This is a genomic window from Candidatus Hodarchaeum mangrovi, from assembly GCF_975850365.1.
In genome coordinates, this window is sequence record NZ_CDLCQJ010000074.1 from 1 (window position 1) to 57,671 (window position 57,671).

At 32.4% G+C, this 57,671-nt stretch carries 49 protein-coding genes (1 of these 49 running past the window's edge); 29 read left to right on the plus strand and 20 right to left on the minus strand.

What is annotated here, in order from left to right; genetic code table 11:
• A partial coding sequence (gene rocD / locus ACWVCY_RS07175; protein WP_455141558.1) for an ornithine--oxo-acid transaminase occupies nt 1–1,083 on the plus strand: 1,083 nt, incomplete at its 5' end.
• A 20-nt stretch (nt 1,084–1,103) separates the two neighbouring features.
• Here the strand turns inward: rocD and ACWVCY_RS07180 are convergent.
• A complete protein-coding gene (locus ACWVCY_RS07180; protein ID WP_455141560.1) occupies nt 1,104–1,751 on the minus strand; it encodes a hypothetical protein in 648 nt (215 codons plus the stop codon).
• 162 nt (nt 1,752–1,913) lie between these two features.
• Between ACWVCY_RS07180 and dut the strand changes: the two genes are divergently transcribed.
• Nucleotides 1,914–2,333, plus strand: a complete 420-nt coding sequence (gene dut, locus ACWVCY_RS07185) for a dUTP diphosphatase (protein WP_455141562.1) — start codon at nt 1,914–1,916, stop codon at nt 2,331–2,333.
• Between the two features lie 8 nt (nt 2,334–2,341).
• Here the strand turns inward: dut and ACWVCY_RS07190 are convergent, their stop codons facing one another.
• Nucleotides 2,342–2,629, minus strand: a complete 288-nt coding sequence (locus ACWVCY_RS07190) for a transcriptional regulator (RefSeq protein WP_455141564.1) — start codon at nt 2,627–2,629, stop codon at nt 2,342–2,344.
• Between the two features lie 234 nt (nt 2,630–2,863).
• Between ACWVCY_RS07190 and ACWVCY_RS07195 the strand changes: the two genes are divergently transcribed.
• From ACWVCY_RS07195 to ACWVCY_RS07205, 3 genes are all read left to right on the plus strand, one after another.
• A complete protein-coding gene (locus tag ACWVCY_RS07195) occupies nt 2,864–4,225 on the plus strand; it encodes a hypothetical protein (RefSeq protein WP_455141565.1) in 1,362 nt (453 codons plus the stop codon).
• Between the two features lie 178 nt (nt 4,226–4,403).
• Nucleotides 4,404–5,828 (plus strand): MFS transporter, encoded by a 1,425-nt coding sequence (locus ACWVCY_RS07200; RefSeq protein WP_455141567.1) that lies wholly within the window; start codon nt 4,404–4,406, stop codon nt 5,826–5,828.
• A 387-nt stretch (nt 5,829–6,215) separates the two neighbouring features.
• Nucleotides 6,216–6,827: a Rab family GTPase gene (locus tag ACWVCY_RS07205; RefSeq protein WP_455141568.1), complete on the plus strand. Its 612-nt coding sequence runs from the start codon at nt 6,216–6,218 to the stop codon at nt 6,825–6,827.
• A gap of 15 nt (nt 6,828–6,842) precedes the next feature.
• Here the strand turns inward: ACWVCY_RS07205 and ACWVCY_RS07210 are convergent, their stop codons facing one another.
• On the minus strand, nt 6,843–7,550 hold the full coding sequence (locus ACWVCY_RS07210; protein ID WP_455141570.1) for a glycosyltransferase: 708 nt from the start codon (nt 7,548–7,550) through the stop codon (nt 6,843–6,845).
• A gap of 124 nt (nt 7,551–7,674) precedes the next feature.
• Here ACWVCY_RS07210 and ACWVCY_RS07215 point away from each other — a divergent pair, with 124 nt between their 5' ends.
• Genes ACWVCY_RS07215 through ACWVCY_RS07230 form a run of 4 tightly spaced genes read left to right on the plus strand, consistent with a single transcriptional unit; the run spans nt 7,675 to nt 10,593 of the window.
• Complete coding sequence (locus tag ACWVCY_RS07215) at nt 7,675–8,100, plus strand: hypothetical protein (RefSeq protein WP_455141571.1); 426 nt, start codon at nt 7,675–7,677, stop codon at nt 8,098–8,100.
• The gene (locus ACWVCY_RS07220; protein ID WP_455141573.1) at nt 8,093–9,433 is read left to right on the plus strand and encodes a hypothetical protein; all 1,341 of its coding nucleotides are present in this window, start codon (nt 8,093–8,095) and stop codon (nt 9,431–9,433) included. Before ACWVCY_RS07215 ends, ACWVCY_RS07220 begins: the two co-directional genes overlap by 8 nt.
• A 52-nt stretch (nt 9,434–9,485) precedes the next feature.
• A complete protein-coding gene (locus ACWVCY_RS07225; protein ID WP_455141575.1) occupies nt 9,486–10,001 on the plus strand; it encodes a Rab family GTPase in 516 nt (171 codons plus the stop codon).
• 31 nt (nt 10,002–10,032) lie between these two features.
• A complete protein-coding gene (locus ACWVCY_RS07230) occupies nt 10,033–10,593 on the plus strand; it encodes a Rab family GTPase (protein WP_455141577.1) in 561 nt (186 codons plus the stop codon).
• 9 nt (nt 10,594–10,602) lie between these two features.
• Here the strand turns inward: ACWVCY_RS07230 and ACWVCY_RS07235 are convergent, their stop codons facing one another.
• The gene (locus ACWVCY_RS07235) at nt 10,603–12,087 is read right to left on the minus strand and encodes an MFS transporter (protein WP_455141579.1); all 1,485 of its coding nucleotides are present in this window, start codon (nt 12,085–12,087) and stop codon (nt 10,603–10,605) included.
• Between the two features lie 502 nt (nt 12,088–12,589).
• On the opposite strand from ACWVCY_RS07235, the gene ACWVCY_RS07240 reads away from it, so the two are divergent.
• Together ACWVCY_RS07240 and ACWVCY_RS07245 are read left to right on the plus strand one after the other, a co-directional pair.
• On the plus strand, nt 12,590–16,168 hold the full coding sequence (locus ACWVCY_RS07240) for an AAA family ATPase (protein WP_455141581.1): 3,579 nt from the start codon (nt 12,590–12,592) through the stop codon (nt 16,166–16,168).
• Nucleotides 16,169–16,183: 15 nt separating this feature from the next.
• A complete protein-coding gene (locus ACWVCY_RS07245) occupies nt 16,184–17,053 on the plus strand; it encodes a hypothetical protein (RefSeq protein WP_455141583.1) in 870 nt (289 codons plus the stop codon).
• A gap of 17 nt (nt 17,054–17,070) precedes the next feature.
• Here ACWVCY_RS07245 and ACWVCY_RS07250 read toward each other — a convergent pair whose 3' ends face one another.
• The gene (locus ACWVCY_RS07250) at nt 17,071–19,470 is read right to left on the minus strand and encodes a helix-turn-helix domain-containing protein (protein ID WP_455141585.1); all 2,400 of its coding nucleotides are present in this window, start codon (nt 19,468–19,470) and stop codon (nt 17,071–17,073) included.
• Between the two features lie 300 nt (nt 19,471–19,770).
• On the opposite strand from ACWVCY_RS07250, the gene ACWVCY_RS07255 reads away from it, so the two are divergent.
• Nucleotides 19,771–20,340 (plus strand): SMC-Scp complex subunit ScpB, encoded by a 570-nt coding sequence (locus tag ACWVCY_RS07255; RefSeq protein WP_455141587.1) that lies wholly within the window; start codon nt 19,771–19,773, stop codon nt 20,338–20,340.
• Nucleotides 20,341–20,357: 17 nt separating this feature from the next.
• Entirely contained in the window at nt 20,358–21,488 is a 1,131-nt protein-coding gene (locus ACWVCY_RS07260; protein ID WP_455141588.1) for an SMC-Scp complex subunit ScpB, read from the plus strand.
• Between the two features lie 6 nt (nt 21,489–21,494).
• On the opposite strand, the gene ACWVCY_RS07265 is transcribed toward ACWVCY_RS07260, so the two are convergent.
• Nucleotides 21,495–22,037, minus strand: a complete 543-nt coding sequence (locus tag ACWVCY_RS07265; RefSeq protein WP_455141590.1) for a Rab family GTPase — start codon at nt 22,035–22,037, stop codon at nt 21,495–21,497.
• Between the two features lie 348 nt (nt 22,038–22,385).
• Between ACWVCY_RS07265 and ACWVCY_RS07270 the strand changes: the two genes are divergently transcribed.
• The 5 genes from ACWVCY_RS07270 (at nt 22,386) to ACWVCY_RS07290 (ending at nt 25,781) form a co-directional block, all read left to right on the plus strand.
• Entirely contained in the window at nt 22,386–22,943 is a 558-nt protein-coding gene (locus ACWVCY_RS07270; RefSeq protein ID WP_455141700.1) for a 2-oxoacid:acceptor oxidoreductase family protein, read from the plus strand.
• Entirely contained in the window at nt 22,943–23,290 is a 348-nt protein-coding gene (locus ACWVCY_RS07275; protein WP_455141592.1) for a 4Fe-4S dicluster-binding protein, read from the plus strand. The genes ACWVCY_RS07270 and ACWVCY_RS07275 overlap by 1 nt, the downstream gene beginning before the upstream one ends.
• A gap of 1 nt (nt 23,291) precedes the next feature.
• Nucleotides 23,292–24,467, plus strand: coding sequence for a pyruvate ferredoxin oxidoreductase (porA, locus tag ACWVCY_RS07280; protein ID WP_455141594.1), 1,176 nt, complete (start codon nt 23,292–23,294; stop codon nt 24,465–24,467).
• Nucleotides 24,468–24,479: 12 nt separating this feature from the next.
• The gene (locus ACWVCY_RS07285) at nt 24,480–25,442 is read left to right on the plus strand and encodes a thiamine pyrophosphate-dependent enzyme (protein WP_455141595.1); all 963 of its coding nucleotides are present in this window, start codon (nt 24,480–24,482) and stop codon (nt 25,440–25,442) included.
• Nucleotides 25,443–25,610: 168 nt separating this feature from the next.
• Nucleotides 25,611–25,781, plus strand: coding sequence for a hypothetical protein (locus ACWVCY_RS07290; protein ID WP_455141596.1), 171 nt, complete (start codon nt 25,611–25,613; stop codon nt 25,779–25,781).
• Here ACWVCY_RS07290 and ACWVCY_RS07295 read toward each other — a convergent pair.
• The 5 genes from ACWVCY_RS07295 to uvrC all read right to left on the minus strand — a co-directional run bounded on the left by ACWVCY_RS07295 (nt 25,778) and on the right by uvrC (nt 30,118).
• Nucleotides 25,778–26,032, minus strand: a complete 255-nt coding sequence (locus ACWVCY_RS07295; RefSeq protein WP_455141598.1) for a hypothetical protein — start codon at nt 26,030–26,032, stop codon at nt 25,778–25,780. The genes ACWVCY_RS07290 and ACWVCY_RS07295 overlap by 4 nt on opposite strands.
• Before the next feature lie 70 nt (nt 26,033–26,102).
• Complete coding sequence (locus tag ACWVCY_RS07300; protein WP_455141600.1) at nt 26,103–27,461, minus strand: alpha/beta fold hydrolase; 1,359 nt, start codon at nt 27,459–27,461, stop codon at nt 26,103–26,105.
• Nucleotides 27,462–27,482: 21 nt separating this feature from the next.
• Nucleotides 27,483–27,809: a cupin domain-containing protein gene (locus tag ACWVCY_RS07305; RefSeq protein ID WP_455141602.1), complete on the minus strand. Its 327-nt coding sequence runs from the start codon at nt 27,807–27,809 to the stop codon at nt 27,483–27,485.
• A 57-nt stretch (nt 27,810–27,866) separates the two neighbouring features.
• A complete protein-coding gene (locus tag ACWVCY_RS07310) occupies nt 27,867–28,061 on the minus strand; it encodes a hypothetical protein (protein WP_455141603.1) in 195 nt (64 codons plus the stop codon).
• A gap of 203 nt (nt 28,062–28,264) precedes the next feature.
• On the minus strand, nt 28,265–30,118 hold the full coding sequence (gene uvrC / locus ACWVCY_RS07315) for an excinuclease ABC subunit UvrC (RefSeq protein WP_455141605.1): 1,854 nt from the start codon (nt 30,116–30,118) through the stop codon (nt 28,265–28,267).
• A 159-nt stretch (nt 30,119–30,277) separates the two neighbouring features.
• On the opposite strand from uvrC, the gene ACWVCY_RS07320 reads away from it, so the two are divergent.
• A complete protein-coding gene (locus ACWVCY_RS07320; RefSeq protein WP_455141607.1) occupies nt 30,278–31,084 on the plus strand; it encodes a hypothetical protein in 807 nt (268 codons plus the stop codon).
• Between the two features lie 28 nt (nt 31,085–31,112).
• Here the strand turns inward: ACWVCY_RS07320 and ACWVCY_RS07325 are convergent, their stop codons facing one another.
• On the minus strand, nt 31,113–31,781 hold the full coding sequence (locus ACWVCY_RS07325) for a Rab family GTPase (protein ID WP_455141609.1): 669 nt from the start codon (nt 31,779–31,781) through the stop codon (nt 31,113–31,115).
• 216 nt (nt 31,782–31,997) lie between these two features.
• Between ACWVCY_RS07325 and uvrB the strand changes: the two genes are divergently transcribed.
• The 7 genes from uvrB (at nt 31,998) to ACWVCY_RS07360 (ending at nt 39,668) form a co-directional block, all read left to right on the plus strand.
• The gene (gene uvrB, locus ACWVCY_RS07330) at nt 31,998–34,007 is read left to right on the plus strand and encodes an excinuclease ABC subunit UvrB (RefSeq protein ID WP_455141702.1); all 2,010 of its coding nucleotides are present in this window, start codon (nt 31,998–32,000) and stop codon (nt 34,005–34,007) included.
• A gap of 613 nt (nt 34,008–34,620) precedes the next feature.
• A complete protein-coding gene (locus ACWVCY_RS07335; protein WP_455141611.1) occupies nt 34,621–35,937 on the plus strand; it encodes an SLC13 family permease in 1,317 nt (438 codons plus the stop codon).
• Nucleotides 35,938–36,104: 167 nt separating this feature from the next.
• Nucleotides 36,105–36,830: an ArsR/SmtB family transcription factor gene (locus ACWVCY_RS07340; protein ID WP_455141613.1), complete on the plus strand. Its 726-nt coding sequence runs from the start codon at nt 36,105–36,107 to the stop codon at nt 36,828–36,830.
• Nucleotides 36,831–36,832: 2 nt separating this feature from the next.
• Nucleotides 36,833–37,504, plus strand: coding sequence for a hypothetical protein (locus ACWVCY_RS07345; RefSeq protein WP_455141615.1), 672 nt, complete (start codon nt 36,833–36,835; stop codon nt 37,502–37,504).
• 114 nt (nt 37,505–37,618) lie between these two features.
• Nucleotides 37,619–38,818 carry a pyridoxal phosphate-dependent aminotransferase gene (locus tag ACWVCY_RS07350; RefSeq protein WP_455141617.1) on the plus strand — a complete coding sequence of 400 codons (1,200 nt, stop codon included), beginning with the start codon at nt 37,619–37,621 and terminating at the stop codon, nt 38,816–38,818.
• Between the two features lie 12 nt (nt 38,819–38,830).
• Complete coding sequence (locus ACWVCY_RS07355) at nt 38,831–38,971, plus strand: hypothetical protein (protein ID WP_455141619.1); 141 nt, start codon at nt 38,831–38,833, stop codon at nt 38,969–38,971.
• Between the two features lie 133 nt (nt 38,972–39,104).
• The gene (locus tag ACWVCY_RS07360; RefSeq protein WP_455141620.1) at nt 39,105–39,668 is read left to right on the plus strand and encodes a Rab family GTPase; all 564 of its coding nucleotides are present in this window, start codon (nt 39,105–39,107) and stop codon (nt 39,666–39,668) included.
• Here the strand turns inward: ACWVCY_RS07360 and ACWVCY_RS07365 are convergent.
• The 7 genes from ACWVCY_RS07365 to ACWVCY_RS07395 form a co-directional block, all read right to left on the minus strand.
• Nucleotides 39,658–40,356 carry a hypothetical protein gene (locus ACWVCY_RS07365; protein ID WP_455141621.1) on the minus strand — a complete coding sequence of 233 codons (699 nt, stop codon included), beginning with the start codon at nt 40,354–40,356 and terminating at the stop codon, nt 39,658–39,660. The genes ACWVCY_RS07360 and ACWVCY_RS07365 overlap by 11 nt on opposite strands.
• A gap of 72 nt (nt 40,357–40,428) precedes the next feature.
• Nucleotides 40,429–41,841, minus strand: coding sequence for a hypothetical protein (locus tag ACWVCY_RS07370; protein ID WP_455141623.1), 1,413 nt, complete (start codon nt 41,839–41,841; stop codon nt 40,429–40,431).
• A 21-nt stretch (nt 41,842–41,862) separates the two neighbouring features.
• Nucleotides 41,863–48,816: a DNA topoisomerase VI subunit B gene (locus ACWVCY_RS07375; RefSeq protein WP_455141625.1), complete on the minus strand. Its 6,954-nt coding sequence runs from the start codon at nt 48,814–48,816 to the stop codon at nt 41,863–41,865.
• Between the two features lie 17 nt (nt 48,817–48,833).
• On the minus strand, nt 48,834–51,332 hold the full coding sequence (gene gyrA, locus ACWVCY_RS07380) for a DNA gyrase subunit A (protein ID WP_455141626.1): 2,499 nt from the start codon (nt 51,330–51,332) through the stop codon (nt 48,834–48,836).
• A 20-nt stretch (nt 51,333–51,352) separates the two neighbouring features.
• Complete coding sequence (locus tag ACWVCY_RS07385) at nt 51,353–53,365, minus strand: DNA gyrase/topoisomerase IV subunit B (RefSeq protein WP_455141627.1); 2,013 nt, start codon at nt 53,363–53,365, stop codon at nt 51,353–51,355.
• Nucleotides 53,366–53,617: 252 nt separating this feature from the next.
• On the minus strand, nt 53,618–54,370 hold the full coding sequence (locus ACWVCY_RS07390; RefSeq protein WP_455141704.1) for a metallophosphoesterase family protein: 753 nt from the start codon (nt 54,368–54,370) through the stop codon (nt 53,618–53,620).
• Between the two features lie 15 nt (nt 54,371–54,385).
• Nucleotides 54,386–54,787 carry a hypothetical protein gene (locus ACWVCY_RS07395; RefSeq protein ID WP_455141628.1) on the minus strand — a complete coding sequence of 134 codons (402 nt, stop codon included), beginning with the start codon at nt 54,785–54,787 and terminating at the stop codon, nt 54,386–54,388.
• Between the two features lie 401 nt (nt 54,788–55,188).
• On the opposite strand from ACWVCY_RS07395, the gene ACWVCY_RS07400 reads away from it, so the two are divergent.
• From ACWVCY_RS07400 to ACWVCY_RS07410, 3 genes are read left to right on the plus strand one after another with little or no spacing between them, the layout of a single operon-like run.
• Entirely contained in the window at nt 55,189–55,374 is a 186-nt protein-coding gene (locus tag ACWVCY_RS07400) for a ribbon-helix-helix domain-containing protein (RefSeq protein ID WP_455141630.1), read from the plus strand.
• 42 nt (nt 55,375–55,416) lie between these two features.
• Nucleotides 55,417–56,565, plus strand: coding sequence for a hypothetical protein (locus ACWVCY_RS07405; RefSeq protein WP_455141632.1), 1,149 nt, complete (start codon nt 55,417–55,419; stop codon nt 56,563–56,565).
• A 2-nt stretch (nt 56,566–56,567) separates the two neighbouring features.
• Nucleotides 56,568–57,278, plus strand: coding sequence for a hypothetical protein (locus ACWVCY_RS07410; protein ID WP_455141634.1), 711 nt, complete (start codon nt 56,568–56,570; stop codon nt 57,276–57,278).
• Here ACWVCY_RS07410 and ACWVCY_RS07415 read toward each other — a convergent pair.
• Nucleotides 57,275–57,671: the 3' portion of a methyltransferase gene (locus ACWVCY_RS07415; RefSeq protein WP_455141636.1), read on the minus strand. It continues 242 nt past the right edge of the window; only the last 397 of its 639 coding nucleotides appear in the window; its start codon lies off the right edge, out of view; its stop codon occupies nt 57,275–57,277. The two genes, ACWVCY_RS07410 and ACWVCY_RS07415, sit on opposite strands and share 4 nt — an antisense overlap.

Consider the following 57,671-nt stretch of genomic DNA (forward strand, 5'->3'; position numbering starts at 1 on the left):
AAAAAATATCTTGATTGTCTTTCTGCTTACTCTGCGGTTAATCAGGGTCATCTTCATCCTAAAATTGTCAAAGCCTTAACTGATCAATTATCCCGTGTCGCTCTTACTTCTCGTGCTTTTCATAATGATCGTATGGGTCTCTATCTTAAGCGTCTTTTAGCGGTTTGTGGTGAAGGTTTTGATATGGCTTTGCCTATGAATACGGGGGCTGAGGCGGTTGAAACTGCTATTAAGATGGCCCGTCGATGGGGTTATGAAATTAAGGGGGTTGAGAAGGACAAAGCTGAAATCATTGTTTGTAATGATAACTTTCATGGTCGCACCACTACTATTGTTGGTTTTTCTACTGATCCTGATGCCTTTACTAATTATGGTCCTTATTCTCCTGGTTTTAAATTAATCCCTTTTAATGATATTTCCGCTCTTGAACAAGCTATTACCAAGAATACTGTGGCTTTTCTCGTGGAGCCTATTCAAGGTGAAGCAGGGGTAATTGTTCCTTCTCTAGGTTATTTAAAGAAAATCAGGGAAATTTGTACTCAAAATAATATTTTATTGATTTTAGATGAAATTCAAACTGGTTTCTGTCGTACAGGTAAAATGTTTTGTCATCAACATGAGGGGATTGTGCCCGATGTGATGACTTTAGGAAAAGCATTGGGAGGTGGTCTTCTTCCAGTTTCGGCAGTTGTTTCCCGAAAAGAAATAATGAAAGTTTTTACTCCTGGAAGCCATGGTTCAACTTTTGGTGGATTTCCACTAGCCTGTGCTGTCGGAGAAGCAGCTTTAGAAGTTTTAATTGAGGAAAAACTAGCTGACAGAGCTTTACAACTGGGAGAATTTTTTATTTCAGAACTTAAAAAAATCAAGCACCCCCGAATAAAAGAAATTAGGGGTAAAGGTCTGTTGGTTGCGGTCGAATTGCAAGAAAAATCACGACCTTTTACCGAACAATTAATTAAACGGGGTATTTTAGCTAAAGAAACGCATGATTATACAATTCGATTTGCCCCTCCGCTTGTAGTTCAAAAAGAAGATCTTGCTTGGGCTCTTGAACATATAAAGGAAGTTTTAGGCTCATAGGCTGGACGAATATTTAGATCCTACCATTGATAGATTACTAAAAGAAGTATAGCCAATAAACTGGCTAGTATTCCATTGAAAAATAACCACCAGCGTGAAACATTTAAGGAAAAAGTCCTTCTAGATTCCCATTTACTTCCTTTCTTTTCACTTTTCACCTTCATTTTATAGGGAAGATGAATTAAGTAAGTCCCTTTAAGAGCTTTAATCGTTTCTACACCTGTAAGTCCCGAAAGAAATCCTTTTAACAACAACGCTGTAGTATGAGTAATTCCTCCTTTCTTCATCTCTTTTTCAGGATTAATATTTGGAAATAGATCGAGTAAAAGATGAGAAGAAAATCCGAATAGAAGGGGCGAAAAGATTAATGTCAAGAATAGACTAGGATCATCAGGAGTAAGAAATTTCTGAACTATAAATGCGCCTGTAATAAAAAGAGGTATTAATATGGAATGTGTGATTATGTCACGATGTTGTAACCAATTTAATAATAAATCCCAATCAGGAGCCTCAGATCCAATTAATGTTAATAAAAAAGCTGTAATTAGTAACACAGGAGTTAGTTCAGGTAAATTAAAAAAGTTAGAGTTATCGAATAACCAGTATATTAAGATATAGACCAAAAATACAGGAATAGATGCAAATAAATGCCATTTTCGTGAAGCCAATTTCAAATCACTTCTTGTTACTAAGTAAATTCAAGTGGAATGTATTACTCTTTAATTAATTTCTCAAGTATCACTAAATCGGAAAGGCTCCTTCAAAATTATTTTAAATAATAAAAAAAGGATTTCAAAATAATGAATGAAATCAAATAAGGATGACAACTCATGGAAATTAAGATCAAAAAAATACATCCAAACGCCAAAATACCTACTAAACACGACCAAAATGACGCAGGATATGATATATATTCAGTTGAAAGCAAAACAATTCAGCCAAAAGAAACAGTTGTTGTGCATACAGGTATTTGTATGGAAATTAAGCAAGGTTATTATGGACAAATTGAAACACGAAGTTCAATGGCTATAAGGGGTATTTTCACCACTGGTGGAGTAGTAGACGCAGGATACCGCAATGAGATCCTTATCATTCTAAATAATATAACAAATTCTTCATATTCAGTCAATATTGGGGATAGAATTGCTCAAATCATTTTTCATAAAGTTAATTTTTTCAATTTAAGCGAAGTTAAATCTCTAGATATTGATTCGGATAGAAAAGGAGGGTTTGGGAGTAGTGGGGAATAAATTTAGGATCAAGCAAGGGTTATCCGAAAATTTTGAGGATCTATCCGCTCTGAATGACATTTTGGGCACTTATGTGGATCAGAGATTCTTGTTCTCCCGATGAAGATATAATTACAAGCTTTGCATTTAGCAGGTTGAACCTCAATTTGTTTGCCCTCTGATCGAATTGTTTTTCTCACAGAATCTAGATCTTGAGTAACAGTCTTTACTGGAAGATTTAATATATCAGCCATTTCTTTAATAGACATGGAATGTTCTTCTAACATTTGGATAATTAGTTCTCTTCTCGTTTTCAAGGTTTTATCCTCCATTGAATATTTAACATCGTTTAAAAGAAATATTTTTAATCTAAGAGATTTTAGGTTCTTAGCGGCTTCAATGAAGCATATTATTCTTACTCGTAAAACGCTTTTTAGTAGGTTAATTTTTTGATTTATATAGTGGATAAATCCCTGAATTCCCTTAAAGCAAGATTTGTAATACATTTTCTAATTTCTTAAGATTACGAAAGTGAATTAAAAGAGTTTTGAATGGTTCTGACTATGCTTGAAACAATTGTTATTGGCATTGCATTATTTATCATCTTTTATATTATATTTTTTTGGTTTTATTCAACAGTTAAATCTGAAAAAGATTTTGCAAACCAGGTTTATTGGTATTTGGTAAGGCGTTATAAAGAAACAACAATTGTAGATTATGGAGGGATTTCAACTGACCCTATAATTCAATGCAGAAATGCAGGACCTTTTAATATAATCGAAGTGAAAGTTGTTACTGACAAAAGCAAAAATAAAATTGATCAAGATATAATAATTAGGGGAGAGGTAGATGGAACTAAATATCAGAGAGGATCTTATCCTTCTACAAATCTCAATCTACATCTTGCAAGTAGTTATGTTGGTTATACAAATAAAATCCCATTAGGAGCCGGTATGGAGGATTTTGATCAGAGGTTCCTCATCTTATCCGATGATCATATTTTCAACAGTCAATTACTTTATAAAACTCATTTGAGTGATTTAATGATGAAAACATTTGATTTAGAGGGATATAGTATCAGGTGGGAATTAGATGGAACCCCAACAATACAAATTCGGATGGAAACTATGAGCTCGAATAGTTTCATGCAAGCTTTTAACATTTTACTCGGAACTGTAGGATTATTAACTGAAAAAGGGTTTATTTCTAGACTAGATTCAGGTATCCAATTAAAAGAGGTTAAAATTCCCACCTCAAAAGAATTACCTGTATATGAGGATAAAAAAATTGTTATTCCATCAGCAAAATGGGATGTATCGGATGACAAACAGACAAAATATTCCCAAACTAGTATAGAAAGGCAATTGATTACCAATTCTATACCTTCTCATAATGAATCTCAGAGTTATACCGTTAATAATAAGTTAAGCGAATCTTTATCGATAGAAAAAACGCATAGAGAATTATTTAACTCTCTTAAATATCAAGCAAAGGATATTATCTATGAAGAAAATCAAGTAAGAGTATTAGGATATTCAAGTACGGTTAAGGAATTTATTTTCACCTTTCCAGGATTTGATACAATTCAGATAAATGCATTATCAAATCGACCTCCTACTCAATCATTCGAATTAAAGATTGATTTAAATCAACGTCAAAAAAGCAGGAACTGGAGTGATCCATGGTCTGGTATAGAAATTAAAGGATCTCCAGAGCTTCTTGAAAAACTTCGGATACGATCAAGTATAGCAAATCGAATACAAGAGTTTGAAAAGCTTTCCATTAAAGTCCAAGGATTGGCACATCAAAATGTTGATTTTGTATTAACTATTCCACGTAATAAAGAAGGAGTAAACGGTGGGTACTCTATTCTAAAGGATCTTATTTGGTTTATAGAAATGAGTTCCTTTTAAGTAATTAATCGTAACCTAACAAAAGTAAAATTCTTAAACTTCTCTAATTTCGTCTTTTGTCTTCCAATTGAAACTGTTTTGAATTTTTAAAGGATAAGTTAAATCTTTAGAATTCTTAATAATGTTTACTTTTGGTGTAAATAGATTAATTTACTTTTAGTTATTTGGTGAATAGAATTTGAACAATAATGTAACAGTGAGAGATACAGGATCTTTACGTTATACTTTACTCATTGGATTAGGTTTCATGACTACTGGATTAAGTTGGAGCATGTATAATACTTATGTACCATATATGTTAGAGACAACTTGGTTTCTAAAAGGTCAAACTTACTTCCTCCTCCCAGCTCTTCTTATTATTGGCTTTATTATGACTTTAGACAATATAGCAGCATGGATTATTCAGCCTTGGATAGGAGCAAGAAGTGATAATACATGGTATCCTCGTTGGGGTCGTAGAATGCCCTATTTATTAGTTGGTATCCCTATTTCTGCGTTAGCTTTTATATTAATCCCAATATTCTGGTGGTTTTTTCCAGGAGAAGAATTTTCTCTAGTATTGGGCTCACTACTTCCACTTTTCCTATTCATGATCGTGATTAATATTTTTAATATCTTTATGGCATTTTATCGATCTCCTGTTGTTGCTTTAATGCCTGATTTAATCCCCCCGAGAGACCGAACTAAAGCCAATGGAGCAATAAATTTGATGGGAGGATTGGGATCAGTAATTGCTTTTTTTGGTGGTCGTATTATTGTTGGAATTGGTCGTTCAATTGGTGATCCAAATGGAACAAATCAGCTTCTAGGAGATCAAGTTGGGTTTTCTTTTGGATTCTTTGTAACAGCAATAATTATGGTATTAGCTTTGATCCTCTTACGACTGACAATTCATGAACCGAAAACTCCTTTTGAACATGAAATTAAGGAAGAAGTGAAACTAGCCAAGGCCTTTAATGAGGTTTTTTCTTCACAAGATAAATCTGGTGTTTTTATTCTGCTTGCTATTTTCCTTTGGTTCACAGGATATCAAGCAATGGAAACATTTTTCTCTTTGTATGGTGTTTATACTTTAGGGTTTGAAAATGTTGAAGATGTAGCGTTCTATTTAAACGCATTTGCTATTCCTTTTTTATTGGCTGCAGTACCAGCTGGTTTAATTGCCAATCGTTTCGGTAGAGCCAATACAATTAAAGTTGGATTGATTGGAATCCTTTTAGCTTTATCTCCTATCGCTTTACTTCCAATGAGGGATATTGCATTAACTAATCAAAATTCTGCCCTTTTTATCATAATCATTTGTCTAGCTATTGGAGGTACTAGCTGGGCTTTAGTAAATATCAATTCTATTGTAATAGTTTGGGAAATAGGTGGTGAAAAGCGAGGTGCATACACAGGACTTTATTATTTCTTCTCAATGATGGCAGCTGTACTTGGACCGCCTCTTGTTGGATTGTTATTGACTATCACGAATAGTTTAATAGGCGGACCTGGTCGTGAAATGGATAATTTGTTTCTAGTTTCAATAATATTCCTGTTCCTTGCATTTCTAGCCATGTTTAAAGTGAAAGCTGGTGAACTTGGACAACAATTAAAGAAATAGATTAATAATTTATTATGATGAAAAAAGTTTTATTCTCCTCTCCTTCATTATATATATAACTATTAAAAAGGAAATTTATCTTAAAAATTATATTACAAATAACCCTTTCTACAGTAAAACTTCATTAAAGATAAATCTATTAAGATTCAATGTGTGTTGTTTAGCTAATATTACAGGTTATTAAGTAAATTTATGTATTTCAAATAAACTATATTTAAATATAAAAGAGATTGTGTGTTGTTTAAGCCTTTAATAAAGATAAATTCGGATTTGACTAAATTTTTTCGAAGAAATTCACTAGAGAAAAGAGCAAACTCTCTAGGAAGTTTTATTAAAATGTCCAACATAGATTAAATAAGTAGTAACTAGAATTAAGAGAGGAATTCCTTGACAGTTTTAAAAATTGTTCTCATTGGTGATGGGGGCGTAGGAAAGACAGCCATTCGGGAAAGATATCTTGGAAAGGGATTCAAAGCACAATATCTTCTTACTATCGGCGCAGATTTTGCAATGCGTGATGATCAAGCGAGTGGTATGCCAATTAGATATCAAATTTGGGACTTGGCAGGTCAACAGCGGTTTGATGCCGTACGTGAAGTATATTACAAGGGATGTGTTGGAGCGTTATTAGTTTATGATGTAACACGCCCTGATTCATATTTTAATACCCCAAAATGGATTAATGAGCTATGGACCAATAATGGTCGTGGGAGAGTACCTCTTGTAGTTGTTGCAAATAAGATAGACATGCGTGAACTATCTGATGATACTGTTTCAGAAGAACAAGGAAGAATTTTTACAGATCGATTAAGCAAACTTACTAAGCCTGAAGGATTTATCTGTAACTACATTGAAACATCTGCCAAAACAGGAGTGAATATTCAAAAGGCATTTACTTTACTTGGGGATAATATCATGAAATTTGTGGATAATCAAAGAAAAACTAGCCGTGCTACAAGTAGATTATCGACCACTTCTCCACAACAACGTCAAATCTAATATTTCAGTTTAATTTTAGAACAAAGATCGGAAAAATATTCTAATTTGTTTCATCCCAATTTTTGATTCTCCAAATTTTCTAACATTAAATACATAAGAGAATTCACCTATTGGTGTGTCTCCAGGAAGAACTTTTAATAGGTCGAAAAGCAATTTATATCCTCTAGGGGAGATAGTCTGAGGATGATTATTTATTAAATTACTAATGAATAATGTTTCTCCTCCAAAATAACCACTCATTATATCTCTCGGTCGTTGACGTCGCCTGAAAAATAGAGAAAGTTTTCCAAGTGTTGTAGCTCCCCAAGATATTATTTTTCGTTTTAAACTCCATCCTTCAACGCTAGACCGAGTTCCAATAACAAGTTTGTTTCCTGCTATTAATAATTTAAACCCTTCAGCGATTTTATCTGGTGGATGCTGAAAATCACAATCAAGAATAAAAAAGTATTTTGTTTTTACCTCTTTTAAAGCATCAACCACCGAAATCGTTAAACCCTTGATTAGTTTATCTTTTCGATTAAGTAAATAAATGGATGGATTTTTTCTATTCCATTCAGCTACAATCTCTACAGTTCCATCCGTTGACCCGTCATCAGCTACTATGATCGATATTGGAGGGTAAAATTTAAGCAATTGCTCTATTAATCTTCCAATATTAGTACTTTCATTTAATGTTGGTGTGATAACCGTTAATTCGGATAATGAAGATAAGTTATTCATAAATAAGAATAATAAAATTGTTATATTTAGACCTTTTTACAATATCTCATAAATAGCATTCTTTAAGAGTTAGATCCATATTTTTTAGCTAAATAATTTTTAGTTTTGGTTTTTGGGATTTTTTATGAGTTTGAAAGAACTTCTAGAGAAGTTTGCCACAGGATTTTCTGTAAAAGGAATTTATCTTCAAACATCTCAAGAATTAATACCAATTGTTCAGGAATCATCAGAACTTTTATTAATGCTTAAAAGACACCCGAATTTACCTGATGGTATTATAAATCTTTTATATGAAGAACAAGAAATTGGAACTCTTGTAGAAACTCTTGAAAATGACATTAAACTCATAATATTAACAGATTCTAAGCATATTCAAGAAGTTTCAGCAAATTGGAAACGTTTTACCCCAATAATTAAAAAACAAATGGATATTGAGCAGTTCTTGAACCAAGAAAGTGTTGAAACACGTTTAATCAATCGTTTAGAAGATATTAGGATATCGATTGAGAAATCCACAAGCATACTCAAGGAGAAAATTAATCATGGCTGAAATACCACCAGCAGCAGCAGAAGAAGAAGAATTAAAACTAGCTAAACGTATATTTGACTTAAATAAGATAATTGAAGAGAATTCTTCCTTATTAATGAATTTAAAAGCAGAGCTATCAGAAATCAGAACTGATCATCAAAAATGGATTAAAAAAATTGAAGATTTGGATATAAGACTGGATTCAAAGTTTTCTGAAATAACACATGAATTTAATGAAATAAATAACAATTACTCTATTGAAACTAGAAGAATTGAAGAGAAAATCAATACCAAAGTTCTAGAACTAGAACCAAAAATCCAAGAACTTTCTGAAAAAGCATCAAATAATTATTCGGAAATTTCTGAAAGGATTACAGCAATTCAAGAAGAGTTAAATAAAAAAGTAACTTCCGATACTTTTGAAGACATAAAAAATGGATTTTCAGAAAGAATAAATGATCTAAATCAAAAAATTGAAGCCTTAGAGAACAATCTAAACTTTAAATACAATACTATAGAAACTGTAATAGGGGAAAAAGAACAAAAAATAATATCATCCTATGATGAGAAATTCCTTGGGATTCGGAAGGATTTTGATGAAGAAAATTCAAAAATCTCAAATGAATTGAATTTGGTCTCTGAAACACTGCAGATGTTGGTTGAATCAGTTCAAAATATCAATAAAGTAAATGAAAATCATAATGATGTTCTGGATTCATATCAATCTGCATTTTCTGATCTTAAAGATACTATTAAGGAAATCATTAGTATTTCAAAAGAAGATCAAAAGGAACTTTTTGATAGTTTTTCTACTATCTTGGAGAGTAATAATGAAGATATAAGAACTGAAATAACAGTTACGACACAAACACTTCTAGATAGTGATAAAAATATTATCGACAAATCTAAAGAACTTTTTATGCAGAAAAAATCAGGTGATGAACTTAAACAAACAATAATTGAATTAACAGGAGAAATACGGTCAGAATCTCAAAAAACTCGTGATGATCTCTTGAAAGGTCTTCAATCTAATGTCGAGGAGTATGAAAAAGTGATTACAGAACAAAATATAAACATCAAATCCTTTCAAGAGGAATTAGAGCTATTCAAAAAAGAAATACATGCAATAATTGATCGAAAGGTAAATGAAAAATATGAAGTTGTTTACAAGCTTCTAGGAAGAGTATTAACACTCTCTGAAGAGCATGCACTTCTATTGAAAGCATCAGAGATAAAATTACCTTTAAAATCGAAAAGATTACCAGAAATCACTACTAACCTTTCACAAAGCGAAGATGAAGCTTCCTCTTCTGACTCCTTAGAGGATGAGGATGAAAAAGAAAAAGGAATATAAAGAAGGAATAGTATGTAACGTTATTTGAGACAAACGCGAAGGGAAATTAATATTGTCATTAGATAGCCCATTAAAAATTGTTATTGCAGGAGAAAAGCATGTGGGAAAGTCTTCTCTTGTACATAGGTTTATTTATGAACAATTTCCCTTAAAAGGGCTCTATTCCACGGTAGGATTCGATTTTACGCTAAAGACTATCATTCTTGATAACAATACAAATGTAGTTATTCATATTTATGATTTTGGAGGAGAACCACGATTTAGGATGATTTTTCCTCAATATGCTTCAGATTGTGATGGACTTATTCTAGCTTTTGATCCAACGCGAGAAGAGACATTTAATGCTTTGAATGAATGGATTGAAGTTTACGGTCGTAAAGAGGAGACTATTAATTTCTTAATATCAACAAAAGCTGATTTAGGAATTTCTACCTCCCCATTAAAAATAAATGACTTCAGAAACAAGCATAATATTTCAAGGTACTTTCAAACAAGTGCTGTGACGGGTGAGAATACGCAAGAATTATTTAAAATAATAGCAGGAGAAATAATTCAGAAGAAATTATAAAAACTAAGTTATCATGGGACAGGTTTTTCGAATGGGTGAATCAAAGTTCTTTGTAGACTCGAATATTCTAACTGTAAAAGTCATTGTAGCTGGACCTGGAGGGGTAGGTAAAACAACATTACTAAAACGCTATGAAACAAATAATTACATCCCTGCAATTTCAACAATAGGGATTAACTTCCTAGTAAGAGATATTGAAGTAGGGGATTCAATTTTACGTATAGCTTATTGGGATTATGCAGGAGAGGATAGATTCAAAATATTGTTTCCAGGTTATTGTCAAGGTTCATCGGGTGCAATATTAGCATTTGATACCTCTCGAATGCAAACTTTATCAGAACTTCCTGAATGGTTAAAAGTGATCCGAACACATAATGATCCAGAAATCCCTATAATCCTGCTAGGAAATAAGATCGATGCAATTTCCGAGGAAAAAAGGGATTTAGCTAGAGAATCTGCAAATATCTTTGCTAAAGAATTTCAATTATCAGGATATTATTTCTGTTCTGCAAAAGAAGGAGATGGTATTGAAGCTCCCTTCTCTCACCTAGGTATATTAATAAGTGAAAGAAATAAAAAGAGAAGGAAATAATTTCTCTTTTTATAATATTGAATCCACAAAGCTATCGATCTTTTTCTCAAAGAAACCTTTTGTCGCTAGATAACGATGATAGAACTTTTGATATTCCTCCTTCATCATCTTCTCATAAGAAATTAAGAATAACAATCCTGTCGCAATTAATGAGGAGATGGTTGCTAATAAAAATAGAATAGCGGTTGCAGAATATTCCCATGAGCTAAACGTTGAAATTATCATTCCACCAAGAATAGAAACTATTGGTTGAGTCCAAGTAGATCCAAATTTATTTATTCCCATGAATTGAGCCTCTTTCCCCTCTGGTACTAAATCTGCTGGTAAAGAGACTCTTACCGATTCAATAAAGACAGCTCCTAGCCCTCCAAGAGCTGCAATGGGGATTAAAAAACCATAATAATCGCCAATCTCCATTCCACTCATTAAAAGGGCAAAAAAAGCATATATAATTGATCCAACAATAGCAGTCCTTACTTTTCCAAATTTCTGAATAAAAAAGCCAGCAGGAATCGCCATAATAACAGAGACAATGCCTGTTACCATTAACACTGCAGGTACTTCTTCAGGTAAGATTCCCATGGGAGTTGTTAAATGGATCACCAAATAAATAGCAATAATTTCACTTGAGAATCCCCAAAACGATTGTACAAAAAACATTTTCCCAAAATCGGATCCAGAAATATTCAAAAGATAATTGGGAGTTTGAAGAATATCTGTAACGGGGGAATCAATAGGAGGAAAAGGAGGATTTGCTTTTTCGACTAGAAAGAAGATTAAGATCCCAACAACAGTAATAATAAGGGCTGGAAATAAAAAAAACCCTACTTCAATCAAGATACTTAGACTAAACAACGTTGCAAGTTCTAAAAGGAAATTCGAAATAGGGGAAAAAAATAGCAGGCCAATCATACTACCTAGTGTAGTAAAACCAGCTAATATTAAACCAACCCATCCTCGCTGTTCCTTCGTAAATAGTTCAGAAAGTAATGCCCCATAAGGAGAAGAAGCCAATCCTAAACCAACATAAATTAAGAAAAAACAAACTGGGAAGAGTACAACCATCAACTCACCAGGTGCTCCACCAGCAAAAATTGGAGTCATAATTAGCATAAATCCGGCTATCAAACATCCACTTAAAATATAAGGAGCTCGTGCCCCATATTTTGATCGATAGTCGTCTGAAAAGGCCCCACCTATAATAACAGTTATAAGATAAGCAATAGAACCAGCAGCAACTGAAAATGAGAAAATTGTGTCAGCAGTTTCATTTGTAATAGTGTGTTCAAGATCAACTAAATATCCATGCAAGTAAGAGAGATTAAAATGAGTAATAATGAAATTTACAATAATTGCATTTGCCATAGCAAAAAGTCCAAGTGCGATAATATTTCGATATTTTTGTATTGCTTCTCGTTCCTCTCGCAGCTCTCTTGTTGTTAAAAATTTAAATTTTCCTCTTATTTTTTGCCTATGTTCTGATCCAGTTGCCAATTTTGATCACTCATCTTTTATTTAGCGAATGGATTTGCTTAAATTATCAAAGTACTTTACTTTTTTTTCTCTCAAAACTTGCCTTTTTAACTTTTAACTGCTCAATTAAACATACAACCACTATAAATATGTATAGTTTCAATTTAGTCTTTTTGGTATTTAAATCGTGAATCTAGCATTCTACCAAAATTTTTGATAACAAAAACCTTTTTTTACAGCTCTACGCTTAAAAAGTACTATAAATTTTTTTGTTAATGCAGGATTACCATTTAGATAATCTCGGAATTCAATTATCTACTATTAAAATAATTCTTGTTTAAAAAAATTGTAAAATAAGAGAATATCAGTTAATTTACATTGTTGGAATATATTTATTAATAATTGGTTTGAACAAAATTAACAAGTAAGAAGGATTTTGAAATACACCCATTCCTTTATTGAGAGAAAAGATCGTTAGATAACTGTAATTTTGGAGTAATGCTCATTTCTTAGAGGTATTAGCTTGGTTCATATTAAAGAAATACGTATGACTGGATGGAAAAGTTATGGCTCGGGTACAGTCCGAATGCCTTTAGCTAAAGGATTTACTGTCATAGTAGGACCAAATGGGAGTGGTAAATCTAATTCAATTGATGGGGTAAATTTCTGTTTAGGAACCCTTTCCACTAAGAGTATGCGAGCAGAAAAAATGGTAGGATTAATTTATAATGGAATTGGCGGACAGAAACCTGCAGAAAGAGCCAATGTTGAAATTGTTTTTGATAATTCAGATTATGCTATTCCTCTAAAGGAAGCAGAAGTAATTGTGAGTAGAGAATTAAAGCGAAACGGTTCAACAACATATCGTTTGAATGGAAAAAGAACAACACGAACTGATATTCTTGATAAATTGCGTATTGCAGGTATTGATGTTATTAATAGTTATAATATAATCGCCCAAGGGCAAGTAGGGGAAATAGTTGGGATGAATCCGATCCAAAGACGCCAGCTAATGGAAAACTTAGCTGGTGTTGGTCAATTTGATGAAAAGAAAAAATCAGCACTTTCAGAACTTGATGAAGCTAATAGAAGAATGGATGAGCTTCAATTATTAGTGAATGAGGTCTCGAAACGAGTTGATTCCCTTCGCAGGGAAAAAGATGATGCTGAGCGATGGACTTTATTAGATCAAGAAGTGAATCAACTCCGAGCATTATTAATATCATACAATTTTCACAATTTCACAGAGAAAATTTCTACTTTTGATGAAGAAATAACAAAAATTAGATCAGAACAAGATTCTCTCATCAATGAACGAGACGAAAAAAGTATTAAGATCGATGAGGTTACCCTAAAAATTCGTGAATTAGAGAATCAGCTTATTCAACTAGAGACTGAAATTAAAGAAATAAGAACCTCCTCTGAAGAGAAGAATATTGAAAAAACAAAAGTTGAAGAAAAGATTGAATATAATAAAAAAACAATAAACTCTAATGAGAATAGAATAACTCAACTAACAACACGAATAGAACAAATCCAAGAAAAACGTGAGGAGGATATCCAAACAAAAGATAAACTCGAAGAAGCAAAAAAAGAACTTTTAATAAAAATTGAAGAGATTAAAGAAGATAAGAAAACAATAGAAAATGAATTAGAAGAAAAAAATCAACAATATGATGAAATTAAAAATGAATTTGATGATACAGAAAGAAGATATAAAGTAGAAAATGATCGTTTAACAAAAACACAGGTTCAATTTGAAGTATCTCAAAATATGGTTACTGCATTTGAAAATAATGTGAAAGAATATGAAAAACGAAAGGATGAGATGAACGAGCAAATTTCAGCTTCTAAAGAAAAGTCAATTAACCTACAAGAATTAATAAACGATGAATCTAGGCAGCTTGAGGAAGCAAAGAGTAAAATAGGAGATGTAGAAGAAAAAAAACAAAATATTGAATCTCGTATCCAAGATTTAGAGATTCAAAACAGAGAATTAAATGATAAGTATTTAGTTCAAAAAGCACGAATAGAAACAATTTCATCATTTTTAAAAGCTGAATCCGGAAAAGAGAATCCAGCGGTTTCATTTATTAATAGCAAAAAAAATAGTGGAGAACTAACAGGAATTTTAGGGGAATTTCAAAATCTTTCTGTTGGGGGTCAACATCTTCCTTCTGAAGTAGGTCATCTCTCAGATGCTATTATTACAGTGTCCATTTCTGATTCCTTACGATGTATCCATCTCTTAAAAGAACAGGCTATTGGAGCTGCAAATTTTATCCCATTAGAAAAGTTTAAACTCAAATCTGATGAGAAATTTGATAAAATTGTCAATAAAATTAGAGAACAAAATGAAATTGTCTCAAATCTATCTGAAGCAGCTGAAATCTGGAAAAAGAATAATCAAACAGTTTCTACTAATGATGGAGATGTTTTTTATTCCAATGGAATTATTTATGGAGGTTTTCACCTTGTTTCTGCTCAGGAATCCGTCGACAAATTAACTACAGAGATGGAAACTACAAAAGAAAATTTAAATAATGTTAAACAGAAATTGAAGGAAGAAGAAGAAAATAAAAAACGATTAATACAACTTGAGAAAGTGATCACGGAGTCAATAAATAAATTAGAGAAAAATATTAGAGATGCTTCTATTGAACTTACTCAGCAGGAAAATGAGGTAAAATTATACCAAGATAATTTAGAAAAGATAATTCAGGAATTAACACCTCTCAAAAGCCAATTAGAAGAAAGAATGAAATCAAGAGAAGTACAACGAAATGAAATGGAATTTTATGAAAAAAATCTAGAAAAAATCGCTATTGAAATGACAGAAGTAGAAAAACACCTAGAAGCTGCTGATACACGTCCTATTTTAGAGAAAATGAACCAAGTTGAACAACAATTAGGCCAAATACAAGGGAAGCTCACTGGAATTGAATCACGAATTGAAGGATTGATTACAAGAAAAGATGAAAAAGAACAAAGATTAATTGAAACTAAAGATGAAATAAATAGTGTAGAAATCGAAACAGCTAATCTCAAAGGAGAGATTCAAATACTTGAGGGTCAATTAACCCAACTTGAAAGTCAATTAGTTAAAATTATTGAAAAAGAGGAAGAGGTGTCTACGAAAACAAAGGACGTAAGATCTGACCTTTCAACCCAGAAAAAATATCAAGGACAAATGGTAAAAGATAAGGAAAAATTAAATGAAAAAATATCAATTTATGAAGAACAGATCACTGATATTAAGCTCCAAAGAGAACGATTTGCAGTAGAACTTGAAAAAATACAAAATGAATCTTTAGAAAATAATATAACAATTATAGCAGCAGATTCGGAAGAATTGAAAAATATAAACGAAAGAAAAATCAACAATGACATCAATGGAAAGAGTGAGGAAAAGAAAAGACTTGAACCAGTCAATATGCGAGCTTTAAAAGAATTTCAAGAAGAAAATGCACGATTTATTGAACTATTAGACCGTAGAGATATTTTAATTGAGGAACGACAAATTATTCTGGATTTTATTGAGGATATCGAGACAGAGAAATATTCAGTCTTCATGAAAGTGTTCAATGGAGTCAATAAACATTTTGGTTCTATCTTCAACGAACTGTCAGGAGGAAGTGCACGTCTGATATTAGAGAAGGATCCAAAGAAAGGAGAAGATATCTTTGAAGGTGGAATGTTTATTGAAGCACACCCTGCAGGGAAAAAAGTAGCCTCAATAGAAGCAATGTCAGGAGGAGAAAAAGCTCTAACTGCGTTAGCTTTCATATTCGCTGTTCAAACAGTTGATGCGCAGCCATTCTATATATTAGATGAAATTGACGCGGCTTTAGATCCAATGAATGTTCGGAGAGTCGCTAAATTACTTCATAGAATGAGTAGAACGGTGGGCCAAGATGAAGAAGGAATTAAGAAAACTAAATCATCATCTCCTGGAGCTCAATTCCTTGTAATCAGTCATCGTGATATTTTAATGGCATGGGCAGATCGTTTATATGGTTGTACAAATGTTAAGGGACTAAGCTCTGTATTTTCGATTCAAATGAGTGAAGATAAACAACTCGAAAGGGCTGAAAGCTTCTAAAAAGGAGTTGAGTTCATGAATGAGCCTGAAAACGATCAATCTGAGACTTTTGACGAAGAAGATGATTCTGATGAAGATGACTATATCCGTATGTTCAGTCATTCAGGCCAATTTTTCTTAGACGAACCTTATGTTTATTTAATAAATCCCGATTTATTTCCCGAGAGAGTAGCCTATATAAAGGATTTTAAATTGAAGGAGATACTACCCGAGTTCTATAAAAAACTCCTTGAACAAGGACTTGATTTTCGGATTTTGGGACAATCAATTTATTCTGCTGCCCGAATTCATAAAAAGAAGGTAAGTATGGCTATTCAATATGAAAAAAAGCAAGAAGAGAAAATTGCTATACGAGCAAAAAGAAGAGAATTTCAATTTAAAATACCCCTTGAGAATTTTGTAACACGAGATTTATTATCCCTTGCAGAGTCTGCAAATCCTGAATCTTTTTATGCAGAGCTCCTTTTAGCTCTTCAAGAAGAGGATGAAAAAAGGAAATTAGAAAAAATAAAAGAAGAAAAGAAGAAACAAGAGAAAAAAGGAGATGAGAAAGCTCGTCGTCGAAGACTTGAATTAGCAGATTTTGAAAACTTTCAATATGAACTTGATTTGGACAGAGTAGCAATTGAGGAGGTCGTAGAAAAAACATTTGAGGTTATCAAGCAAATTGCGAAGAAAGATAAGAACAAAGAAGCTGAATTTTCTAAAGTTGTAACTCAAATGGAAAAAAAATTCAAATCCGACGAAGAACGACGGTTATCAAGAGCAAGAGTTCTCATCTCCTGTCTATATCTATTCAGAGATGAACTAATAACCGCAGAACAAGAACTAAATCCGCCCTATGAGATTTATATCCAAGTCATTAAAGAAAAAAAGAATAAATAAAAATGGATCAGGATGTTTTACATCCCAACCTCTGCACGAGTTATTTCTTGAGATCTTGCTAAGAAGTAATCCCCTAATACTATCTTTCCCATCAAATTGATAAAGGCATCTGCAAGGCTAGCAATAGCGACAACTTCTCCTTGATCCTCTTTAACAGCAACAAGAACTTCCTCTCCATCACGATCTGCAGCAATATAGTTCTCAACTCCAACAAACTTAGCAGCATCAACACTACGAACCCTAACATTTGGTTTTTGGAATAATTTCTTCAAGAGATCACGATGTGCAGTAGGATCTATAATTGTGACTAAATTTACTCTTTGATGACTCTTCGTCTGCAAAATCTCTTGGATAGGTATGTCTGCTAATACAGGCAACAAAAGGGTAATCCCACCTTTCATCCGTGCCATCATTTCCTTGATATAAATTAACGTTGCATTTTTAGATACAATTGGAGCTGTTTGTACTGGGGGCTGTTTTGTATCCTTCACTAGAGAAGCTATTTTATCTAATGAATAAAGGTAATTCTTGAAAATATCCTCATTCTTAGCTGTTACATCTTTAAACTTTGTTGAGTAATCTGATAATTCTTTCTCTAGAGTTGCTATTTCAGTTTGAAAACTGGATTGAATGATTTCATTGGTTGCATCTAGGTGTTCGATAGATGTTTTATGAAGTTCATCTACAACAGAGAAGATTTTCGTCTGAAATTCTCGTGTTTGACTAATTAAATGTTCAGAACTTTTAACTAATTCTCCTGAAATCGTACTGTGAAAATTAGAATCATAAGATTGAAATTGAGAAGTTAAATTGGAAATTAAATTGTCAATTTCAGATTTTAATATTGTGATCTCTTCTGAAATTACTTTCTCATTTTCTGCTTTTTTTGTAATAATTGAGGATTTCAGTTCGCTAATTAAAGCATTAAAATTAATCATAGATTGGTTTTGCATGTCATTAAAGAATTGCTTAAACCTTTGAAGGATTTCATTAAGCTCTTCCTCTTGAGGAACGAGAGTAGAATTGAACTCATTTATCTGCGATTCTAATTCCTTTTTCAACTGTTGAATAATATTTTCTAATTCTTGGATTGCAGTAATCTTAATTGAATCAGATTTACTATCAGTAGAATTTATTAGCTCATTAAAAGTAGCTGTTAAAGTCTCTTGAGTCTGTTTTGTTAAATTGCCCGCTTCATTTCCAAGGTTAGATAAAGTAGACTCAGTATTGATCAATAATTCTTCAATATCAGTATCTGTTTGTACTTTTACAGCTTCTGAAAATTGATTGATTGATTCCTCAATATGATTGCGTATTTCTGATACTTTTTGAGAGAGAGCCTCTTGAGACTTCTGGAACATATCAAGAATTTGATTTTGAGTTTCAACTAAGGCTTGAGTAACTGTTTGTTGTATATTTTGTGCACTTGCTACAGTCTTTGATTTAATTTCATCTCGTGAACCTACCAAAACTTCAGATAAATTCTTTTTATTACCTAATATTTGATTTTGTAGATTTTCATTGTATTTATTGATAGAATTTATCGTTGTAGCTTGAGTAGGAGAAGAAATATCCTTAAAACTTTTTTTAATTGTATCAGTAAGCTCAATAATATGGGAGGTTATTCTATCATTTCGGTCATCGATAGAATCGAAAATTAATTTCCCAGAATCTCCCATTTTTTGATGAACACTCTGAATTCCTGTACTCAGTAATTCATTCGTGTTAATATATGATTTATCAAATTCTTCATTTATTTTATTGTTCCTCTCTTCCTCTTCTAACTTTGTTTTCTCTAAATCGGAACTAAATTGTGATTCAATCTCTTTATTGATTTTTATGAAGGATTCATTCATTTTATCAATTTTAGACGATTTTTGATCTCTCAAAGTAGTTAAAAAACCTTGATGTTCTTTTTCTATTGATTCGAAAAGGTTTTTGAGGTTTGCTTTCTCCTGCTCCGTACCCTGTTCAATTTCTAGAGTTTGATGAGCTATTTTAGCTTCAATATCACTCTCAGCATTCATTTCTGCTTGATCCAAGGTGGTTTTAGCAGTATTAAAGCTATCTGACAATTTTTTAGATTCTTCTGATAGCTTTTTAGTTATAATCCCTAATTTTTCTTTTACATAAGTTTCTAGTTCTGAGATTAGATTTTCCATTTTTATAATTGATTGATCACCAGAGACTTTTAACCCATTGAAAGGAAGGATCGCACGGTATCTAGGAGTTATTCCTTGAATATCGAATACATAACCCTTCTGTTTTAAGCCCTCTAGATATTTTCTAGTCTCTTCAGTTGAAAATTCTGTTTGTTTTTCAATCTCACCAAGACTGAGTGGTCCCAGTGCAATTAATGAAATATAAATCTTAGTTTCTTGAAAATCTAAGTCTAATGAATCCAATCCAAGGCTCATTATTAAAAATCCATCCTTTTTGTTATTTTTATTATTCTATATTGAAGATCTTGATTTTATAAATTAAATAATGTTTTCTTTTGTAATTTAGTGGGATAATGAAAGATCATGTATAACTCTCAAAATCACTGATAAATTGACTTAATTATCCCTTATGCAAAAAAGTCAATATGATGAATGTTTAAAGTATCTTTCTTCAACATCTATATTTTGTATCTGTATTTATTGAAAAATTAATATAAATACAGGTAGAGTAAGTAAGATTACAAGCATTCCAACAACTTAGGATTTGTTTAATTCATGTCAAATACCCTTTTAAATTCTCTGAAAGAGAGAGACATTATTGAAGCAGCTCTATATTTATTTGACCGTCCAATGACTTATACTGAATTAGCTGAATTAATTCAAAGCGATGAGGATAATGTTGAAAAATTGATTGAAGAAATTCGAGATGATCATCTTGATCAAAAAACTGCTTATACTATTTTCGATGTAGAAAAGGGTGTTGTTCATCTTAAACTGCGGGAAGAAGTTGCTGCAAGATTACATTGGCCTTTTATTAAACGTTCAGAAGTACCTAGAGAATTATTGAAAGTACTTAGTCTAATAGCATTCAAAGAATATGTACTAAAAGAGGAGGTTACTCCTGGTAAAATTATAAAAATTCTTGGAAAACAGGCAAAAGACGATATTGACTCATTAAGTACCATGTCTTTAATAAATATTACTCCAAGAGGTAATAAAAACTTAATTACCATTACAGAAGAATTTTTAAACCTCTTTAAACTGCCTCTTGAATCTGAAAAGACCAAAATGGCTATTCAAATGGGTTTAAAGGAATACGCTCTTAGACAATTACAATTTGATTAAATAAGTGAGGATTAACTATGTTCCGATTTTTTCGAAGAGGGAAAAAAGATAAGACAGTGAAAGAGAAGAAAGAAGAAATCCCACCGCCTGATGTGAATGTTTCTAAATCTATTGTCGAGGATCAATCTATTCTACCAGAATATAAAATTTCAGAGATTACTTTTGAAGAAAAATTTAAAAACATGTCAAAGTTTTTAAGTGAAACACTTCCCGATGATTCACTCATTCAAGAACCAGTTATCTCTTTCTCTCCTTTAATTCCCTTGATTGAAAAAATATATGACCGAGAAGATTCAGTTAATAGCTTTATCTCTCCTCAAGTTTTGGAAGAGAAAAAAAATGAATCATCTGGGGATAATCTACCTATATTTTATTCAAAAGAAGGCTTAGCTCCTATAACTTTAGAAGAAAAACTCGAAGGGGCTTTATTTTCTATTGGAAGACCAATACATACTGATGAATTAATAGAAACACTTGAAGGTGATTCACCAGTAATTAAGAGAACAATTAGAAAAATACATCGAAAACGCAAAAAATCTTCCCCAATTATTTTAACTGAAATTTCTAAGGATAGATGGGTTCTTCAATTAAATCCCATTTATTATGAATTTTTCGCATCTTACTTGCCTGAGAGGTTTATGAAAGAACCAGAACGTCGTATTTTAACTGAAATCGCATATCGACAACCAATTTCAATTGCAATGGTTAAAAAAATAGTCAAAGAAATTGGACCAATGAGGATTAATGAGCTATGTGATTCTTTGGAACAAAAGGGATATATCATTGGAGAAGAACGAGCTAGATCTTTAGTTTATACAACAACTCCGAAATTTGCTAAAGATTTTGGTTTTGATAACGAAAGTCGACGTTTAAAATTACAGATGCTTTGGAGATTAAGAAGATTAATGGGAGGTTATGACATTGACGAGGAAGAAGAGGAATTAGAAGAAGAGGAAGCTGAAGAAGAAGAAAGCTTATTAGAAGCTAACAAAGATGAAACTATTACTGAAGATGAACTATATACTAAAGAGGAACAAGAAAAAAAGATTGAAGATACTAAAAAGCCACTAGAAGTTAATTTAGAAAAAGAAACCTTAATTGAAACAGAGGACTTTTTAAAAAAATTGGGGAAGGAGGAAGAAGAATAAAAGGGTTCATCCTCTTAATTCCTCGAGTTTTTGAAGAAACGTTAAATTCCGCTTAACCAAGTCGGTGTAAATATTTTCAATTACATCTCCACCCAATTTCGCTGAACACTCAAAAAAAGGGATTCCACGATGCTCAGCAAATTCAGCAATTTCGTCCTTAGAAACTTCTCTTTGATTTTCTAAATCAATTTTGTTTCCAATTATAGTAATAGAAGTTTTATCTCCGGTAACAGCCCGAAATTCCTCTATCCAGCGGTCTAATTCTACAAAGGTTCTTCTTCTTGTAATATCAAAAACAATCAGACATCCAAGAGCACCTTCATAATATGTAGGTCGAATTTTTCCAAAAATTTCCTGTCCCGCAGTATCCATTAATAGCAGTTTTACTGGTTGTTGATTTACAGATATTAATTTTGTTGTAATATCTACCCCTATTGTTGGAGTATAGTCTAATTCAAATGTTCCCTCTGCATATCGCCTAATTAAGGATGTTTTTCCTACTTGATATGACCCTGCTGAGCAGATCTTAATGACCCATCCATTTCTCAAATACTAATGTACTCCTTGATAATGTGATGTCTAGAAGTTTTTCAATTAAGGCTAAAGAACGCTTAAAATTTTAGAAAATATTCTTTGTAGCAGATCCATGCATTTAGTCTTAACTCAGATACTCTCTATATAGTGGTGAGGATTTAACATATTTAATCCTACGCAAATAAAGCAATAGTTTACTATTGTTAACTTGATTATATTTAACTCTTTTTTCAAAATGATTTATGGAAAGGATTTTTACAAATAGTTGAGATGTGATAATCGAATCAATCTAGGCTAAGGGTTATACCATATCAAAAATTTTAAAGTATTAAGCTAGGAGAGTTATCCGTTTTGGCTAAAGAGATTATTGATATCCGTTTACATGGTAGAGGTGGTCAAGGGGTTATGACTAGCAGTTATTTGATCGCTGAGGCCGCATTACTTGAAAACAAGTTTGTTCATGCTTTTCCATCATTTGGCCCAGAAAGATCCGGAGCACCAATTGCTGCATTTGCACGAATATCAGATGAAAGATTCTATGTGAAAACAGAAATCTATGAACCAGATATAGTTGTTGTCCAAGATCCAACCTTGTTAGGACAAGTTGACGTGGTTTTAGGACTTAAGAATGGAGGGCTCGTAATTGTCAATACTGACGATCCCAACGCTATAGAGGTTCAAAATTTAAAGAAATCACGACCAGATATTAAAATAGCTACAGTTAACGCTTCAAAAATTGCTTCAGAAGAAATAGGAATTAAAGCTACTAATACTGCTATTCTGGGTGCATTGATAAAATTAACTGATGAAAAAATCATTAAGCTTAATTCAGTTAAAAATGCCATTCAAGCCAGATTTAGTGGTCCAGCTCAAACGAAGAACATTAAAGCGGTTGAACGCTCTTACAATGAGGTGAATTAATGCCAGCATTACCAACAGATGTATCAGATGAGGAATTTAAAGAGTGGGTTAAAGAAAAATGGGGATATAAAAAGCTCCCTATGGCTGGAAGTACTCCCCCTGGTAGTTCGAAATTTTTTAAGACTGGTGACTGGGCTGCTCAAAAGCCCAAATTGATTATTGAGAACTGTATCTCATGTCTTAAATGTTACTTTTTCTGCCCAGATAATGCCATTAAAATGATTGTGGGTTCAGATGGAAAACATCACCCTGAATTTGATTACTTTTATTGCAAAGGTTGTGGTGTTTGTGCTAATGAATGTCCTGGAAGAAAGGGAGATACAGCCATAGTCATGGAGGATGTGTAAAATGGTAAAAATAGCTGTAACGGGTGACGATGCGGTTGCTCAGGCTGCCAAGGCTGTCAATCCTGATGTCGTTGCTGCTTATCCTATTACACCACAAACTATTATTGTAGAAAGGTTCGCAGATTTTGTTGCAGATGGCGAAGTGGATACAGAATTCGTAACTGTTGAATCTGAGCACTCAGCTATGTCTGCATGTGTTGGTGCTAGTTCTGTAGGAGCTAGAGTCTTTACTAGTAGTGCTAGCGCAGGATTAATGCTGATGTATGAAATTGTTTTCATTGCTGCATCATCACGAACCCCTATTGTGATGGCAATTGCCAATCGAGCTATTAGTGGGCCAATTAATATCCATGGAGAAGAAACAGATCAAATGTTATTTCGAGATTCTGGATGGATCAGCCTCTTTGCTGAAGATAATCAAGAAGCTCATGATCACACTATTTTGGCTTTCAAAATTGGAGAACATCCCGATGTACTATTACCTGTGGCTGTTGGTCTTGATGGTTTTATCCTTTCACATGCAATCGAAGGAATTGAACCTGTATCTAGACAAGAAGCTCTAGATTTTCTTGGAGGAGAAAGAGTTGCCAATCTCAAACTTGATACTACCAAACCACTTAGCATTGGACTTCTACATCTTCCGGATTATTATATGGAAGCACGAGCTCAAGTAAGAGATGCACAAGAACGTTCACGAAAAATAATTTTAGATACTTTTTCAGAGTGGGAAAAGCGTTTTGGGCGTAAGTATAGTCCAGTTGAATCATATATGATGGAAGATGCAGAGTATGCTTTTCTAACAATGGGATCATCAGCTGGAAATGCTAGAACAGCTATTGATGAATTGAGAGCAAAGGGGGAAAAAATAGGGCTAATTAAAATCCGAGTTTATCGACCATTCTTTGGAGATCATGTAGTAAATCTCTGTAAGAATCTTAAAGGACTAATAACAATTGAACGCGCACATTCTTTCGGTGGACCTGGTGGGATATTGAGCCAAGACATCAAATCAGCCTTATATGGAACGGGAGTGAATCCACTTTTAGCGGAATATACGATTGGTCTCGGAGGACGTGACACTTTAATCAAAGATTATCATGGAATGTACGATAGAGCTAAAGAAGCTTTTAATATAGGCAAAAATCTCCCAATTTTTTGGTGGGGATTAAGAGAATAAGGAGGAGATAAGATGACGATAGAATTACCAAAATACAAATTAAAAGATCTTATAGACAAACCTACATATTTTTCAGGTGGCCATAGATTATGTGCTGGTTGTGCAGCTGGATCAATGGCACGCCAAGTAACGATGGCTTTCAATAAACCTACGATGATTGTGAATGCAACTGGATGCTTAGAAGTCGCCAGCACTATTTATCCTTTCTCTGCTTGGGAAGTTCCTTGGATTCATGTAGCATTTGAAAACGCTTCTGCCGTAGCTAGTGGTATTGAAGCTGCAATAAAGGCAATGACTAAAAAAGGAACTTACAAAGAAGGAGAAACAGATATTGTTGTTTTTGGAGGAGATGGGGGTACTTATGATATAGGAATTCAATCCCTTTCAGGTGCTTTAGAAAGAGGTCATGATCTTCTCTATATCTTATACGATAATGGCGCATACATGAATACTGGAATTCAACGATCTGGTGGCACACCTTTTGGTGCATCAACAACAACGTCTCCAGCTGGAGCTGTTATTCCAGGAAAACATCAGTTTCGGAAACCAATTACTGATATCGTCGCAGCTCATCGTATACCATTTGTAGCTACAGCATCACCAGCTTATCCAGAGGATCTTGTAGCAAAAGTAAGAACAGGGTTAGATGTTAAAGGACCCGCTTTTTTACATATTGAAGCATCATGTAATCGTGGGCAACGATTTGATCCTTCAAAGTCCATTGAATATGTTCGTCTAGCAACTGAAACTTGTATTCATCCATTATATACTGTTATCAATGGAAAATATCAATTAAGCCGACCAAGCCAACGTATTGCTGATGATCCTTCAAAAAAACTGCCCGTAGAAGAATATTTAAAGCTAGAAGGGCGTTGGAGACATTTTTTTAAACCAACAAAGCGCACTGATTTAATTGAAATATTCCAAAAAGACATCGATGAAAGATGGGATGAACTTGTAAAAAAAGCTAGATAAGTGTAAAACTTTTGACCATCACTATTTTTTTCCTTTTTTCATACTAATTTTTTCTACAGTCTAAAAACTATTCTTGAGTTAAATTTATATATTATTTCCCTCCGTTTAAAGCTAATCAAAATTAAAAAAAAACTGTAACAAAGAATATTTTTCAGTGGAGATAATTAATTGGATGTTGAAGGTATAAAAATAATAGAAACAGAACACGGGATGAAAATAATACTTGAAGGAGATCTTTACAAGAAAATAGCCCAAGAATGGGAAAAAGGAAACATTAAACCTTTTTATTCTTACTTAAAACAATTTATAAAAAATATTCAAGCAGATTATGCTGTTTAAATAATCCAATTGTACGGAGAATCACCATCAATAAGTTGTCCTGAAAATAATTGTAACAATTCAAATATCTCTCGAGAAGGAAAAAGTGCTTTTTGAGCATCACCAATAACATTTAATGTACAGAAGATTGTATCGTCACTATTCCATTGAATTTTTAATTGGATATCGTTATTTTGATAAATAATATGGAATTCTGGTGTTTTAACGGAATATTGATACTTTATTCCTTTTTCACGTAAAATTACCTTCAAATCCTCCTTAAATTCTCCCCAAATCGATTTGTCAGAAAATTGTATCTTAAAATAATATGAATTATTTTTGTTATTCAATAATAATTTCACGACCCTTTCTTAAACAAAATCGTCTTATCTCACTCCCAACAAGGCTTGGGTTTTCTAAAATAATCATATGACCTCCCGATAATACTTTATAGGAGAGCTTGGAAGTAGGAATAATATCAATCATCTTTGTTTTCATGTCAGAAGGAATTAATTGATCTTCATTTCCCCAAAGTAATAAAATAGGTATTTTTATCAGTGACAGCTTCTTTGAATAATCAAATCTAGGTAAAAAGTCTCTAAAGATTTGGTTATAAACATCATTTCTCACCTGAAGAGCTTCTGAAATAAAAGTTTCTATCATTTCACTATCAGCTTCTGTTCCGAATAGGATTTTGGGAGCCAATCTTTTTATTTGACCTTTAAATGGACTCCACATTTGTGTGGGAGGGAGAGCCTTTACGCCTTTTCTAAAGTTATCAGGAGCACGATGTAACCCCGAAATGAGAATTACTTTGGTAATATTAGAATTTTGAATTTCCAAGAACTTCTCAAGTATTATAGCAGTAAATAAGGAGTGAGCAGCCAAGATTATTTCCTGTTTGTTCCCTAGGAATTCCAAAAAATCTTCTAAATCCTTTATATAGTTTTTCAATTTAAATTCTTTATCTTGATCATACGAGGATTCATATCCTCTTTGACCCAAGATAACAACGTTTAAATCAGTCAAATGACGTATAAGAGAGAATAGATGATGAATTTTTCCTCCAATGGGTGATAAAATTACAAGTGTTTGATTAGAATTGTTGTAATACTCAAAATAACGAACTTTTCGTGAATTGATCTCAACCTCTTTAATTTCATATACTGGTTTGAGATCAAAAGAGGAAATTATTTTCTCACCAACTTTTCTAGAGGATTTTCCTAATGACATTAAATGTGTAGTTACGTCCTCAAAAAGTGATTGAATTTGATTTACTGGCTTTGCAAGTAATTTAGATATTATTTCGAAAACATAAATGTCAGGTTGAGCCACTTTGTTAGTTTCCAGTGATTTTATTTCTTCCTGAAATTCCAGTATCTTAATTTTTACTTCTTGTAGGTCATTCATCGAGAAAGAATAACGTGGTACCATTATATTAGGAGGATCCCCCATATATAGCTCTAAATAATGATTTTTCTTTAGTAGTGATCTATGAGATGAGATTTCTACCTTCTTTAAGTATTGAACTGGATAACTGACTATAATTAAAGGAGAGCTATCTTTTTCTGATGTTTGAACAGCAAATTCAAGCCTTTTTTTATCATAATTCAAACGAAATATACCATGTCGTTCCTGTTTGATTCTAGAATCTCCTGAAATATATTTAGCAAACCATTCTCTACTAATTCTTCTAGGCATAACTAAATACCCACATTTGAATTACAATAAAGGAATAATGCATAGAAATTCAAGATTTTCCGAACCTGTATTCTTATAACCATGTATCTCATGAGGAGGAACATAAAGGGCATCATTAGGTGATATCTCGAATTCTTGACCTGAGTCATTATATACGAGTCCTATACCACTCAATATTAGAATCTCATGTTCTTCAGGGTGGCCATGAATGCCTATTTCCCCCCCAGGTTCAATAATAAATTTTCTCATGGCAAAATGAGGCATTTGATCTTTTCTTCCCCAAATCCATTGTATGGTAGTTTTAGTGGATCCAAACATGGTGACAGGGTCTGCAATAACATTTTTCACTTTTTTTAGCTCCAATATAGCACCTCAAAAATAATTAACCTATTTATAAGATTCTAATTATAATTCATTTCTTATTAATTTTGATGACTTTTCAAGCTTTTCCTTAACCGCTTTTGGTACCCCAGTCTTTTTTAACTCATCTTTTAAAGATTCTTTAGCAATATCTGCTGCAACCCCGCTCACTGCTCTTGTACTTATATTTAAGGCTTCTTTAGCTCCTTTTTTAACAATTTTTTTTGTCATTTCTTTCATTTATAAATCAAATCCAAATATTAGATCACTTTATGATATATTCATATTGAAATCCTATTAATTTAACTTATTTTACTCATCAAGATTAATTGGGGAAATATCACAAATTCCAATAAAAATGAAATAAAAAGTATCGGTTGTTCAAACTTTTTAGATTAAATAGCCTTTAAGGATTTTTCTATTTTTTAATAGGAAACACTTTTTTAACTACTTAGTTCTTTAGAATACTTAGTTTTAAAAAATAAATAGATTTTTTCAGCTAATTTTTGATTTATTCCCTCAACTTGGCTTAATTCTTCAATTGTGGAATTTTTAATATTCTCTAAAGATTGAAAGTACTGAAGTAAAGCATTTCGCTTTTTAGGACCAATTCCAGGAATAGAATCTAATTCAGATTTTGGTTGAGATAATCGTCGTTTTATATGGTAATCTACAGCAAATCGATGAGCTTCGTCACGACATTGCTTTAAAAGTTTTAAACCTGTATTTTCAGCTGATATTTCCAGTGGTTTTTTACGGTACGGCAAAAAAATTTGTTCTTCCCTCTTTGCTAATCCTATCAAAGGAATTTCCTTACTTAATTGTTTTAAAACTCGTGAAGCTGTATTTACCTGCGGTTTTCCTCCATCGACTACAATTAAATCTGGATCTTTTTTCGCGAATTTTAATCCTTTATGTTTTAACCTTCTTTCAAGAATATCTTTGATCATTGCCACATCATTTGGTTCTGAAGCAAGATTTTTAATTTTAAAACGACGATATTCACTTTTTACAGGAAGTCCACCTTCAAAAACAACCATTGATCCAACTGGAAAAGATCCTTGGAGATTGGATACATCATAAGTTTCTATTCTTAATGGTTTTTTGTTTAATTGCAATAAATCCTGAATTTGCAATAAAGCATCTTCTAGAAGAGCATCTTTTTTGTGTTCTAATTGAATATTTTCAGAAATATCATTAATAATTTGAAAAATATAAGGTTTAATAAGATCTCTATCCTTTAAATCTAAATCAAGTTTCAAATGAACACTAGTTCCTTGCCTTTTAGATAGCCAAATCTCCAAAATATCTTGATCTTCCTGAAGATCTGTATCAATTTCAATTCTCTGAGGAATAAATTCAGTATTGATATAATAATTATAGAGAAAAGATCTCAAAATCTCATTTTTCGCCAATACTTTAATTTTACCTAAATCTATGGATTCCACATTTATAATTTGATTATTTAATACCCAAATGATTAAAATAGCATAAAAATTTTGATTTTCGATTAGGATGACATAATCCTTATCCCTAGGTTCAGGGATATTAGGGTAATGATCTAAAGTAGCTTCAATACGATGAATTCTATCGCGTAACTTAGCTGCTTTTTCAAAATTTAACTCTTCAGCTAATTGAATCATTTCTTGATGAAGGTTTATAATTAAATCCTCTTTTTTACCTTTTAAGAACAATATCAATTGGTCAATGATCTTTTGATATTCCTCAAGGGAAATTTTATTTACACAAGGCGCTGTACAACGATTTATGGAATAATCTAAACAAAATCTCTTAGTTTTGAAACAATATGGTTTGTTTGCAATTGGAAAAATACTTCGTAGAGCTCTAACAGAATATCTCAACGCTTTTACATCTTTTTTCCTACTAAAATACCAATCATCTTGCTTGGTCACACTACGAACAATAAAAATTCGTGAAAACTTTTCTTCTTTATCTGGTTTGGTAATTTGGATCATAGGGTATTCTTTATCATCTTTCCAATCAAAATTAAAACGAGGATGATGAATTCGGATTAATTCCCTCTCTCGAAGAAACGCTTTTTCAATTGTTAAATGAATTTCATAATCTAATTTATCAATTTTATTAACAAGGCGATATGTTTTAGGATCAGGGATATCTTTTCGAAAATAAGAAGAAATACGCTTTTTAAGATTCGAAGCTGCTCCCACATAAATAATCTTCCCAGATATATCAAAATAAATATATACACCGGGTTGTGTGGGTAATTGGTTCAATAATATATCTGAGGCTGATGTTTTGAAGTTCAATTTTGTCATGAATTCAACTCTGAACTCTTGGCAAATATTTTCCTGCAGTTTATTTAAAAGTGAAGTTTTATCAATAATTATTTCTAAAATTATTAACAATAATTTTATTGTTTAAATTTTACATTGTTGACTATATAGGACTTAAGTATCTGCTGGAAGGTTTCAAGAATGAACAATAATAAAAATTTCATAATGTGTCCATCTATCGAGATTACAGGGAAAAAACAGACTTTGCAAACACACAAAGGGTATTTCGAGATAACTCAAAATAGAATTCAGTATAGATACGCTGATACAAAAACAGACTTCCTAATATTACATCCAAAACAAGCATATGGTACAATAAATGATCTTCCACCTTATTTTACTACAAATACAATGAATATACATTATTCAATTTGGAGAGATCTGTCAGAAATCTGTTTTTATGCGGACAATAAACCCTCAGAGGATTTATTTCTAGATTTTCTTTTTGGTTTAAAATTCCCTTTCTCGATGAAGAATTACGATTCATGGTTTAATAAGATGAGGAATTTGCCATCAAATATTTACGAGCAGCTCTATAACTCATCCGTTTCTCTTGAAGATAAAATGACTACAACTATTGAAACATTTAATGAAAATGTTTATATCCCTTTCAAACAAAGAAGTATTTCTACATTAAGTAGTAGCTCAGAAGGAAAGGAATCAAAAAGCGTTAAGGCTTTGAATTTTGTTTCCAAAGATTTTCCACAGTTTTTAGGACTTCAAAACAATCTCATCACCATTTTAAGAGATCAAGCAAGACAAACATCTGAACATCAGCAATTATCTTACAGTGTAATCAGTCCTATCTTAAGGAAAATGAGAATGCTAACGATTTTTAGAAAAAATCTTAAAATGAAGGTTCTGAAAAATCAATTATTGCTAGAAGTTGAACCTTTTCCAATTGATACCTCAGTAATATTAAGAAAAATTAATGAGGCGTTAAAATAGAAATTGTATTAAATAAAAACTTTATTTTTTATGTTTGGTATCGATAAACCTTTAGAATCTCAAATAGTTTGTCTAAATCAAGATAAGGGCTATATTTTGCTGAAAGATATGATATCCCGATTTTGGATCGAGGGAATGTTCTTTTAAACTCGTCCATTGTAAATGCAAAGTGGGAAAGAAAGTCAACTGCTTTTTCTTTGATATAGGGAGTTAATGTAAATTCGTTTTCAGAGAAATTATCTAATGTATCACACTTATTTACCACAAAATGGAAAATATATTTTTTATTCTGAGCAAATATATCAGCTTTCTTAGGATTAAGATCTAGAGAGTCAAGAAAATAATTATATGAATCCTCCATAGCATTTTTTTGAACAACAATGCTCTGCTTTGGATCTAAAATGAATAACATTCCATCAGTGGTAAATTTTCTTAAGACTTCTCTCCACATTCGACGAAGTTTATAATCCCCTGGATTATCTATCGCAACAATTCTATATTTTCGATGTGCTTCAATTGAATACCATGGATATAACTCTGAACTCCGTAAACGAATTTTTTTCTCTTCAGCATTTATATTCAAAGTCTTTTGTGCTTGTAAAGTCTTAACCTTTGACCCTTTTATTCTTTCAATTAGTGTCGTCTTTCCAACACCAGTATTTCCTAAAACAGTGACTCTGATATCTCTATCAAACAATAGTTTACCTCTTTAATTCAGTAAGGAAAAAGATTTTCCCCTCAAATACCTACTTCACAAAACTGGTTTATTTTTTCTCTTAAGTGTTTTCGTATTTAAAGTATGAAGAATTCAACATTCTTTAACTGATTACCATAAAATAGATATTAAAATATATGCTTAAATACTGTCTATTCAATACAAATATCTTAATAGATTATTATTGAGGGCCTAATCCTGCCAAAATTCAAGCTTATTTCCCCATATAAACCTCAAGGGGATCAGATCTCTGCAATAGAATTACTTACTAAAGGAATTAACTCAAATAAGAAATATCAGACCTTACTAGGAGTAACAGGTTCAGGAAAGACTTTTACGATCGCTAATGTAATTGAGCAGATTCAAAAACCTACCCTTGTTATCTCACATAATAAAACATTAGCTGCTCAGCTCTATCAAGAGTTTAAAGAATATTTCCCAAATAATGCTGTGGAATATTTTGTGTCTTTTTATGATTATTATCAACCAGAAGCTTATCTTCCTACTCCTGATAGGTATATTGAGAAGGATTTTTCTATTAATGAAGAAATAGATAAAATGCGTGCATCAACCACTCGTAGTTTACTACAAAGAGATGATGTAATCGTCGTAGCCTCAGTATCTTGCATTTATGGCCTAGGAAGACCAGAAGATTATAAATCCTTAAGCTTACATATTTCTAGAGGTATGAATCTTACAAAAAATGAAATTCTTTCAGGATTAATTGACATTTTATACGAAAGAAATGACACTGCTTTTACTCGAGGCAAGATTAGATCAAAAGGTGATATAATAGATATTTGGCCAGTTTATGAGGATAGTGCAGTCCGAATTGAATTATTTGGAGATGAAATCGATAAAATTGCTGAAATAAATCCGATAACAGGGCAGACTTTAACTGAACTAGATCGCGTTTACATATTTCCAGCAAAACATTACGTTCGACCGAAAGAAGATTTATTACGAGTGTTACCAGAAATAAGAAAAGAATTAAATGAACGAATAGAGGAATTATTAAATGAAAATAAGCAAATTGAAGCCCATCGTCTTCGACAAAGAACAAATTATGACCTAGAGCTAATAGAAGAAATTGGTCATGCACCTGGGATGGAAAATTATTCAAGATATTTTGATAATAGAACAGAAGGAGAACCACCTGGGACTTTATTTGACTTCTTTCCTAAAAATTATCTTCTAATCATTGATGAGTCACACATGACTATCCCTCAAATTGCTGGAATGAGAGAAGGCGATTATTCACGCAAAAAAAACTTGATTGATTACGGTTTTCGACTCCCATCAGCTTTCGATCATCGCCCACTGACTTTTGATGAGTTTGAAAAACGGATGGGACAAACTATTTTTGTAAGTGCAACACCTGGCCCATATGATTTGGATAAAACAAATAAAGAAGATATTATTGAACAAATTATTCGACCTACTGGGTTAGTTGACCCTGAAATAATTGTAAAAATAAAAACTAGCAATCCCATTGATGATTTAATTGCTGAAATAAAAAAAACAGTTACAAGAGGAGAACGAACATTAATTACTACTCTTACCAAAAGAATGGCAGAGAATCTTGCAGATTATTTTGATGAAATTGGTATTCGTGCACGGTATTTACATTCAGAGATCAAGACACTTGAGAGAACAGATATTTTGGCTTCCTTACGGCAAGGAGATTTTGATGTCCTTGTTGGGATTAATTTATTACGAGAAGGGCTAGATCTTCCTGAAGTATCCCTTGTTGCTATTCTAGATGCTGATAAACAAGGATTTCTTCGAAATGAAAGATCTCTGATTCAAACCATTGGAAGAGCAGCACGAAATGTGAATGGAAGAGTGATCTTTTATGCTGATACCATATCTGATTCAATGAATGATGCTATTCGAGAAACGAAACGAAGACGTAGAAAACAAATTCAATATAATGAAAAAATGGATATAGAACCGAAAACTATAATTAAGAAAATTCATACACCACTTTCTGAGATGAAAACTAATTTTACCAAGATTCAAACAGAAAAAATCTCTGCAGAGGATATACCAAAATATCTTGATGCTTTGAGGGAAGAAATGCATTTAGCGGCAAAAAATTTTGAATTTGAAAAAGCAGCAGAAATTCGTGATCTTATCTATACTCTAGAGAACCCAAAAGTAATGAAATCACCAAAAATTGTCCCAAGAAAGGAGAGTTCAGGATAAATACGAGTTTTTGTTTAGATGAAAATATTTTGTACTAATCAGAAATAAAAACTTAATTTTGAATATCCAGACCTCAATGTAACACCTAGCTAACATAGCAATGTCATTTGTTGATTAATATATTATCTGTGATATTTTAATTGAATGAGAAACATACGGATCTGTTATTCAACCATGATATCCATTATAGGGCATTTAGTTTGAAGAATATGATAATATATTTCAGAAATATATATTTTAGGCATTTATTAATAACAATTGATTATATTCTTTCAATCACTTAACCTATCAAGCTGAATAAATATTTTAGATTATAAAATGCTTTTTTTTAGTGAGATTTCATCATAATTATTTTTATAGGTTATTAAATCATTCCTATATATCCAAAAGATTGAAAAATTTATTATTTATTACTGTATATGATTCAAAAAAATTATGGAAACCTTGACTTGATTTTTGGGGGATTATACATTTCTTAAAAAATCAAATATGTTATTCTTTTAAGATCTTTAAAGTTTCCCGATAACCAGATTAAGAAGTGGATTTATTTTTCCTAAACCTTTCAAAAAGTCATTAGCAGAGAGACAACTTAAAAAAAGGTGAAAATATTAGCATGGCCCTCTTAGAACCAGTTCAACTTATTGGATTAGCCATTTTTATTGGTATTTATATATTAATTTCAACTGAAAAACTTCATAGACCCATTTCAGCACTTTTGGGAGCTGGTTTAATTTCTTTTCTTCTCATAGTGTCTGAATGGGAGTATGAGGGTCATGTAACTGAATTTCATACTATTGTAACAAAAGTAGAATGGAATACAATTATTTTTATTACTGCAATGATGATTATAACCATAATTTCAAGTCGATCAGGTCTTTTTCAATATGTAAGTATTCTTATTGTACGTTTAACTAAGGGAAGCCCCAAAACCCTACTTTTGTCTCTCTCTGTCTTAACCTTTATCATTAGTTTTGTTTTTGATGTTATCACTACCATGCTAATTATTGCACCACTTACAGTAGAAATATATAAGATTTTAGAGTTTGATTTCAGACCAATATTGACAATTGAAGCAATAACTGCTAATTTTGCCTCTATTTCATCTTTGGTTGGGAGCATCCCGAATATCGTACTTGCAGATAAAAGTGGTGAAGGATTTGTAGATTTTGTGATAATTATGGGGCCTTTGAGTATCCTTCTTTTTATAGTTGCAATTCCAATCTATTATTTTTATGCACGTTCCAAATTTGTTGCGCCCTCTGAGTATCTGGTAAAGGAAATTTTCCTTCTCGATCCCAATATCCTAGTTGAAGACAGAAGAACATTTTATGTTGCTATTGTAGGTCTAATTTTATTGGTATCAGGCTTCATTTTTGGTAGTACATTTAATCTAAGAGCTGCAGAAATTGCTTTATTGATTGCAGCAGGATTATTACTATTTTCAGGTATGCATCCAAAGGAAATTTTTCGTGATGTGGAATGGATTTCAATTTATTTTATAATGGGATTATTTATTCTTGTAGGTTCTATAGAGATCCTTGGTATCCTTGAACTTCTTGGAGAAATCCTTACTCCTTTTCTAGAATTGGAGTTATTCTTTTCAATACCATTTATTTCTTTTGGAATAGGAATAATTTCTGCTGTTGTTGATAACATACCAATTTCAGCAGCACTTGCTCCTGTATTTGCTGATCTTCAAGCTGCTGGCGTTGTTGATCCTATACATTGGTGGGCACTTGTTATAGCAGTAAATCTTGGAGGCTATATCTTGCCAATTGGTAGTCCAGCTAACATTTTAGCAATTAATCTATCTAATAGAGAAGGATCTCCAATCACATTTCTAGAATTTTTAAAATTAGGTGCTGTATTAGGGTTTCTCCACTTATTAATAGGAACAATTTATTTAATTCTTCTTTCTCCTTTTATCTAATAGTAAGAAAAGTAATAATAGAAAAAATTTTTTTTAAAAAAAAATTAAAAGAATATTATTTACCAGAGAATTGTTTTTACCACCACCTAAGTCTATATAAATCCATAAAATATACAAAAAAATCAAACTTACATGAAATTGTATAAGCTTTACAGATGGTGTAATCATTGAATAATGAGAATAATAACTTTGATGATGAGAAAAAATCCTCAGAATCAGATAAACCATTCGAAGAAGTACAAGATGCCATCCAAAAGATGAAAAAAGAAATTCAAAATGAATTGAATAAAATGAAAGAGGAAATTCGGGATATAAAATATGATATTAATCAAGATTCTTCAAAATATTCAAAACCACCACGAACTCAAAGAAAGACTCTACGTCGAGACTGGGAAGAGACAGGAAATCGCTTTGGAGAATCAATCCAATATTATATCGGAAGCTTACTAGAATCAGTTGGTGAGTCACTGGGGGACGCTATTGACAAATCTGTCGGATCACTATTTCACGAATCATCCTCTAGAAAACATAGGAGAACCAAGAGAAAAGAAGAAAGCATTAAAGAGGAAGAATTTGAAGAATTTTTTGACAAAGGCTCTGCAATTATGACTGCACTCTCTGATTCAACACGATTGAGAATGCTTAAGGAACTTGAAAGGGAACCTCTAAGACAATCTGACTTAGCGGATCGAACTGGAACAAAAGGAGGGAATTTTAAGCATCATATCAGTATTTTAATTGACCAAGGCCTTGTAAGACAAGAAGGAGTTCGTGAACGTTATCTATTAACCTTTGCTGGTCGTGAGGCCTTAAAATTAGTTGAATTCCTCTTTATTCGGGGAAAAAGACGTCTTCAAGTTCCAGTAATAATTAATGATGAGGAGGAGGAGTAAGGATGCCTTTCATCCTTGGAAATAGAATCTATGAATACTTAGGATTGCCAGAAATTATAAATACATCATCATATAAAATTCTAATTTCAAGCAAATCAAACATCGTTGAATTAACAACAGAATCAGAATTAAATGGTATTATAGTACTGGGATCAGTTGAAGTTATTGTTGATACTTTGATTCATACGAAAAATTATGGATCAGTTGGGGATACAATTCAATTTAGGGGAACAAATTTAGTGATTCTAGGTCTCAATATTGCTCAGCTAGGTTCAAAGCTTCAAGAAATTTCCAGTTTTGACAAATCTTATGAAGATTCCATGATTAAGGCAAAGGATATGATCAAAAAAATTAACAAAACTATTGAGGATCCGGAAACTCGGATCAGCTTTGGAAAAGAAGACGATGAAAAAATTAGACATTTTATCTTTGGGAGACGTAATTTCCTTTTAATAGGTTCAGATTCAAAACTTGTCCTAATACATCGAAAACAGGTGTCAGTAAAAGAAGGTGAATCGAAACTTATTCAGATCGACCCTGAAACAGGCATTCTCATCGCAAATTATGATAAAGTAATTAATATTGGTGGAGGGAAAAAAGATAGATATTCTTTCCTAGGAAAATTGGGAGTAAATATTGCTGCTTCGGTTCTAGATGAAGTGCTGTGGGATTAAAACCTTAAAATTTTTTTTTAACCTCTCTTCTTAAATGAAAAAATTTACTAAAAGATAAAAGGGATTTTTAAACTAGTCATTCCTACTTTCTATCAACAGAGGTGGATAAATTATTTGGATTATTCTAAGCTTATTGATCCAGAAATATTAAACGTACCCCTGTCAGGTATAAGATTAGTTAATTCTTGGCCAACGAAAACCCCAAAATCTGATCTGATCTATCTAAACATCGGACAACCTGATCTTCCTACTCCTGAATTTATAAAGGACATATCAAAGGAAGCTATTTCAGAGAATTTTACTAGATATACACATATAATGGGAGAAGAAGAACTCAGATCAGAGATATGTCGATATTTAGCAGAATATGATAACCTAAAATACTCTCCCGAACAGATATTAGTAACAAGTGGAGGACAAAGTGCTTTATTTGCTACAATCTTCACTTTATTATCACAAAATGAAAATATCGTCGTACCATTTCCTTGTTATCCTCCATATATTAATATAATCCGTTATAAAAGAGCCAATATTCTACCAATTAAAACAGAGTTTCGGAACAAGTTTGAAATCCCTCTAGACAAGTTAGAATCCATTTTAGAGAGCCATCAAGTTAAAGCAATACTACTTGTCAGTCCTGGAAATCCAACTGGAGCGCTTTATACGGAAAAAACTTTAGAAAGTATTGCTAAGTTATCAGAAAAATATAATTTTCTTATTTTTAGTGATGAGATCTACAATCGAATAACCTTCCTTTCTAAATCATGTAAATCTCCAGCATATTTTGCTCCAAAAAGAACTATCATCATCCAAAGCTTCAGTAAGATGCTTTCAATGACAGGATATCGAATAGGTTTCATAGCTGCACCAGAATCTTTAATTAACATCATTAAAATAGTACATCATACAATGAATATTTGTGCTAATTCTATTGCACAATATACTCTAGCTCATGCCCTTAGAATGAAATCTGAATTAAAAAACGCAATTGATTATCTTAGATCAACCTATGAGGAAAGGGGAAAATTGTGCTTTCAGTTATTAAATGAATCTTCATTTTTTAACGTGATTAATCCTCAAGGAGCTTTTTATCTTTTCCCTCAGTCAGAGAGAGTCAATATGTTTGAACTAGCGAAATTTGCAAAATATAATTATGGTATTTTGACTGTTCCAGGAATATTTTTCGCTAGTCCAACCTCTAATGAATACCTAGATTATCTTCGAATCTCTTTTACATTAGAGAATATTCTTTTAGAAAGAGGAATTAAACGACTTTGTAAGGCGTTTGAAGATTTTATCTCTAAAAAAACCTAATGAGTAGTGAAAATGAGTCCTATAAAGAAGTGTACTATTTGTGGAGAAGAATTTTATGCAAGCTATAAAGGTAAATATTATTGTGTAGTACATTTAGAAATGAAGTTGAATAAGATAAAAAAAGAGGAAGTTAATGAGAAAAAAAAGAAATAATTCTATCTTAATTTCTTTTCTATTGAATAAGAAAGGATAAAATGATTTTAACTAACATTCAAAAAGAAAGTTTCTTAAGAAAGCATTTCATATTAAATTTATCAACTAGTTTAAAACGGGAGTAAAACATATAATGTCTTCAAATACTGATGATATCCTCTTTGAAATTCCTCATTTTTCGCAATATAAAATTGTTGTTGCAGGAGACCCGTTAGTAGGAAAAACTCAACTTGTATCAGTCTTTACTAAACGAGATTTTGAACATAAACCTACCGCTGGTGCAGATATATCATTTATAAAATTACGTAGCTCTGGAGACAGCGATAGCACTACAACTGCTATATTTTGGGATCTTTCAGGACAACAGGCATTTAACAAAGTTAGACCCTTATTCTATGAAGGTGCACATGCAATAGTTTATGTTTTTGACGTTACACGAGAAGATACAGTCCTTTCCTTGCCAAGTTGGGTAAAGGAGGCAAAGAAAATCCTTCCTAATAGCCCAGCTATCTTAATTGGGAATAAAATTGATTTGAAATACCATAGAGTTGTCAGTGATGATATAGGCTTGAAATTTGCCGATAAACTCCATGCACCCTACTTTTCTACTTCAGCAGTAACAAGCGAAGGCGTTATTACAGCCTTTGCCTCTGCAATAAGACGAGCAGTTTATTATCGTGACTCAATTACATCTTGAAATTTGCTCTAATATCAAATGAATCTTGGGAATTTAGGATTGCTGAAAGTCTAGTGTTTATATCATGTAACTTATTTGAGCTTAAGAGATCGATGTAATATATCAAATATTGAGCTTTGGTCTTCACTAGCTTCCAATTTGTAGGATATGGATCACAAATTATTCCATTTCGTGCAAATTCCCTTACAATAATACTGATTTTGGCTATAAGTTGTGGATAATTAGTAAGATTAGCTCCTTTAATTGTTGATGTTATTAAAGTTGGATAAGTTCTTTGATAAGCCATGATCTTTGCTAATCCTATGGTTAATGGTATTGAAATATGGTATATTTCTTTTTCATTCCGAAAATTTCGTATTTGAGATTCTTTATTAAAATCTAAAGCTGTTAAATAGTGAATCAAGAGCTGAGAAAAATCCCGATTGTAATAGGGTTTAATTATTATTGAACCAAAAGATTCTATCTCAAAGCTCCATCCGAAGAGGACACTTGCTCCCCCTGGATATAAAAATGTTCCTTCCATTTTATCTCCAAGTTTTTCTTTAATTAAATCAATTTTTTCTTGATTTAGATGGTTTCCATTTGAATAATTTACAATACTTTCTGCTAAAATTAGATATCTGTTTAACACTTCCTTTAATATCTTTTTTTTATATTCAGGAAAGAGTAAAAATGATGGATTTGTCATTATAGGAAGCTCAACCCTCTAATCAATGGAAAACAGATTCATCTACTTTAATATCTTGAAATTCCTCCAGCTTTAAACCCAATCTCCGGAATTTAGCTTCTGTGGTAAATAAGTACTAGTCATAAAACGCCAATTTTTTCCAGCCAATGCCTGAATTTCCGCTTTCATTCCTGTATCCTTCATAATTCTAATTTGTTTATCCCATTCTGGTCTTGATTTTACAAAATCCTCTTGAAGTAAATCATCAGCACGCTTTATGTCATTCTCAGTCATTTTTATTAATACTGACCTAGGTATTTGATATTCCTTGATGTCAGATGGTAAGAGACCTAACCATTTAATCTCTGGTACAGCTAATTCAACACTTTCAAAGCTAAGTGCCTTACTTCCTATTGAATAAACCCTTAAAATATCTAATCCATAGGGGTCAGCGTCTAAAAAACCAAGAATTGGAATAGAAAGATCTTCATGAATTCTTTTTATAAACATTCTTGTGGCCATATCAGGTTGTCCAGATGCAGTCACTAGAATACATGGAAGATAGTTAAAGAATTTTTCTTCTGCTAAGTCCTGAAAAACCGCATCCTTTTCTATAACAAGCAAAAATTCTGCATCACTTTCAAAGTTTTCAACTTGATCCAACATTGGAGTTATAGCATGTCCTCCCAAACCCTGTGTACAGTCGATTAAATCTCCCCCTTCTGTGAAAGATAACCTTCCAATTACTTTACCCTTCGCAGAAGCTATAACGTTAATCGAAGGCCTTGAAACTCTTATCAAAGCAGTCAAATCTTCAAGAAGGCCATCAGATACTCGTTGATTACCGAAGAGATTGACATCACGGTAGAATAAATGGCGTTTTGTTGCATGTTTTCCAGTTTCTAAAATCTCACTAATATATCTCATTAATCCAGTTAATTGAACAACACTCTGAACACTACTTAAATGCCTAAATTGTCTATCAACAACATGACTACCTAACAACACCAATTTTGAAACATCATCATAACCTACATTATCTGAGCTTCTTGAAGGAATCTTGAAAGCTGCAGTTTTAGGATCAGTAGCGATTTCCTCTAAAAACATTCTAGCTACCCTTTGTACACGTCTTCGTGATTCCTCAGGTTTAACATTATCTACCTGCAGAATTGAATATGGTAAATCATAGAATTGCTTGTCCAATCCTTTTCGCAAATCTCGAACTTTTGTCAAATCAACAAGGCGTCTGATACGGATAATTAATTCTTCATCTTTCCACTTAGCATCCCATATATCATTAAAATTTTCTTTAGATAGCTCTAGTAATCTTTTATCTTTTTTAGAACCAAAAAATAATTTTAAAGGCTGATTTTTTAGATTGAGGTCACTCTTTATACTTTTACCCAAATTAGATAAATTCATGCTATTATCTATTGTTTTAGAATAAACTTTGTTTGTGAATGCATAATCCTCTATTATCACTTTTTTGGTATATTTCTCACTCATTTTAACCGCATCATAAATAATTTATTCATTTCTACTATCCATATAAGATTCTATACGACCCAACACTTCTTTTTTTCTTCTAAGACGTACACGTGATTTAATTTGTTTTATTTTATTAGCTGAAAGTCCATATACGGTTTTAAGATCTTCTTCAGGCCAATATAAAAAGTCGATTATTCTAGACACTCCTTTTTTGACCAATTCCTCAGCAACAGGTATCGGAAGATTTGCTAATCTAACAACTGGATTTTCTAAATCACGAAGACAAGCATTAATTAATTTTGAAGGAATTATATCCTCTGGAATAAAATTATTTCTTTTGAGATGAAAATATAAATCTTCAATATTATCGATGCCCATTTCTTTGAAAACTTCAATGTATTCTTCTGGAATTCGTACTAAATTCTCTATTGGTGTCCCTAAATTCTTCTTTCTTTTCATTGCTCCAAGATCAATTTTTCTTAAACGAGAAACTTCATACCGCTTAATTTCTAATAAATCTGCTAATTCATCCTTATTCCAAAATAGAAATTCGATAGTTGATGTAATCCCAGCATTGAATAGAAGGGGAATTTTTTGAGGAGAAGTTTCTTGAATATTAGGTAAAATTGCCACAGGTTTTTCAAGCACTCGTTTAATACTTTCAACTGAATTTAAAAGGGATTTTGGAACCTGTTCTAACTCAAGGCGAAAATAAAGATCAATTACATCATTAATTCCGAGCTTTTGAATCTGTTCCAGTTGATTTGAGGTGAAAGCACGTAAAGAAGATAATTTTACTCTGAATTCAGATTCGCTTTTTTTATGAGTAATTATACTAACGAGATTCAAACTATCTCTGGCTCTATTATATTCTTCTTCGCTAATATTCATTGGATTTTCAAGTTGAGAAAATTCAGTTTGTATAAATTGAAATACAGAGGTTATTCCATTAAAAGCTAGTGGAATAACATACTGAGAAGGTAGTAACGAATAGTAAGCTAGTGAGGAATTGAGTGCGTCTTTTAAATTAGCTAGTCGAGACTTTAGTTGATCAGATAATGCTAAATTTTCGATCTCAACAAAAACAAGATCCTCTAGTACTTTTATACCTAGTTTATTCAATTCCTCAAAATCAACATATCCAGATTCTATATATCGATCTAATGGTGTGGCATATTCCATTATATCACTACTAGATTGAATATCAAATCCCATTTTCAATTTCCTAATTTTTTCCTTATCCTGCCCCAATATTTTGGCTAAAGTATATGAAGGAAGGAAAAACCAATCGCTCATAGTGTTGATACCTTGATTGGAGAGTTTTCGTAACTCAGCTAGTGATAAACTTTCTGAAAGTCTATTAATTGGACTTTCGAGAAGAGAAAACAATTCTTTATGATTTTCAAGCTTAAATTCTTTACTATCATGTAAAAGGATTTCTTGAACCGATGTAATTCCTTGGTTTTCCAAGTTTTTAATATCAGATTCGGATAAAAGAGAAGATAGTGTTTCTAGAGGAATCATCTCTTCTTCTAAGCATTTTAATATTTCAGCCATTGATAAACTTGAGAGAAATGCTCTGATCTTTGGAAGAGAGGTTGAAAGTTTTTCAGCAAGTTCTTTAGGATCAGTTAAGAAAAATTGATTTACTCGCAATATTGAATGTTCCCGTAATAAAGGAAGCCATTCGCTTGGAAGTTTTGGGAAAAAACAAACTGGAATTTGTGTGAATTGATAGAGGATGGAAAAATCAATATCCTCTAGTTCATGTAAAAATTGATTTGGATTCGTTTCTAAAATCTCTTCTAATTTTTCATCTGTAGTAACATAAACATCTCGTAAAGTAAGGATTCGCTTCTGTTTTAACTTCTTAACCTCTTCTGAATCAGGAGCAAGAGTCAAAGATAAAGGTAAGGAGATTAAAATGAGTAACTTCTCCCAGCTCTCTTGGGGTACTTTTATTTTCCGATCTCCCTTCTTTGATATATATAAATCATCACTAGAATGATTCAAAAGTTCATAAAGGGTACTAATCTTTTCTTGTTTGAGTCTATCTTGATAGACAGTAGGCAAATCAATTTTCGAAAGAGGAATTCGTTTCAAAAGATTCAGAATTTCGTCTATGTTATAGGATTCTTGGATTACCTTAATCTTATCTGAGGGAATTTTAGTTTTCTTCTCTAATTCTTCTGGTGACGCCATAAGAAGATCTAAGATTGTTTCGATTTTATTGCCTCTTAACGTTCCAGATTCATCACCCAGAATTATCGGACTAATTTCTATAGGCATATCGAGCGTGGTTCTAATTTCTTGGATCTCCTCCCATTCAATATCACTTTGCTCAATAGATTTGGGGGTAGCTACATAATAAAGATCACCTAAACTTTCGATACCAATCCGTGCAAGCTTTTTAATCATTCTTTTGTTAATTAATGAGATTTTTGTAAGGGGAATCATCTTTTCTTCCTTCAATGATTCGATGTTTGAATAATTCAAGCTTTCTTTCATCTCTTTAACTCGATTGGTCTCCAATTCTAATGAATTGATAAGCTTCTCATCTGTTGTTGTCAAAAAGTCATAAAGTGTAAAAATTCCTTCATCGGCCAAGTTTTTTAGATTTTCATGAGAAAGACCTTCCAGGATCGATATAGAAGTATCAGTTGACTCTTTAATCTTAATAAGGTTTATTCTCTGTCTTAAATTTGCAACATTCTCTGGAGGAGTTTCTAAAACCTCTGAGAGTTCTTCTTCTGAGGTTATTAATAAACGAAGAAGGGTGTCTATTTTCTTTTTTATTAATATCCTAATATATTTATCAGCAATAATACCACTTATGAATGAGACTGGAAGGTCTAATGCTTTGATCGCCTTCTCAACGTATCCCCAATCAAGATCATCATCTTCATCTATCATATCCTCAGAAGCACTGAAATAAAGATCTTCTACCGTTTCTATTCCATAACCAATTAATGTTGTGATTGTTTTACGATTATAGCCAGCAATGATTTCAAGAGGCATGCCTTGTTCTTTAATAGCAATTGCCTGTTTAAGTTCTTTTACTTTCTCTAATGAAATTTTCAGAATTGATTTTAGCTCCTCCTCATTCCAATATATTAGCTTTATAATTTGATCGATTCCATTTTCTGCAAGTCTTTCCAAGCCATCATGGGATATACGAACACTTGATTTAGCTCCACTACTGCTCTGAAGCTGAAGCATTGCCACAGGTGTCTCTAGAATTCGTTGATAACGCTCAACTTTTTTCCATTTCACTCCCATAACTCCAAAAACTTCACGTCTGGCACAAAAATATAGATCTTCAACTGTTTCAAATCCTTTAGAGATTAAAATTTTAATTTCATTGTCATCAAAAACTCCTAGGCTTATGAGTGGCATACCATTTGAGAAGGAAACAAATTCCTTTAACAATTCATCAATAAAAGTCTGATCCCTACCAACAATTTCAGCTAAATCTTTTCTAGACCATGATAAAAGATCAATAAAAGTATAAATTCCGTTAGAATAGAATGAACTAATCCATTTAGATTTAATTTGAGAAATTAAAGATATTGGGGTTCTAAAGATTTTATATAACCTGTCTTTCTCTTCTATAGTTAACCCAGTAGAAGGCTGATCACTATAAGGTAATGAATAATAAATTTCTTGAAGCGATAGATTTTCATCAGTTAATTGCTGCAATTTAAACTTCTGTAGAATTGTTGATATGGCAGAAACAGGGATTGCTTTAACATTAACACTTTCTCTAATTCTTTCTAAGGTTAATGTATTCTTAATTTTGTTAATATGCTTATAAGGAATACCAGTTTTATAATGTAATTCAGAATCATGCCATATTAAGAAATCTAATATTCTAGAGATTCCAACATGATGAAAAATGAAGTAAAAACGGTTTGGGATAGATAGAAAACAAATTGGAAGATTCAGAGCATTTAAAATATTTTGGATTTTTTCATTTAACCTTACAGGTTTAATTTTCTCATCATTAACAACAGATTGTAGTTCCTCAAGACAATAAATATTATTCTTTTCAAGCTCAGAGAGTTCTTCCGATGATAAAAAAGGTATTGGAGATCCATAAACTCGTTTAATACTTTCTAGTACTAGAGGGTTAAGATTCTTAAATTTTAAGAGCTTTTTAGAAGGATATTTAATAAAATCAAAGACTGTTTGAATTCCAATTAATCTTAGAGCATTCTCAAGCTGTGGATCCAACCAATAAGCATTCTTAGTTGGAAAGAATTCTGCACTTTGTTCGATTTCGACCAATAGTTCATCCTGTTTCTGAGATACAAGTTTATCCACTAAACCTCTCACAATTAATAAGTCTTTTTCGTTTGCTAAAAGAAAATCAATGAGTCCTTTAACCTGGATCCTTTCTAAATCGGATTTCATAGAGATTTGAATATTAGTATACTTAAGTAAGAGTTCTTCAGTGTTTAATTCCTGAATGCTATCAGCTATCAACCTTTTAGATTGAAAAATTAGATTTTCTGCTAATTCTTGAATTTCTGCAAGTTTTTCAGAAGGAGTTTGTAAAAATTCACTAATTTTGGAAATATTCCTCCCTCTAAGGCGGGGAGTAACACGATAATCCATCCATTCAAACGTTGCTGCTCCTATTACCTTGTTTTCATCAATATAACCCTGTTCGATTCCTTCCCGAATATTTTGTTTAATCCCTTCAAGAAGTTGAATTGAGAGGTTTGGCACATTACTTAGTTTTTCAGGAAATGTCATTAGATATTCGAAAATATTTGTAATTTTAAAAGATCTCAGTCCTTTATCAATATCTGGAGTAATCCAAGAAATTTTATTCAGATCAATGGAATCAACGGGAAAATCAACCAAAATAAGCGTTATTGCTTTTAATTTTAACTCATATATTAATTTCTCCTGGAAGAATTCTACCAAACGAAGTTGGGAAATGGGAGTAACAAAAAAATCTAATGTTGAGACAATCCATCGTTTATTTAAAGCACGATGAATCCTAGGAGCTTCCTTATATTTTCCATAATCATTTTCGATGATTTTACTAAAAACTTCAAAATCTCGCATTGCAGGAGCTAGTTTAGATCGTTCTTCACTGGTAACTGTCCTTCTCTTTATAGTTAAAATTTCATTTTCACTAAAACCAGTTATCTTGCTTAATTCAGCACTTGAAGCCTTTAAAAATTGATATATTGTCTGAATATTATTTTCTACAAGCATGGCATAAGTTTCAGGAAGTAACCATTCACCTATATTGGAAATAAATGGGCTAGGAGGATATGACCTACGAATATGACGAGGAACAGCTGACGCAAGAGCTTTTTCAAGCTTACAAGTTTCTTCAGAGGAATTGAGTAAAAAAGGAGTGGGTGTTCCCTCTAAAATATGAGCGAGGTTGATAATAACTTTAGGAGCTGCACTTTCAAATCGTGATTGCCTTTGTTTCTCTCTTCTCTCTCTTTCCGCCCGTCCAAGATGGTGACTTAACTCTCTTGCGAGTTTCTTTAGAACACGCATAATTTCCTCTCTAAGCTCATCTACATCTGCAATATACTCCTTACTTGTTTCAGGAAAAGGTATTTTAGAAGAAACAACAGAAACTACAATCGCTATTGGTGATTTTGATATATTGATCTTATAATTCTTCCAGTTCATCTTCTGAACACATTTCGTTATAATATCATTACCAGCCCCAAATAATAAAGGGATTCGATTCGCAAATCGATAAATTCGTGGATTCCCTGATTTTGAAGATTCGTCTTTTGACAGAATGGTTCCACCATAAGCAAGTGCAGATTCAATTATAAATGGGTGACCAGAATAGGCGGAAACGTCTCCTGTAGCTGAACGGACGAACTGAGGAGACAGTTCTTTCTCAATACCCTTTGATAGGAGTTCTGAACCTAGTGGTGATAAGGAATCTCCACTTGGTCTCCTAAATGGAAAATAATTTTGTTTTCTTCGCCTTTTAGGATCTGAATCAGGTATAACAAATCCTTCATGGACAATTCGTCTGATATCACTTGTAGAAAGTTCATTAGGAGAAAGATCATGAGATACCTTAATGAAGTCTAAAAATTCTTTTGCAGTTTTTTCGCCAATCCCTTGAAAATGATCCTGAAGAAAATCGACCATAGTTGAACTAGTAGTTACCGCGAGCTCCCGTTTAAATTGAGTGATGTCAGTACCCCAAGGATGAACCTTAGCGAGCTGTGGATATGGAGGCATTTCTTCAACAACTCTTTCAAGAATTTCAGGGGTATCTGAATCAGGATATGTTATATAGAAACTAGCATAAGGTGTAATCAGAGATAGTTGAGAGAAATATTCACGAATCCACCGAGAAGCTAAATTCCATGACCCAGTGAATGTAACTGTTACCTCTGTTCCTGAACCAATGATCGCTTCCGTAGTAGTCTGAGGGATTTCTCGTTTATTTATAATAATTGGTTCATTTTCAGCAAGATTAATCATCAACTCGTGATAACTTGTAAAATCTTCATTTAAATGCTTCGATTTAATAATTAGAGGTAGATCAACTGAAGACATGGCATTTAAAAGAACCATTTTAGCACCCAAACCAAATCGCCCACGAGATTGGCGAGAACCATAATTACTGCCAGTCAAGACTCTACCAAAAAGAGGAGGGATAAATTCGCTTTCAATACCACTCCCATTATCTCGTACGCTTAATCTTAGAAAATCTATTTTCTCTGATGACTCAAAAGTTTTTATATTCAGAAGCTTAGCGATTTCTTCCTTCATTAATCGTTGAATCACAATATGGAGTTCAGGTAAATGACCAACACGTTCAGCTGCATCTAAACCATTTTCCACAAGCTCACGAACACTTGTAAAGACAACTCGCATTGTGTTATCAAAGCCTGCGATTGCCTTATTATCTTGGAAAAAATCAGCTGCTGACCTTTTAACTACTTTCTCTCTTGTAACAGGCTCTTCTTTAGCCTTAGCAGCCTTACCCATGATATTACCACCTAATTTTATTCAGAAATCTCTTCATTTGATAAAATCGCGACCGAGGAAATTGTTATTCCTTCATCAAGTTTCATTAAAGTGACACCCGAAGTTGCACGACCTATGACTCTAATTCCAGTAATTGGAATCTGTATAAGCTTTCCATCACTTGCCACCATTAGTACATCATCAGTATCAGCAACAGCTTTTACTGCAATTACATTACCATTTCTGCGTGTAGTTCGAATATTTATAACACCCTTTCCATTTCTTCGAGTATGTCGATACTTATCAAATTCGGATTTCTTTCCATATCCATTTTCACATACGGTCAATAACGTTTTATTCTCATCTACAATTGCCAAATCTACTACAGTATCATTTGCCTTTGTATTTAATTGAATTCCACGTACACCAATACTACTACGTCCAACTGCGCGTACTTCATTTTCTGAAAAGCGAATTGCCTTTCCATTAGAAGTTGCCAGAATGATATCTTTTTTACCATCAGTTATTTTTACACCAACAATTTTATCACTATCTTTTAGCTGAATCGCAATAATTCCCGTTGATCGAATATTAGCATAATCACTCAACGGAGTTTTTTTAATCATTCCATATTGAGTTGCTAGTATTAGGTATCGTTCTTCTTCAAAATCAGAAATTGGAATCATGGCCTCAATCTCGTCCTCAGGATCTAATTTAAGGAGATTTACTATATTTACTCCTTTCGTGACTCTTTGTTTTGATCGGGGGATTTCATACCCTTTAACACGATAGACTTTTCCTTTTTCTGTAAAGAAAAGTACCGTATCATGTGTAGAAGAGATGATCATCTCTTTAAGGAAATCATCCTTTCCAATTTCCATGGATTTAATACCTTTACCGCCCCTTTGTTGGACATTGTATGCCTCTGCTGAAATAGATTTAATATACAAATTATTTGTTAAGGTAATGACGATATCCTCTTTTGATATAAAATCTTCTTCTGCTTTACCACTCCAATCTTCAAATCCTTGAGAACTGTCATCTACGATTTCAGTTCGACGTTTATCACCAAATTTTTTCTTAATTTCCTCTAATTCATCAACCATTATCTCAAATTGACGCCTTTCTTTAGCTAGAATATCTTTGTAATCATCAATACTGTGTAATATTTTGTTATATTCTTCAATAATTTTTTGACGGTCAAACCTTGTTAAACTTCTTAAGGGAAGTGAGAGAATATCTTTCACTTGAATTTCACTGAATGAAAATTGATCCATTAACAAAATTTGGGCATCTGCTGCCGTTTCTGATTTTCTTATTATCGCAATCACTTCATCCAAGTTTTCAACAACGATTCGCCGACCTTCTAAAATATGCCTACGTTCCTCAGCTTTTCTCAGTTCATATTGGGTTCTTTTAAGTATTATTTCATGTCGATGTTTAATAAAATGGCTAATTAATTGTTTTAAATTAAGCAATTTTGGTCTTAAACGAATCTCATCGCCAACAGGTACATCGATCAAAACCATATTTCTTATCGTGTAAGAATTTTGCATCGGGGTATATTTGAAGAGTCGATTAAGAACAATATCTAAATTTGCTGATTTTTTCAAGTTGATGATAATTCTTGTACCCCTAATAATGTTAGATTCGTTTTTAACACTCCCAATCTCAGGAAGTTTACCTGATTCTTTCATATTTTCAATAATATCAACAAGACCTTTATGTTCGATTGTATCCTGTCTTTTTACTAAATAGGGAACCTCTGTAACGATAATCCGGGTTATATTCTTTTTTTCCTCAACTTCATATTTTGCTCTTAAAATTAAACTCCCACTTCCCCTATGATAAGCCCTTTTTATCCCTGAAGTTCCAAAAATAACTCCTCCCATTGGAAAATCTGGCCCAGGAATTATTTTGATTAATTCGTCAACTGTTATCTCTGGATTTCTTATCGTGGCAATAACCCCATCTAAGATCTCAGAAAGATTATGGGGTGGCATTGAGGTAGCCATACCAACAGCAATTCCCATTACTCCATTAATTAATAAATTAGGAATTCGAGTAGGAAGAATAACGGGTTCTTTATCTAATCCATCGAAATTATCAACGAATGTAACAGTTTCCTTGTCAATATCATGAAGCATTTCATCTGTTATCCGATGCATTCTCGCTTCTGTATATCTTTGAGCAGCTGGAGGTTGACCATCCATGCTACCAAAATTTCCTTGACCCTGAATCAACGGATAGCGTAGTGTAAAATCCTGTGCCATGCGTACTAAAGCATCATAGACTGCTGTTTCTCCATGAGGATGATATTTTGCATTTGTTTCTCCTATAGTTCGAGCACATTTTCTTAATGGCTTATTATGAGTTAATCCTAGATTATACATAGCCCATAAAATTCGCCTATGAACTGGTTTGAGTCCATCACGAACATGAGGAAGAGCTCGACTTGTGATAACAGACATAGAGTATTCTAAGTAACTCTTTGACATAGTTTTTTCAATGGGAGTTGAAATTATATTACTACTCATAGTTAACCATCTTATAGAGACTAAATATCTAAATTCATAACCTCTAAGGCGTGTGTTTGGATGAATTTCCTCCTAGGCTTCACTTCTTCACCCATTAAGGTGACAAACATCTTTTCGGCCTCAATAATATTTTCCCGACTAAGTTGTAGAAGGGTTCGATTTGCTGGATCCATAACCGTTTCTCTGAGTTGAATTGGATTCATTTCACCCAATCCCTTGAATCTACTTATTTCCACATTTCCTCCCCATTCTCTTATCGTTTCATCTTTTTCTTTTTCTGATAAAACATAAACCTCTTTATTCCCTTTTTTAATTCGATAAAGAGGAGGTTGAGCTATATACAAATATCCTTCATCAATTAGTTCGGGCATATAACGGAAGAAGAATGTTAAAAGTAAACAGACTATATGGTGTCCATCTATATCAGCATCCATTAATAGAATTATTTTATGATAACGAACCTTATCCAAAATGAAGTTTTCACGATATCCACCACCAATAGCTCGAATTATTTCCAGTATTTCTTTATTTCTCATCGCTTTTTCAAGTCTAGCTTTCTCTACATTTATGACTTTTCCCCGTAAAGGAAGGATCGCTTGAAATTCGCTAAATCGACCTTCAATCGCACTACCACCTGCAGAATCACCCTCTACTAAAAATAATTCCCTTTGTTCAGGTTGGGAAGCAGTGCAATCTACTAATTTTCCCGTTCCCTTTGACTGAGTCTTTTTTACTGCATCTCTAATCTGTCGGAATTTCATTCGGATTGTAGCGGTGGTTTCGAACTTCTCCATCATAGCTTTTGCGCTTATAGGATGCTCTTCAAGGAATTTCAAAATATTTTCATATGTACAACTCTCTACTATCCCCCGAACCTCACTATTTCCTAATTTGCTTTTTGTTTGTCCTTCAAATTGAGGATTCATTACTTTTACCGAAACTACTGCAACCAGTCCCTCTCTTGCGTCATTACCGGTAAAAACTGACCTTTTTTCTCTCAAACCTTTTCTAAGATGAGAATTCTTGATTAATTGATCGTTTTTTAAGGCATAGGCATTAATTGCTCTTGTCAATCCAGATTTAAACCCTGACAGATGTGTTCCACCGTGTCTAGTATTGATATTGTTGGTAAAAGTATGAATCAAATCACGTTCTGATCGATCATACGCTAAAGAAACCTCCACCTGTGTTGTATCTATTGTTTCATCAAAATATGGGATATCTTCGTGAACCACATTTGAAACAAGCTGCTCGACATACGCACGAATACCACCTTCAAAATGATATCTCCATTCATTTGAGCTAGGATTATCTTCTGAATAATCTGATCTGTTTTGTTCTTTTTCTTCATCTAAATTTACTAGAATATCTGGAAAACCATTTTTTTTCCGATTATCAATTAAAATGATTGTTAAACCCTTATTTAAAAAAGCTAATTCACGAAGACGGCTTTTTATTGTTTCTAAGCTAAAACTTCCAGTTTCAAAGATTTCTGGGTCAGGAATAAATGTTATTTGAGTCCCCGTTTTATATTCCCAGTCTTCTTTAACTTCAATCAATCCATGTGAGATTGTTTCCCCACGAACATACTCTTGCATTAGAATTTTATTGTTTCTCTTAACCTTTACCTGCATCCAACTCGATAAGGCATTTACAACTGCAATACCGACTCCATGTAGTCCACCACTTACTTTATACGAAGAATGATCAAATTTTCCTCCCGAATGTAATCTTGTTGTAACCAATTCCAAGGATGACATATTATAATGAGGATGAGGATCTGTAGGTATACCACGACCATTATCACGAATTGAAACAGACTCTTGACCGTGTTCAGTCTGACCTAAGGTTACTCTAATCTCATCGCAGACTCCAGCCATTGCTTCATCAATACTATTATCTACTATTTCCCATACTAAATGATGTAATCCCCCAACATCAATGCTACCAATGTACATTGCTGGTCGACGGCGTACAGCCTCTAATCCCTCCAATACTTGTATCGATTCTGCACCATATTCTCCAGAAGACAAAATTAAACACCAAGAAACACTATAATACCAAGTTGAATAATCTCTTGTTCCTTTTACTGCTTTGAAGGTTAAAAAATTACTCTAACATAATTAAATTATTTGTCACATTGCTTTTAAATCTTTTCCAAAGAATGAGCCTATTTTTTTGAGAATTTAATTTCCAATTTTTGGCTCCTTCTTTCATTAAGGGACAATTTTTATCTTAAATTAAACATTATTAAGAAAAAATTTGATGATAGTAAAATTGAAAGTTCAAACTCCTGATATTAACCTTTGACATAAATAATCATCTAGTTCCTCACGAAAAATTGCATCACAGGTTTTTTTGACATCATATTTTAATCGAATAATTTTTGCTTCAATTCCTGATTTAGAAAATTCAACGACACCATAGCTTGCTCTAGCATCACCATCTCGTGGTTGACCAACGCTTCCGGGATTAATCACGACTTTACCCCGTGTCTTATAAACAAACGCTTGGTGGGTATGTCCCAAAATAACAATTTCCCATTTCTTAATCCAAGAGAGTATTTTTGATTTTTGCTCGGGTTCTGGCTCTTTTCTCCAAAATGGAAAGAGAAAATAGCCCCAATTCTCATCAGGTGTTCCGTGAGAAACCATAATTAGACGATTATTGAATTTTACTTCCATTTGCGGTTTCAAGGACTTAAGATATTCGTACTGAGTACAATTATCACTTTCAAGTAATTTATTCCGGGTCCACTTTAGAGATTTCACGGCAATTTCATTAAACCAATTTATTTTCTTCGAGAATTCTTTTGAAGTAGTAACTTCATCATGATTGCCCTGAATCACATATTTACAATTTTTTCTTACCAAATCAATGCATTCAATTGGATGAGGATAATATCCAACTATATCCCCTGCACATATTATTTGTTCAATATTTTTTTCCTTAATATCCTTTAAAACGGATGTTAAAGCTTCTAAATTTCCATGAATATCTGAAATTATTGCAACAATCAGTTCTCTCTGCTCCAGGATAGAACATAGGTTTGATCAAATCGATTTCTGCCTTAATGCAGATGTAAGCTCTTCTTTTTGTGATTCTAGTAATCTAATTCGTTCATTTTTATCTTCAATTTGGTTTTTCAGCTTAATCATATCATCTTTACTTAATTCCAATTCACGTTGGAGAGAAACAATTCTATTTTCACTTGATTCTAACTTTTTTGCAAAATCATCCTTAAGTGCTATTACTTCAGCTTCAAGTTTAGTTGATCTATCTTCTAATTCTTTATTTTTAGTTCTCAACGCATTAGTAGACTGTTTTAAGTCAGAAACTTCATTCAGGAGTCGATCAACCTTTTGAGGAACTTGTTTTGTGATTTCCATTGATTCTAGAAGACTATTTTTAATTTCTGTTAGTTCTTTTGTATTTTCCTTGAACGAGTTTGTCATTTAAAGCACCATAGCTTAAGATTAATTCCTAAGTTTAAAGCATTTTGTTTACAGTTAAGTGTTTTATCAAATTGAATAATTTTCATCAATGAAAAAATTGTTAGATTACATTTTTAGTAGAAAAAACCTAAAGAAAGCACTATTTTCATACACCTATCGTGTTTGTATGTTAAAAAAATTGAAAAACGATCCAGAAGTAAACAAATTTACTAAAAATATCATATCTTCACCAGTTTTTTAATGCTAAAGGATTTTAAACTGATGAATGGTGAACCATTTCCTTAAGACAAATCAGTGTAAGACAATAAAATAAGGTTATAAATCTCAGGTTTCTAAAAATAAGTTGAATTTAAAGGGATTTTTAGATTTAATTTTAAATTGATCAGATAGGAGTTGTTTGAGTGAAACTTATATCATTTAAAGCCCCAAATACATATTTACAGGGATTGGATGAATTAGTAAGAAGTGGAGTATATAGTTCTAGGTCAGAAGCGATCAGAATTGCTATACGAGACCTATTAAAACGAGAATTAGATTGGACAACGGGAGGGCCTCCTACTTCATTGGTTGAGATTGATGAGTCATAAGTTTTAGACATATAATTGACTTGGAATATTGGTGATTGCATCATGGAAGTAATAACAGAAGAGAGTAGACCAAAGACAGATATAGAACTAAGCCATAAGAAATCTGGGGGAAATACAATTAGAAGATTAAAATTTACACTAACCTCCATTCGTGCAAATCTAAAATTTGTAGCCAGAGCTATTCTTAGAGAACTCAAATATTTTCTTCCATTACAGGACTTATTCATTCTTATTTTAATGGTAATTGGTATAATTCTGATTATTGCAATGTTTTTGCTATTGTTAATACCATTAATAATATTATTATTGTCTGAATCTGAAGCAGTTAAATTTCAGACTGAAGCTTGGAGATTTATGACAGATCCAACGGTTTTAAGATGGGCTGCAGGAATTATAGGAATAGCTACTTTCGTTATAAGATTGATGATAAAATCACCAATAATGAGATTTAAGGACAAAGTAAATACGAAAAAAGATGTCACATACGTTTTCGGAAGCTCCCGTTCTGCTGAACAATTTCTTTTTGAAATGGTTAATCAGTATGGTTATGAAGATAAAGTTGCTTTAATCGCAGATGCTGATCTCCTTTGGATTAGAAAATTAAGATCGCAAATGGATATTTATATTGAACAAAATCTAAAAGAATTTGAAAAACCTAATTTATATGAAACCATTGGATTTGCAAATGCACGTCGTGTAATGATTCTTTCTGATAGTATCGAGTTGAATCAAAACATATTAACACATGTTAGAAATGTTCGTCCTGATATTGAAATAATTTTACTTTCTCAATATGCGCCTATTTTTGTTTTTAGTGATCTGGTAAAGGATAATAACTTAATTGTTATTGAAGATTTAGATATGACAATTCAGGGATTAGTTTATTCTTTAAGTTTGGACATTGGTTTTCCACCAACGGTTGAAATAGATGTCCCACGTACTCATTTGGGAGCTACAGGCATACAAATGACCTCTGATCTTGTTAAACAAAAAGTTCTCTTAATCAAAAGAAAGAATCAGATTCTTCCTCCAGATGAAATATTAAAACCAGGAGATCGAATAATTATATATTTTTACTCAAATTATTACATGAAAACTACAAACAGAATAGTAACTGAACTTCCATATAAATTCGAAAAAAGTGAATCAGAAATAATACAGGAAGATGCGAGAGGTCTATTGGAGGTTTAAAAATGAGCTTTTTGAAACGTAGACGAATTCGTAAATTTGCTGAAAAAGCGGTTGAAAGACGAAGTACAATATTTGTTTTTGGAAGTAATATATTTGCAGAAGCCTTCATTGATCATTTAATAACTATAGGTGCTCATGAAAAAGTTTCTTTGATATCTGATAAAAAACTTGCTTGGGTTGAGGAAGTAGAAAAAACAATTAATGTATTAATAGAAGAAAGGAGAGAAGAATACTCAAAAAGAAACTTATATGAAAATATTGGTTTTCAAAGCGCAGAAAAAGTAATAATTCTACATGAAGAACCTATTATAATCCAGAATATTATGTCATTTATTTCCGATGAGGACCTTAAAGTGGTTCTAATTGAACAATTCGCTCCCCCTTTTGTCCATTACTTAGCAGCACAAAAACAGGGTCACATAGTTATAGTGGATAACCTATTCCAAATAGTTCGAGAATTATATAATCAGATGAATCTTCCATTAGCCAAACCACAAGTAATTTCCATTCCTATTAGTGGAAAATTAAAAGAATTAAATTTAGCGAATTTAGAAATTCTAGGAATAAAAGTGGTCAATATCTTACGAGAAAATTCAAAGGAGCGTATTTTTCCTTTGGATGATCCAATTCAAGAAAATGATCGATTACTATTATATTTAGAAGAACCAGTTTATTCAATGAAGAATTTAGTTGAATTCCTTTCAACTTATTAGAAATTTCCCTTTTTCTTTTTCACTTGATAACACAATAATTTTTCATCAGGTAATTGTCTTTCTGAAATAATTTGTAGTGAAAAGTCATCTATGAATAAATCAATCAATAAATCGTTCTTATTCCTACTTGATGTTATAAAAAAGCTATAATTAAATTGAATTCTTCGTAGCTCTTCTAAAAATTGTACGATAATTCGGATACCATCTGAGCCTCCAGACCATGTTCGATATAATTCTGGATTTACAACCTGTTGTTCCGTTTTACTAGTAATGACATATGGTGGATTAAAGAATATTATATAGGGTTTAAAAGTTGAAAAATTTAGACAATCAAAGAAATTCGTGCATAGTAATGAATATTTACCATCCAAAAGATATCTTTTCATATTTAAA

Bases quoted from the DNA above. Each gene is read 5' to 3' on its own strand.
- ACWVCY_RS07360 (WP_455141620.1), top strand. From the start codon at position 39,105: ATGTCTTCAAATACTGATGATATCCTCTTTGAAATTCCTCATTTTTCG.
- ACWVCY_RS07285 (WP_455141595.1), top strand. From the start codon at position 24,480: ATGACGATAGAATTACCAAAATACAAATTAAAAGATCTTATAGACAAA.
- ACWVCY_RS07335 (WP_455141611.1), top strand. From the start codon at position 34,621: ATGGCCCTCTTAGAACCAGTTCAACTTATTGGATTAGCCATTTTTATT.
- ACWVCY_RS07255 (WP_455141587.1), top strand. From the start codon at position 19,771: ATGTCAAATACCCTTTTAAATTCTCTGAAAGAGAGAGACATTATTGAA.
- ACWVCY_RS07230 (WP_455141577.1), top strand. From the start codon at position 10,033: ATGGGTGAATCAAAGTTCTTTGTAGACTCGAATATTCTAACTGTAAAA.
- ACWVCY_RS07405 (WP_455141632.1), top strand. From the start codon at position 55,417: ATGGAAGTAATAACAGAAGAGAGTAGACCAAAGACAGATATAGAACTA.
- ACWVCY_RS07410 (WP_455141634.1), top strand. From the start codon at position 56,568: ATGAGCTTTTTGAAACGTAGACGAATTCGTAAATTTGCTGAAAAAGCG.
- ACWVCY_RS07355 (WP_455141619.1), top strand. From the start codon at position 38,831: ATGAGTCCTATAAAGAAGTGTACTATTTGTGGAGAAGAATTTTATGCA.
- ACWVCY_RS07320 (WP_455141607.1), top strand. From the start codon at position 30,278: ATGAACAATAATAAAAATTTCATAATGTGTCCATCTATCGAGATTACA.
- ACWVCY_RS07195 (WP_455141565.1), top strand. From the start codon at position 2,864: ATGGTTCTGACTATGCTTGAAACAATTGTTATTGGCATTGCATTATTT.
- ACWVCY_RS07215 (WP_455141571.1), top strand. From the start codon at position 7,675: ATGAGTTTGAAAGAACTTCTAGAGAAGTTTGCCACAGGATTTTCTGTA.
- gyrA (WP_455141626.1), bottom strand. From the start codon at position 51,332: ATGAGTAGTAATATAATTTCAACTCCCATTGAAAAAACTATGTCAAAG.
- porA (WP_455141594.1), top strand. From the start codon at position 23,292: ATGGTAAAAATAGCTGTAACGGGTGACGATGCGGTTGCTCAGGCTGCC.
- ACWVCY_RS07365 (WP_455141621.1), bottom strand. From the start codon at position 40,356: ATGACAAATCCATCATTTTTACTCTTTCCTGAATATAAAAAAAAGATA.
- uvrC (WP_455141605.1), bottom strand. From the start codon at position 30,118: ATGACAAAATTGAACTTCAAAACATCAGCCTCAGATATATTATTGAAC.
- ACWVCY_RS07375 (WP_455141625.1), bottom strand. From the start codon at position 48,816: ATGGGTAAGGCTGCTAAGGCTAAAGAAGAGCCTGTTACAAGAGAGAAA.
- ACWVCY_RS07245 (WP_455141583.1), top strand. From the start codon at position 16,184: ATGAATGAGCCTGAAAACGATCAATCTGAGACTTTTGACGAAGAAGAT.
- ACWVCY_RS07395 (WP_455141628.1), bottom strand. From the start codon at position 54,787: ATGACAAACTCGTTCAAGGAAAATACAAAAGAACTAACAGAAATTAAA.
- ACWVCY_RS07250 (WP_455141585.1), bottom strand. From the start codon at position 19,470: ATGAGCCTTGGATTGGATTCATTAGACTTAGATTTTCAAGAAACTAAG.
- ACWVCY_RS07310 (WP_455141603.1), bottom strand. From the start codon at position 28,061: ATGAAAGAAATGACAAAAAAAATTGTTAAAAAAGGAGCTAAAGAAGCC.
- ACWVCY_RS07345 (WP_455141615.1), top strand. From the start codon at position 36,833: ATGCCTTTCATCCTTGGAAATAGAATCTATGAATACTTAGGATTGCCA.
- ACWVCY_RS07275 (WP_455141592.1), top strand. From the start codon at position 22,943: ATGCCAGCATTACCAACAGATGTATCAGATGAGGAATTTAAAGAGTGG.
- ACWVCY_RS07210 (WP_455141570.1), bottom strand. From the start codon at position 7,550: ATGAATAACTTATCTTCATTATCCGAATTAACGGTTATCACACCAACA.
- ACWVCY_RS07260 (WP_455141588.1), top strand. From the start codon at position 20,358: ATGTTCCGATTTTTTCGAAGAGGGAAAAAAGATAAGACAGTGAAAGAG.
- ACWVCY_RS07370 (WP_455141623.1), bottom strand. From the start codon at position 41,841: ATGAGTGAGAAATATACCAAAAAAGTGATAATAGAGGATTATGCATTC.
- dut (WP_455141562.1), top strand. From the start codon at position 1,914: ATGGAAATTAAGATCAAAAAAATACATCCAAACGCCAAAATACCTACT.
- ACWVCY_RS07300 (WP_455141600.1), bottom strand. From the start codon at position 27,461: ATGCCTAGAAGAATTAGTAGAGAATGGTTTGCTAAATATATTTCAGGA.
- ACWVCY_RS07220 (WP_455141573.1), top strand. From the start codon at position 8,093: ATGGCTGAAATACCACCAGCAGCAGCAGAAGAAGAAGAATTAAAACTA.